Origin of the sequence: Pseudonocardia sp. (genome assembly GCF_029263155.1) — a bacterium.
Lineage (GTDB): Bacteria > Actinomycetota > Actinomycetes > Mycobacteriales > Pseudonocardiaceae > Pseudonocardia.
Genome location: NZ_JAJCYB010000070.1, coordinates 1 through 56,711 on the forward strand (window position 1 = coordinate 1; position 56,711 = coordinate 56,711).

A 56,711-nucleotide genomic window follows, 5' to 3' on the forward strand; every position below is an offset into this window, starting at 1 on the left:
GACGTCACCTGCCGCACCCCGGGGTGTCGCCGCGCCGCGGCGACCTGCGAACTCGACCACGTCACCCCATGGAACTGCGGCGGGGTCACCGACGAGGCCAACCTGTGCACCCTGTGCACAGCGCACCATCACATGAAGGAACATCCCGGCTGGCAGGTCGTCCTCCACCCCGACCGCCGCGTCGAGTGGATCACCCCCACCGGGCACCGGTACTGGACCCAGCCCCACGACTACCGGGAGTAGACCCGACCGGTCAGGGCTTCCGGCCCCGCACGTCGTCGAGCCGTGCGCGGGCACGCGCCAGAACCGCGGGATCATCCACGGCTCCGGCGAGCAGCTTCGCCGTGTCGTCGACGGCGCGGCGCAGCCGGGTCACCTCGGCGGCCCGGTCGGCCAGCTCGGTGTGCATCGACCACAGGTCCACGAACACCGCCACCTTCGACCGCAGCACCCACGGATCGAAGGGCTTGGTGATGTAGTCCACGGCCCCGGCCTGGTAGCCGCGGAAGGCCAGGTGGGGGTCGTAGTCCACGGCGGTGAGGAACAGGATCGGGATGTGCCGGGTGCGCTCGCGCTGCTTGACGTGGCCGGCCGTCTCGAAGCCGTCCATGCCGGGCATGTGGGCGTCGAGCAGGATCACCGCGTAGTCCCCGGTGAGCAGGCGCTTGAGCGCGTCCTCGCCGCTGGTCACCGCCTCGATCTCGATCGGCAGCCCCTCCAGGATCGCCTGCAGGGCCAGCAGGTTCTCGCGGCGGTCGTCGACGGCGAGCACCCGGGCGGTGCTCACGGCTCACCCCACACACCGTTGCGCGACGCCACCCAGGATCCCATCAGCACCAGCAGCTCGTCGAGGTCCACCGGCTTGGTGACGTAGTCGGTGGCCCCGGCCGCGAGGCTGGACTCCCGGTCGCCGGGCATCGCCTTCGCGGTGAGGAACACCACCGGCAGCGCGGCGCCCTGCGGGAGAGCCCGGATGCGGCGGGTGGTCTCGTTGCCGTCGATGTCGGGCATCATTGCGTCCATCAGCACGACGTCGACCTCCGGGTGCTGGGTCAGGATCGCGATGCCGTCGTGCCCGTTCTCGGCGTAGAGCACGCGCAGGCCGTGCAGTTCCAGCGCGCTGGTCAGGGCGAAGACGTTGCGCACGTCGTCGTCGACGATCAGCACGGTCACGCCGTCGAGCTCCGGGACCGGGCGCCCCGCCGAGCCGGACGCCGCGCGCAGTATCGGCGAGCTGCGCGCCGGCCGCACCACCGCGTCGACCGCAGGGGTCGGACCGCTGTGCGGAGCCGGGTCGGCCAGGCGCGGGGAGACGCGCGCGGTGGCGGTCACCGCAGGCAGTTCGTCGGGCAGGAACAGCGTGAACTCCGAGCCGGCGCCCACCTCGGAGTCGACGTCGATGCGCCCGCCGAGCATGCGCGCGAGCTCCTTGCTGATCGACAGGCCCAGGCCGGTGCCGCCGTACTTGCGGCTCGTGCTCCCGTCCGCCTGCTGGAACGGATCGAAGATCATCCCGAACTTGGAGTCCGGGATGCCGATACCGGTGTCCCGGACCGAGAAGGCGATCACCTGGTCCGCCGCGTCGAGCGCAGGTACGCCGTGGACGGTGCCCGGCGGGGCCGCCGACATGGTCAGGGTGACCCGGCCGGCGTCGGTGAACTTGCAGGCGTTCGACAGCAGGTTGCGCAGGATCTGCTGCAGCCGCTGCGCGTCGGTGGTGATCACGGCGGGCAGATCGTCGGTGGCGCGCACCTGCAGCTCCAGCCCCTTGTCCTCGGCCTGCGGGCGGAAGACCTGCTCGATGTGCTGGCGCATCTCGGCGAGATCGACCGACCCGGTGTCGACGTCCACGCGCCCGGCCTCGATCTTGGACAGGTCCAGGATGTCGTCGATCAGGCTGAGCAGGTCGGACCCGGCACCGTGGATGGTGCTGGCGAACTCGATCTGGCGCGGGGTGAGGTTGTCGTCGGAGTTGTCGGCGAGCACGCGCGAGAGCAGCAGCAGCGAGTTGAGCGGTGTCCGCAGCTCGTGGCTCATGTTGGCCATGAACTCCGACTTGTACTGGCTGGCCAGCGCGAGCTGCTGGGCCTTCTCCTCCACGCCGCGCCGGGCCGCGTCGATCTCCATGTTCTTGATCTCGACTTCTGCGTTCTGCGCGGAGAGCTGGGCCGCCTTCTCCTCCAGCTCGGCGTTGGTGCGCTGCAGCTCCGCCGACTGGTCCTGCAGCTCGGTGGCCAGTCCCTGGCTCTGCGCGAGCAGCTCCTCGGTGCGCCGGTTGGCCTGGATCGTGGCGAGCGCGACCCCGATCGTGCCGACCAGCCGTTCCAGGAACGTCAGGTGCAGCGCGGAGAACGGCGTCATCGACCCGAACTCGATCACCCCGAGCGACTCGCCCTCGAACGGCACCGGCAGCACCACCACGGCGCGCGGCGCTGTCGTGCCGACCCCGGAGCGGATCGGGAGGTAGTCGCGGGGCACGTCGGTCATCAGCACCGTCTCGCCGGTGGCCGCGGCCTGCCCGACCAGCCCCTCCCCCGATCGGACGGCGACCGGCGGGTCGGTGACGGCGAGCGCGTACCCGCCGGTGAGGACCCAGCGCGGTTCCGGCACGCCCCGGTGGTCCGCGGCGTCGACGTAGTGGGCGAGGAAGAACGCCCCGACCTGCGCGCCCACCAGCGGCGCGACCTCGTTCATGATCATTTGACAGACGGCGCGCAGGTCGCGCTGCCCCTGCAGCAACCCGCCGACCCGGGCGAGGTTGGAGTCGAGCCAGCGCTGGTCGTCGTTGGCGGTGGTGGTGTCACGCAACGTCACGATCATCGCGTTGATCGTGTCCTTCAGCTCGGCCACCTCACCGAAGGCGGCCACCCGGATCTGCTGGGTGAGATCACCGCTGGCCACCGCCGTGGACACCCCGGAGATCGCGCGGAGCTGCGTGGTGAGCGTCGAGGCGAGCTGGTTGACGTTCTCGGTGAGGTCGCGCCAGGTGCCGGACACGCCGCGCACCTGCGCCTGGCCTCCCAGCTTGCCCTCGGTGCCCACCTCGCGCGCCACGCGGGTGACCTCGTCGGCGAAGCTCTGCAACTGGTCGACCATGGTGTTCACCGTCGACTTCAGCTCCAGGATCTCCCCCCGGGCGTCCACGGTGATCTTCTGCGACAGATCCCCCCGCGCGACCGCCGTGGTCACCTGCGCGATGTTGCGCACCTGCCCGGTCAGGTTCGACGCCAGCTCGTTGACGTTCTCGGTGAGGTCCCGCCAGGTCCCGGCCACGCCCTTGACCTCGGCCTGGCCCCCGAGCCTGCCCTCGGTGCCCACCTCGCGCGCCACCCGGGTGACCTCGTCGGCGAAACTCTGCAACTGGTCGACCATCGTGTTCACCGTCGACTTCAGCTCCAGGATCTCCCCGCGCGCGTCCACGGTGATCTTCTGCGACAGATCCCCCCGCGCCACCGCCGTGGTCACCTGCGCGATGTTGCGCACCTGCCCGGTCAGGTTCGACGCCAGCTCGTTGACGTTCTCGGTGAGGTCGCGCCAGATGCCCGAGACGCCCGGCACCCTCGCCTGCCCGCCGAGCTTGCCCTCGATGCCGACCTCGCGCGCGACCCGGGTGACCTCGTCGGCGAAGCTCGACAGCTGGTCGACCATCGTGTTCACGGTCGAGGTGAGATCCAGGATCTCCCCCCGCGCATCCACGGTGATCTTCTGCGACAGATCGCCCCGCGCCACCGCCGTGGCCACCTGGGCGATGCCGCGGACCTGGTCGGTGAGGTTGGTCGCCATGAGGTTCACCGCGTCGGTGAGGTCCTTCCAGGTTCCCGCGACGCCCGCGACCTCGGCCTGCCCGCCGAGCTTGCCCTCCGTGCCCACCTCGCGGGCCATGCGCGTGACCTCGTCGGCGAACAGCGCCAGCGTGTCGGTCAGCGAGTTGATCGTCTCCGCCAGCTCCGCCACCTCGCCGCGGGCACTCACCGTGATCTTGCGGGACAGGTCGCCCTGCGCGATCGCGGTGGCCGCGGTGGAGATCGAGCGCACCTGGTTGGTCAGGTTGGACGCCATCGTGTTCACCGAGTCGGTGAGCGAACGCCAGGTGCCGGCGACGCCACGCACGTCGGCCTGCCCGCCGAGGCGACCGTCGGTGCCCACCTCGCGGGCCACGCGCGTGACCTCGTCGGCGAAGCTCGACAGCTGCCCCACCATGGTGTTCACGGTGCGCCCGATGCGCAGGAACTCGCCGCGCAGCGGCCGGCCCTCGATCTCCAGCGCCATGCTCTGGGTGAGATCACCCTCGGCCACGGCCTCGATGACGCGCGCGATCTCCGCCGTGGGCCGGGCCAGGTCGTCGATCAGGGCGTTGACGGCCCGGGCGCCGGTGGCCCAGCCGCCGTCGTAGGACTCCTCGTCGAGCCGGTCGGACATCCGGCCCTCGCGCCCGACGACGCGCCCGATGCGCAGCAGGTCGCGGTTGCGCCGCTCCTGGGTCCGCACCATCTCGTTGAACTGGTCGACGACCTCGCCCGCCACCCCCTCGCGCCGCGGCAGCCGCACGTCGAAGCGGCCACGTCGCACCTCGTGCAGCACGGCGGCGAGCTCGGCGAGGAACTCGGCGCCATCGGGCGCCGCCGCAGTCACCGCCCCGACCGCCGGTGTCTTGCGAACCTTGGCTGCCACCGGGCCGACCCTAGGGACTCCCCATCCGCCGCGCCAACACGGCCAGGGGCCAGACTGGACGGGTGCCCGTCCAGACCGAACGGCGGATCCGTCTTCCGCCCGATGCACGCTCGCCGGGACGTGCGCGCCGGATGCTGCTCGACGCGCTGGACGACCCGGCGCTCGGCGGCGGGGAATCCGACGAGCTCGTGGAGACCGCCGTCCTGCTGGCGAGCGAGCTGTGCGAGAACGCCGTCCTGCACGCGGGCACCGAGTTCGAGGTGGAGCTGCGGGTCTCCGACGAGGAGATCGTGGTGACCGTCAGTGACCGCGGCGCCGGACCGCTGGAGATCCACCTCGCGCAGCCGCGGCGCCGCTACGGCCGCGCGCCGTCGCACGGCCGCGGTCTCACGATGCTGGAACGGCTCGCGACGGCGTGGGGCACCCGGCACGAGTCCGACGGCACCCACCGCACCTGGTTCTGCCTGCAGCGCACGCCCGCCGCGACGCGCCCCCCGGCCGGGCCGCCCGCCGAGTCCACCGGCCCGCCGGTCCGGGGCGGCACCGACCGCACCCGCTGGCTGCTGCACGTGCCCACCGGACTGGTCGACCGGCTCGAACCCGCGGAGCTGATCTCCGAGCTGCTGCGCAGGCTGCGCGAGGTGCTCGACGCCCGGTCGGTGCGGGTGGAGGTCGACGAGGGTGACGGCACGGGGTTGCGGGAGGTCGCGCGGGCCGGTGCGACCCCGGCGACCGACGATCCCGGATGGGAGGTGCCGCTGCCGACGACGGCACCGCTGCGCGGCTCGCTGTGGGTCGTGGCCGACCCGCCGACGCAGGACCAGCCCGACGGCGGTGACGGGCGCGAGCTCGCCGAGCTGGTCGCCCACCGCGTCGGCATGGCCGTCGAGTCGTCCTGGCTGCGCGGTGTCGACCAGCGGCGGCGCGCGTGGATGACCTACCTCGCGGAGACCAGCGAGCTGCTCTCGCAGTCGCTCGACGTCGAGCTCGCCGTGGCGGTCGTCCCGCAGGTCGTGGTGCCCCGCCTGGGCCAGTGGTGCGCGGTGCACCTCGCCGACGCGCTGGGGCGGCTGCGGCTGGCGGCGCTGACCCACGCCGAGGAGGACGCGCTGCCCGAGCTGCGCGCCGTCCTCGACCCCGCGGCCACTCCCGGGCTGCAGGGCGAGCTGGGTGAGCGGCTGGCCGAGGTCGCCCGCGGCGGGGTCGGGGCCACCACCCGGTTCGCCGTGCCCACCGACGGCATCGCGGTCGCGCTGCGCGCCCGGGGGCGCACGCTGGGCACGCTCGTCGTCGGCCGACCACCGGGTCGCCCGCACACGCCCGAGGACATCGTCCTGATCGGCGACATCGCCCGCCGCGCGGGGCTGGCCATCCACAACGCGCAGAGCACCGCCGCGCACGTCGACGTCTCGCAGGCGCTGCAGCAGGCGCTGCTGCCCCGGGCCCTGCCGATCGCGCCGGGTGTCGACTTCGCGGCGCGGTACCTGCCCGCCACCGTGGGCAGCGACGTCGGCGGCGACTTCTACGACGTGCTCACGATCGACCCGGCCCACTGGCTGCTGGCGATCGGTGACGTCTGCGGCAAGGGCGCGCGGGCCGCCGCCCGCACCGGGCTGGTCCGCGACGTGCTGCGTGTGCTGGTCCGCGACGGGCGCACCCTGCCCCGCGCGGTGGAGCTGCTCAACGACGTGATGATGGACGCGGGTGACCCGCTGCAGTTCTGCACGCTCGCCGCTGCGCGACTCTCGCGCCCCGCGCCGGGCGAGGCGCCCGGCCTCGACATCGACCTGGTGCTCGCCGGGCACCTGCAGCCCGTGCTCGTGCACTCCGACGGCACGGCCGAGCTGATCGGGTCGTTCGGCACTGCGGTGGGCCTGGTGGCACGGGTGGAGCTGGCGAGCACGCGGCACCACATCGCCCCGGGCGACACCCTGCTCGCCTACACCGACGGCGTCACCGAGCGCAGGCGCGGTCGGGAGCAGTTCGGCCCCGACCGGTTGCTCGCCGCGGCGGGCGCGGCGGCCGGGCAGACGGCGGCGCAGGTGGTCGAGGCCGTCCGCGTGGCGGTGGAGCGCTTCTCCGACGATCCCCGCGACGACGACATCGCGCTGCTGGCCGTCCGTGCGCTGCCCTGAGAGCGGACCTGAGGGCGGACCCGGGGGCGGGATACGCCACAAGGCGGGTGCGCGAAGTCCTGGATCGATGCACCCTGGAGTCGTCCGCACGTCCCGGGAGGAAGTCCTGAAGCCCGAACGCCGCGCCCTGCGGGCCCGCTGGTGGCCCACCGCGCTGCTGGTGCTGTTCTGCCTCGGCGTCGGGATCCCCGTCACCGTGGCGCTGACCCCGAACCAGGACGTCGTCGCGTTCGGGCAGTACATCGCGGTCGGGGCCCGCCCGCCGGACCTGTCGGTGGCCGGGCCCGCGCAAATCGTGCAGGTCGGCAACACCACCCTCGACGTCGAGCGGCTGCGGGTCTACGGGCCGCTGCGCCCGCAGGTCACGCTCGGCCCGGTGCAGCGCAACGCGGGCGCGGCGGCCGTGTTCGACCCCGTGGCCGGGCCGCGGCTGGGCGAGCGGGCCGTCGCCGACGTCACCGCGGCGTTCCTGACCTGGTACCTCTGGGCCGGCGTGGGGCTGCTGGTGTTCACCGTCGCGGCGGCGGCCGCCGGTACCGGGCTGCGGACGCTGCTGGTGCTGCGGCGGGAGAGCCGCGACCCCGGTGGCCACGCCCCGCTCGCCGAGATCTGGGCCTTCTGCCGGCGCGGCGCCGGACGGATGACCGTGGTCGCCCTGGCGGTGTCGATGCTGGCCTGGGTGGGGGCGGGCGCGCTGGCCTACGCGGGCGCCGTCGGCGGGCTGCGCAATGTGGCGTCGCTGTCGCAGCTCGTGGGCGCGCGGCAGCTCAGCCCGGATCCGGTGGGCCCGCCCGTCGACGGGTTCGACGGCGCGGTGATCGGCGACTCCCGGGTGTCGCGGATCGGCGGCCCGCCGCTGCCCGACGGCAGCGCCGACGATGCGGCCTGCGGCCGCAGCACCGACTCACTGGCCTCCCAGATCGGCTCGCTGACCGACACCAGCGTGCTCAACCTCGCCTGCCCGTCGGCGACGATCACCAGCGGGCTGCGCGGTCCGCAGCAGGAGCAGGGCCGGGTGCTGCCCGCCCAGGTCGGGCTGCTCAAGCAGGTGCGCGACCTGGACTTCGTCGTGGTCGCCATCGGCCCCAACGACGTCGGCTGGACCGACTTCCTGCTCTACTGCTACGGCGTGCCGGACTGCGCGGACAACCTCACGCGCGGCGAGTTCGACTACCGCCTCGCCGCGTTCGACAACGTCTACTCCGACCTGCTCGCCGATCTCAACCAGCTGCCCGGCGCCCCGCGGGTCGTGGTCATGACCTCCTACCGCGCCTTCGAGCCCGACGCGGACTGCCCCGACACCCTCGGCCCGCCCGGCACCCCCGGGCTGGACGCCACCAAGATCGAGCTGCTCAACACGCGGATCGGCGAGCTCAACGACATCCTCGTCGCGGGCGCCGAGGCCTACGGCTTCGCGGTGGCCCGACCCGAGCTCGCGCTGCTCTGCGAGGAACCGCGCGGCGGCCTGGGCCCGGACCTGCAGGGCCTGACGGACCCGTTCCCGTACCACCCGACCGCGATCGGCTCCCTGCGGATGGCCGCGGCGGTCACGCCACTGCTGACCACCGCGCGCGACCCGGTCCCGGTCCGCTGACCTACCTCCCGGGCGCCGTCACCGCGGCGAACGCGTCCACGACGCCCTCGCCGTAGTGCCCGTTGAACCCGGTGGTGCCCTCGCACGGGGCGTCGAACTCGGCCGGGCGGCCCTCGCGGGCGTAGCTCAGCACCGGCGCCGGGCAGGCCCGGTCCGCCGCGGTGCGCAGCAGGATCCGCTCGACGGCGTCGGGTGCCATCCCGAACCCGTCGCGCGACGGGCGCCCGAACTCGCTGACGATCAGCGCCGCCACGCCGGTCACGTGCGGCGAGGCCATCGACGTGCCCTGCAGGTAGGCGTAGTAGCCACAGGTGCCCGCGTCGTCGCAGGCCCGCTGCACGCCGTTGGCGACGCCCTGCTCGGTGACCGTGCCGTCCGGCGCCACGTCCCCGTCGGCCTCCAGGACCGACCGCGGGTAGGTCGAGAGGATCAGGTTCTCGAGGGTGGAGAACCCGGGGGTGCCGAACCCGTCGCGGAACCAGCCACCCGGCGCCGCGAGCGAGATCTGCTCGGTGCCGTAGTTGGAGTAGTCGGCCTTGATCCCCGACGGGCCCAGCGCCGAGACGCCGATCACGTGCGGGCCCTCGACCGGCAGGTCGACGCAGGTCCGGTTGTCGATCACCCGCGGGTACTCCTGCCCGAACGGGTAGTCGGGGCTGGAGACGTCGGTGCGCGGGCGGCCGAGGTCCTCGTGGTTGTTGCCCAGCGAACCGACCAGCGTCACGCCCTTGCGGTGGGCGTAGCGCAGCGCACGGTTCACGGTCTCGATCACGGTGCGCTGCTCGATCTGCGCCTCCGGCGGGTCGGCCGGGTTGTCGATGCAGTTGTAGAGCCACGGGTCCACGTAGAACGACATGTTGATCACGTCGAGGCCGATGTCGGCGCCGTAGGTCAGGGCGTCGACGACCGGCTGCAGGAACAGCAGTCCCGCGTCCTGACCGCCGCGGATGTTCACCAGCGTGACGCCCGGGGCCACGCCGGACACGCCGAACCCGTCGGCGGCGGCCGCGACGGTGCCGGCCACGTGGGTGCCGTGGCCGCTGTCGTCGCGGTCGACCGGGTCGAGGCAGCCCTTCACCTCGCACGGGCCGTCCACGACCGCGCCGTTCGGGTCGTTCGGGATGTCGACCGCGAAGTTGCGCGAGAGCTCGGCGTCGAAGTTGCCGGCGAGGTCGGGGTGGCTGCCGTCGATGCCGCTGTCCAGGATCCCGACGAGCACGCGGTCGTCCCCGGCCTGGACCCCGCGCGCCGCACCGGCGCGGACGAGCGCCAGGCCCCAGAGTCGCTCGTCGAGCGGGTCGAGCCCGGCCGCGGCCCCGCCGCCGCCCGCTCCCCCGCCCGGTGCCGCCCCACCCTGCGCTCCCCGGCGGTGCTCCTGCTCCACGTGGTCGCGTTCGGCTCCCCGGCCACCGGTGTCGGGCCCGGCGCCGGGCGTCCGCCCGACCGGGCGGGCGTGACTGGCGCCCAGCACCGCGCCGTCGGCCGTCACGGTCTCGACGAACCCGCCCGCCGGGGCGTCGACGACCAGGGTGCCGATGGCGGGGTTCTCCCGCAGCACGGTGCCGCCCGCCGACTCGACCGCGGCGCGGGCCGCCGCCGGGTCGGCGCCGTCCTCGACGAGCACCGTGTACTCGGCGAGCTCCGGGGCCGTGAGCTCCGGGGCGGCGAGCGCCGTCGGGGTCGCGACGGCGGTCACCGAGAGAGCCGCCGCGGCGGCGACCGTGAGCGCGAGTCCTCGTGGGCCCTTCACGCAACCTCCATGATCATGTGGTCTCCCCGTGGAGTGAACGCGGTCACCCTATGGTGGGCCCGGGCCGGTCCGACGCCGGGAGCCCCGGGCGGGGTCTCCTCGGCGGCCGGGCTGCGCTCCGGGACGCGCACGACCAGCGCGCCGGGGTCGACCCGGATCCGCATCTCGGTGGCGTCACCGATCGGGTCGCCGTCGATCTGCGAGGCCTGCGGGTCGCCCGCGACGATGACGACCTCCCTGGCCGTCCAGTGCTCGACCCGCGAGTGCCCGCGGCGCCTGCGGCTGATCACCCGGGCGGCCACCGCGATCCAGCCGGGGATGCCCTTGGGCGCGAGGTTGACCACGTCGAGCACCCCGTCGTCGACGAGCGCCTCGGGCATCAGCACCAGCCCGCCGAGCAGCGTGCCGCTGTTGCCGACGAGCACGGTGCGGCTGCGGCGACGCAGCGGCGGACCGCCGTCGAGGGTGATCGTCACGCGGGTGCGGCGACCGCGCATGGCCCGCAGTCCGGCGAAGACGTAGGCCAGCGGCCCGACCCGGGCCTTGAGCGCCTCGGGGGTGTTGCCCATGACGTCGGCGTCGAACCCGGTGCCGGCCATGACGAGGAACGCGTGCTCCTCGTCGCCGCCGTCGACGCGGACGCGGCCGATGTCGATGACGCGGTCGTCGCCGGACAGCGCCACCCGGGTCGCGGTCGGCAGGTCGAGCGGGCACTCCAGCGTCCGGGCGAGCAGGTTGCCGGTACCCGCGGGCAGCAGGCCCAGCGCCACACCGGTGCCGGCCAGTGCCTCGGCGACCGCGCGCACCGTGCCGTCGCCGCCGCAGGCCATGACCACGTCGACCTCCCGGCCGACCGCGTCGGCCGTCTGCCCCGGGCCGGGGTCCTCGACGGTGGTCTCCAGCCACAGGGGCTCCGCCCAACCCGCCTCCACGCACAGGGCCGTGACCACCTCGCGGGTGTCGGCGTCCACCTTGGTGGGGTTGACCACCACCGCGGCGACGGGCCGGTCCTCGGGCTCGGCGGCGAAGGGTTCGGTGGCGGGACGGGTCCGGGTGTTGCGCACGACGAAAGCTAGCAACACCCCGACCAGCACCACGGTCAGGATGGCGACGACGAGCCACGTCACGCCGGCAGGGGACACGCGCGAACTGTATGGGGCGGACCGCGGACCCGATCACGGGGACGCGGCGCGCCGGCCGAGGATGACCGGATGCACATCGAGGTCGACGACCTGTCCCGGGAGCCGGTCCGCGCGCTGCTCGCCGAGCACCTCGCCGACATGCGCGCGACCTCGCCGCCGGAGAGCGTGCACGCGCTGGACCTCACGGGGCTCACCGAACCCGCCGTCACCGTGTGGACGCTCTGGGAGGGGCCCGCGGTGCTGGGGTGCGCGGCCCTGAAGGAACTCGACGACGGCGGCGCGGGCGAGGTGAAGTCGATGCGGACCGCGGCCGCCGCACGCGGCCGGGGCGTGGGCACGCGGCTGCTGGAGCACCTGGTGGCGCAGGCCCGTCGCCGCGGATACGGGACGCTCTGGCTGGAGACCGGCACGCAGGAGTTCTTCGCCCCCGCGCGCCGGCTCTACACCCGGTACGGCTTCGTCCCCTGCCCGCCGTTCGCCGGATACCGCCTCGACCCGAACAGCGCCTACTACACCTGCGCGCTGACCAGCGACGACGGGTCGGTGTAGGGCAGCTCCAGGTCGTGGGCCACCTGCAGGCCGGTCAAGGCGCCCGCGTGGGTGGACAGTCCCCCGGCCAGCGCGGGGTCGGCGCGCATCGCGTCGGCCCAGCCCAGGTTCGCCAGGCGCAGCACGTAGGGCAGCGTCGCGTTGGTCAGCGCGTAGGTGGAGGTGTGCGGCACGGCGCCGGGCATGTTGGCGACGCAGTAGAAGACCGAGCCGTGCACGCGGTAGGTCGGGTCGGCGTGCGTGGTGGGGCGCGAGTCGGCGAAGCAGCCGCCCTGGTCGATGGCGATGTCGACGAGCACCGAGCCGGGCTTCATGCGGCGCACGAGGTCGTTGCCCACCAGCCGGGGCGCACGGGCTCCCGGCACCAGCACGGCGCCGATCACCAGGTCGGCGGCCAGACAGGCGTGCTCGATCTCGTGGGCGTTGGAGACGATCGTGCGCACGCGCCCGGCGTAGCGCTCGTCCAGCGTGCGCAGCTTCGCGACGTCCAGGTCGAGGACGGTGACCTCGGCGCCCATGCCGACGGCCATCGCCACGGCGTTCTGGCCGGACACCCCCGCCCCGATGACGACGACGTTCGCCGGGCGCACCCCGGGCACCCCGCCCATCAGGACACCCCGGCCGCCTGCGGCGCGCAGCAGCGCCCCGGCCCCGGCCTGCGGGGCCAGCCGGCCCGCGACCTCGCTCATCGGGGCCAGCAGCGGCAGCGCGCCGTCGGCCGTGCGGACGGTCTCGTAGGCGATGGCGGTGGTGCCCGAGCGCAGCAGCGCCTCGGTGCACTCCTTCGACGCGGCGAGGTGCAGGTAGGTGAACAGCACCTGCCCCTCCCGCAGCCGGTGGTACTCGGACTCGATCGGCTCCTTGACCTTGAGCAGCAGGTCGGCCGCGGACCACACCTCGTCGGCGGTGCCGAGGACGCGGGCGCCTGCGGCCTCGAAGTCGGCGTCGGCGATCGAGCTGCCGAGCCCGGCCCCGCGCTCGACGAGCACGTGGTGCCCGCTGCGGGTGAGCTCGTGCGCCCCGGCGGGGGTGAGGGCGACGCGGTACTCGTGGTTCTTGACCTCGCGGGGCACACCGATTCTCATGCACTCACCCTGAAGATCCTGCTCGTACACTGCAACAGAAGCGCAGAAGATTCGTCTGGAGGCACCCGTGCCACTACCCCCTGCGGGAAGTCGTCCCGCCCGGCCCCTGCGCCCGCAGGAAGTTCGGCTCGACGGCACCGACCGCGCGATCGTGGCGGCCCTCGCCGAGGACGCCCGCGTCTCCAACAAGGCACTCGCCGAGCGGGTCGGGATCGCACAGTCCACCTGCCTGGCCCGCGTGCGGGCCCTTCGCGAGAGCGGCGTCATCCGCGGCTACCACGCCGACATCGATCCGCGGGCGCTCGGCCACGACCTGCAGGCGATGATCGCCATCCGGCTCCAGCCCGGTGCCCGGCGGGCGATGGCGGAGTTCACCGCCGCCCTCGTCCGCTGCCCCGAGGTGCTGGAGGTGTACTTCGTGGCCGGCGCCAACGACTTCCTCGTGCACGTCGCCACGTCCAGCACCGACGAGCTGCGCCGGTTCGTGGGCGAGCACCTCAACCGCGATCCGGCCGTGGCCGGCACCGAGACCAACCTGATCTTCGAGCACACCCGGGCGGGCCGGCCGGCGTGAGCGCCGCCCCGGCGCACGGCTCCCGCGGCCACGATTAGTACTGCAACGGCAGTTCGGCGTGTCGTGAGAGGCTGAGGGTCGTCCGGCGGTGATGATCACCGCGTGGTGGATCTTGCTGGGTGGGTCGCGTCGTTGGATGCGGTGGTGGAGTTGATCGCGGGCCGGTTCGGTCGGGTCGAGCCGCGCCGCCGCGTCGGGGCGTACCTGCGTGGGCTGCTCGCCGGTCTGGAGCGCAAGAACGGCTGGACGTTGGCCGAGCACGCTGGCGCGGTGTCCCCGGACGGGATGCAGCGGCTGCTGCGTACCGCGGACTGGGATGTCGACGGGGTACGGGATGACCTGCGGGGATACGTGCTGGACGAGCTCGGGGACCCGTCGGGGGTGTGGATTGCCGATGACACCGGGTTCATCAAGAAGGGTGTGCGCTCGGCCGGGGTGCAGCGCCAGTACACCGGCACCAGCGGGAAGATCGACAACTGTCAGCTCGGGGTGTTCCTCGCCTACGGTTCCGCGCGCGGTCGGGCGCTGGTCGACCGCGAGCTGTACCTGCCGACGTCGTGGACCGAGGACGCCGACCGGTGCGCGAAGGCCGGGGTGCCGGCCGAAGTCGGGTTCGCGACCAAGCCGCAGCTGGCCCTGGACATGTTGGCCCGCGCGCACGATGCCGGGGTTCTGCACGGCTGGGTCACCGCGGACGAGGCGTTCGGGCAGAACCGGGCCTTCCGCGCCTGGCTGGCCGCCCGCGCGGTGCCGTTCGTGCTGGCCACCCGCAGCGACGACACGCTGACCTGCCCCGACGGTCGCCGCCACACCGCCGCCGACCTCGCCGCGCTGGCCGGGGCCGGGGCGTGGGAGCGACGCTCGGCCGGTCCGGGCGCGCACGGCGAACGGCTCTACGACTGGACCGTCCTCACGCTGGCCGCCACCACGAAGACCGACGGGCTGCCGCCCGGGTGGGGCCACTGGCTGCTGGTCCGCCGCCAGATCGACCCGGAACCGGGCAAGGACCCTGAGCTGGCGTTCTACCGCTGCGCCGGCCCCGCCGCGACACCGATACCGGAGCTGATCCGGGTCGCCGCCGCCCGATGGGCGATCGAGGAGTGCTTCCAGACCGCGAAGAACGAAGCCGGGCTCGATCACTACCAGGTCCGCGGCTACCGAGCCTGGTACGCCCACATCACCCTCGCGATGCTCGCCGCCGCCTACCTCGCCGCCACCCGCGCCCAGGAGGCCGAAAAGGGGGACCTGCGGCCGGTCGCGACGGGCTGATCCCGTTGAGCAGCAACGAGATCCGCCGCCTGCTCGCCAAGCTCGTCCTCGTCCCCGTCGTCTGCATGAACAGCGCGATCAACTGGTCGAACTGGCGCCGACGCCGCCAACACGAAGCTCGCGTCTGCCATTACCGACGCCGCGGCCACCGCCCTCCGTGACCCGAACTGCCGTTGCAGTATTAGGGGGCTGAGCCTGTCCTCGAGGCAGGCACGGCAGGCACGGCAGGCGCGGCAGGGCAGGCACGGCGGGGCGGGCAGGGCGCGGCACGGCAGGCGGGTGCGGCAGGGCAGGGCAGGGCAGGGCAGGGCGGGCACGGCACGGCACGGCACGGCGGAGGCGGCGGAGGCGGCCGCCGACACAGAGGTAGCTACGGCCCGGCAAGATCACCGCGCCGGAACCGACAGCCGCATCGGCCACGCCTGCCGGTTCCCAGACAGCGATCACCACGACCGAGGCCACACAAGATCATCGGAACGGAACCCGCAGCCGCCCTACGCACCCCCGCCGGTACCGAAACGCCGATCATCGAAGCCGCTCGCAGGCACCGGCAACACCGCACGGCTGTCGCCGGAGCCGCGCCGGGACGGGACGGGTCGGGACCGGACCGGCGGGGACCGGGACCGGGACCGGGACGAGGACCGGGACCGGGACCGGGACCGGGACGAGGACCGGGACGAGGACCGGGACGAGGACAGGGACGAGGACAGGGACGAGGCATGTCGGGGCGGACAACACTTGGTCCCGGATCGCCGGTTGCGGGCGGTTCTCCGCGCACGATCACCGATCGGGAACACACAGCCGTACCGGGCACGCCCGGCGGTTCCGACATGGCGATCATCGAGCCCGCCCACCGCGCAGCAGCAACCAGCCCCGGCACCGCGCCGGCGGCTCACCACCCGACCCGTGTCCCGGTTCCCTGCACCGATGGTGCGGGTTCGCGTCCGGGTCGCGGTCGCCGGCGGATCAGGGAAGGGTGGCGGCATGCGAGTACTGCTGACCGGTGCGTCCGGTTTCGTCGGCGGGCGGCTGGGACCCGCACTGGAGGAGGCGGGGCACGAGGTGCGGGCGATGACCCGCCACCCCGAGCGCTACACCGGGGCGGGCACACCCGTGCGGGGTGACGTGCGTGACGGCGGCTCGCTGGTGCGGGCCATGGAGGGCCACGAGGCGGCCTACTACCTCGTCCACTCCCTCGACGACCCGCGGTTCGCCGAGCGCGACGCCGAGGCCGCGCGCACGTTCGCGAAGGCGGCCGCCGAGGCCGGGGTCGGGCGCATCGTCTATCTCGGTGGGCTGGGCGACGACGCCGACGACCTCTCCGAGCACCTGCGCAGCCGCCGCGAGGTGGAGCGGCTGCTCGGCGAGACGGGCGTGCCGGTCACGGTGCTGCGGGCCGGGATCATCGTCGGGCACGGCGGGATCTCCTGGGAGATGACGCGCCAGCTCGTCGAGCACCTGCCGGCGATGGTCACCCCGCGGTGGGTGCACACCCGCACGCAGCCGATCGCGGTCGCCGACGTCGTGCGCTACCTGGTCGGAGTGCTGGACGTGCCGTCGACGTCGGGGCGCGCGTTCGACATCGGCGGGTCCGAGGTGCTCGAGTACGTCGAGATGATGCGCCGGGTGGCGGTGATCGAGGGGCGCACCATGCTCGTCGTGCCGGTTCCGCTGCTCTCCCCCGGTCTGTCGGCGCGCTGGCTGTCGCTGGTCACCGACGTCGACGTGCAGACGGGGCGGTCGCTGATCGACTCGATGGCCAACGAGGTGGTCGTGCGCGACGACGGCATCCGCGAGCTGGTGCCGTTCGAGCCGATGGACTACGACGCCGCGGTGCTGACCGCCCTGGGCGAACGCGCCAGGGCGAGGCGGGAGAAGATCCGCCGGTGACCGCACGCGACCGGATCATGCGGATCCTGCCGAGCTGGCTGTCCGAGAAGGTCCCCCGCGACCACCGGGAGTCCGACGAGAGGTTCCGCCGGCGCCGCCGCGTCGTCGCGATCACCTCGCTGGCGGGGGCCGGGATGCTCGGGGCCGGGCTGTCCACGAAGCCGGACTCCCCCGCCTTCTACGGCATGACGCTGGGCACCGCGGCCACCTGGGTGGTCGGCGGGCTCGCGTCGGGAAAGCTGCACCTGGGCTGGATGCGCCACGGCGACGGTGTGCGGCGCCCGCTGGTCACGCCGGTGCTCACCGGGGTCGGCGCGTTCGGTGTGTTCTACGGCGCCGCGCTGGTCGCCAAGCGGATCCCCGTGCTCGACCGCGCCATCTCCTCGGTGCTGCAGTACGCCGACCAGGGATCCGACGGCCTGGTCGTGCTCACCACGCTCGCGAACGGCGCGGCCGAGGAGGTGTTCTTCCGCGGCGCGCTGTACGCCGCCGTCGGCGAACGGCGCCCGGTCGTCACCTCGACCGGGGTGTACATGCTGGCCACGGTCGCCACCCGCAACCCGGCGCTGGTGCTCGCCTCGGGGGTGATGGGCGCCCTCTTCGGCCTGCAGCGGCGCTCGTCGGGCGGCATCCAGGCCCCGCTGCTCACCCACCTCACGTGGTCGACGCTGATGCTGCGCTACCTGCCACCGCTGTTCAGGAAGTCCGCGAGCCCGGTCAGCAGCCGGTCGACGTCGCCGGAGTCGGTGTAGGGCGCCGACCCGATCCGCAGCGAGCCGCCGTCCCCCAGCCCGAGCAGGCGCGAGGCCTCCAGCGCGTAGAACGAGCCGGCCGGGGCGTTGATCGAGCGCTCGGCCAGGAACCGGTAGGCCTCGCCGGGGTCACGACCGGCGAACCCGACCAGCAGCGTCGGCGTGCGGTGGGCCGCCCGCGAGTAGACCGTGACGCCGGGCAACGCGGCCAGACCCTCCTCGATCCGCCTGCGCAGCCCGTCCTCGTGGGCCTCCAGCGCCGCCAGCGACGTGCGCAGCCGCTCGCGGCGGGTGCCGTCGCTGCGCACGAGATCGGCCAGGAAGTCCACGGCCGCCGTGGTGCCGGCCAGCAGCTCGTAGGGCAGCGTGCCCAGCTCGAAGCGCTCGGGCACGGCGTCCGAGGACGGCAGCAGCTTCTGCGGGCGCATCGTCTCCAGCAGCGCGGGGGCGGCGGCGAGCACCCCGCAGTGCGGCCCGAGGAACTTGTAGGGCGAGCACACGTAGAAGTCGGCTCCCAGCGCGGTGACGTCGACCTCCGCGTGCGCGGTGTGGTGGACGCCGTCGACGTGCACGAGCGCGCCGACGGCGTGCGCGCGGTCGGCGATCTCGCGCACCGGAGGGCGCGTGCCGATGAGGTTCGACGCCGCGGTGACGGCCACCAGCCGGGTGCGCTCGGTCAGCACCGCCGACACCGCGTCGGCGGGGAGCTCACCCGTCGCCGGGTCGAAGTCGGCCCAGCGCACCGCGGCCCCGACCGCCTCGGCGGCCAGCACCCAGGGCCGGATGTTGGCGTCGTGGTCCAGGCGGGTGACGACGACCTCGTCGCCCGGGCCCCAGCCTGCGGCCAGTGTGCGGGCGGTGTCGAAGGTCAGCGCGGTCATGCTGCGCCCGAACACGATGCCGCCGCGGTCGGCCCCGAGCAGGTCGGCCATCGCCGCACGGGCACCGAGCACGATGTCGTCCGCGGCGCGCTCCGCCGCGGTGACCGCGCCGCGGTTGGCCAGCGGCGCGGTCATGGCAGCGGCCACCGCCTCGGCGACGGGGCCGGGCACCTGCGAGCCGCCCGGCCCGTCGAAGTGGGCGTACCCCGCCTTCAGCGAGGGGAAGTGTTCCCGGACGGCCGCGACGTCGTAGCTCACGGCCCACACCCTGCCACGAGGTCCGCTCGAGGCGGTGGCGCGCAGGGGTCGGGCCGCCCGCGTCCCCGGCGGGCTCGTGCACAGCGGGTCCGCCCACCGCGGCGGGGCGTGCGCCTGCGGGTCGGCCGGTGGGAGGGCGAACGCAGATCGTCGCGGGGCCGGTCCCGACACGACCGACCGTCGCTGCTGCCCGGCCGACCAGCGCAGGCCGGGCGTGCGACCTGGAGATCGGGAACCGGGCCGGTAGCCTCCGTCGCGTTGGCCGAACACCGTCGGAGGGCACGAGCAGTGCGCGAGAGCAGGGAGACCGACGAGGTACTGGTCTGCATGGCGCAGCGCCTGCAGGGCCAGCTCGAGCGGCAGCTCACGCTCGTCGAACGCCTGCAGGACCACGGTCGTGACGAGACGGTGGCCGACCTGGCCGAGCTGCGCACCTCCCTGCAACGCACCCTGCGGGGCAGCGAGAACCTGCTCGTGCTCGGCGGCGCCCAGCAGGGGCCCCGCGTCCGCGGGCCCCGCTCGGTCGCCGACGTGCTGGCCGACGCGCGCGCAGGCGTCGAGGACCCCGGCCGCGTCGGCCTGGGGCCCGCCCCGGGAGCCGCGTTCGCGCCGCGGGCCGTCGCCGGGCTGCTGGCGCTGGTCACCGAGCTGCTCACGTACGGGCTCACCGCATCCTCCGCGCTGGGCCGCGTGGAGGTCACCAGCCGGCGGGCCGAGGACGGCGGGGTCGTCGTCGAGGTGGCCTGCGACGGCTCCAGCCCCCTCGCCGGCGAGATCGACGAGCTCAACCAGCGGCTCGGTGACCGGCCGATCATCGACGACATCGTCGGAAACCGCGTCGGCCTGTTCGTCGCGGCCCGGCTCGCCCGCCGCTGCGGTGCCGCGTTGCGCGTGCAGCACCCGCGCGGCGGCGCGATCGCGACCACCGGGCTCACCGTCTCCGTGCACTGCCCGCCCGACCTGCTCGACGCGGCCGGGGTCTCCGCATCGGACACCGCGCGTCCCTGGACCCGGGACCCCGCGCCCACCGGCAACGCGCACGGCGGCGTCGGCCGAGGGCCCGAGCACGGCGGTGGCCCCGCCTACAGCGGCACCGGGCACGTCGACACCGGACACACCACCACGGGATACGGCAACTCCGGATACCCCAACTCCGGATACGGCAGCGGTGCCCGGTACGGCGGCAGCGGGCCGGTGGGCAACGGCCTGTCCGAGTACGCGGCCGGCGGCAACGGTCCCGGCGGCAACGGTCCCGGCGGCAAGGATCGCGGTGCCAACGGTCACGGCAGCAACGCTCTCGGTGGAAACGCTCCCGGCGGAAACGGCCAGGGGAACAACGGCCCTTCCCACGGCAACGGCAACGGCAACGGCCGGGTCGACCACCTCCCGCCCGACCGTCCCGAGCCGACACGCCGACCCGATCCGCTGCTCGATCCACTCCCCTCGCGCCCGGTCCCGCCCCGGGACACCGGGCCGGTCGCCACCCCGCCCGCCGCCCGGCCGTCCCTGTGGGACGACGAGCCGGTGCGACCCCCGCACGACGACCCACCCGCCGGCGCCGACGAGCTGTTCGGGCCGCTGACCAGCAGCCTGCGCGACCGCATGCGCGATGCCGGTCCCACCCCGATCTACGAGTCCGTCGCGTCGGCGTGGTTCGTCGACCCCGACACGGAACAGGCCGACGGCCGTCGCGACACTCCCGACGGGGCCCCGGCCGACTGGAGCACGCCGAGCGACGCCGAGTGGCGCGCGGCGTCCGAACGCGCGTCGCGGCCGGAACCGGTCCAGGCCTCCACCGCCGCGGGCCTGCCCCGGCGACGCCCCGGTACCCAGATGGTGGCGCCGCCGCGCCACGGCTCCGCCGCACCCCTGGGCGGATCCACGGACCGCGAGCCCGAGCGGGTCCGCGAGCGCCTGGCCGTCTACCAGCAGGGCCTCGAGCGCGGCCGCCACCGGGCCGACCCGGACCGGTAGCGCGACCGCCGGATAGCCTCCGCGGGTGACTGTCACCGAGAAGGCCGCCGAGCTCCTCCGCCTGCACTCCGACCCCGCGCTGCTCGTCGTCGTCAACGTCTGGGACGCGATCACCGCCCGCGTCGTGGCCGACGCCGGCAGCACGGCACTGGCCACCGCCAGCCACTCCATCGCGGCCACGCTCGGCTACCCCGACGGCGAGCAGATCCCCCGCGACCTGATGATCGACATGGTCGGCCGGATCGTCGCCGCGGTGGACATCCCGGTCAGCGCCGACCTGGAGAGCGGGTACGGCGACCCGGGCGACACGGTCCGCCGCGCGATCGGGATCGGCGCCGCGGGCGCCAACCTGGAGGACCGGATGCAGCCGCTCGCCGACTCGGCCGCGGCCGTCGCCGCGGCCGTCGCGGCGGCCGGCTCGGAGGGCGTGCCGTTCGTCCTCAACGCCCGCACCGACGCCTTCCTCAAGGCGGGCGACCGCGACCCCGCCGACGTGCTCGCGGACGCGATCGAGCGCGGCCGGGCCTTCCTCGACGAGGGCGCCGACTGCGTGTTCGTGCCCGGCCGGCTCGACGAGCCGACCGTCGTCTCGCTGGTCGAGAGCTTCGGCGAGCGCCGCCTCAGCGTCATCCACGTGCCCGGTTCCCTGCCCCAGGCCCGGCTGGCCGAACTGGGGGTCGCGCGGGTGTCGTTCGGCCCGTTCACGCAGCGCGCGGCGCTCACCTACCTGTCCGACCTGGCCGCCGACCTGCTCGCCGGCGGCGCGCTCCCGGACGGGGTCCGGGCGCTCAACTGAGGCGCCCGGCTCGCACCGGCCGTCCCGCTACGTCCTGGCGTTGCGGACGGCCCAGGCGAGCACGTAGTCGGCGATCTCCTCCCACCCGGGCGCGGCCGGGAGCAGGTGCGGCTTGCCACCGAACTCGACCACCTCGGTCAGCGTCTCCTTGCCCGCGTAGTGCTTGGCGTTGGACCACTGCACCTTCGGCGGCATGATGTTGTCCTCGGTGCCCGCCACGAACAGCAGCGGTGCCCGGCCCTCGTTGTGGTAGTCCACCCACGTCCCGCCGTGGCCGGGGGTCAGGTTGGCCAGCGCGCTCTCGAACAGGATCCGCCCCGACACCGGCACCGCGTACCGGTCGTAGAGCGCGTGCGCCTGCGCCTCGGGCATCGTGTTGGTGAAGGCGTAGTTCCACTGCTCGAACGAGTACCCGATCGCCTTGTGCCGGTTGGCCGGGTTCTTCAGCACCGGGAACGTCGAGCGGATCTGGCTCAGCGGCACCACCGGGACGCCCTCGGTCGGCGCGGAGTTCAGCGCCACCCCCGCCGCGCCGAACCCGTGGTCGAGCAGGATCTGCGTGAACGCCCCACCCGCCGAGTGCCCGATGATGATCGGCGGCCGCTCCAGGCCACCCACCACCGACTCCAGGTGCGCCACGATCGACCCGATGGTGGCCGCCTCCACGGCGGACGGGTCGGCGTTGAGCGCCTCCACCTCCACCTCGAACCCCGGGTAGGCGGGCGCGAGCACCCGGTACCCCTTGGCCTCGTAGCGCGCGACCCAGTCCTCCCAGCTGCGCGGGGTCACCCAGAAACCGTGGACGAGCACGATCGTGTCGGGCGCGGGACCCATGTCAGACCTCCGAAACGACGGCGCCGGGCCCGGTGCCCGGCGCGACCAGGATGGCTCGGCGCCACCCGCCGAGGCGAGGTCGCGGCGGACACCGTTGCGGTTCTCCGGTTGTCCGCGCGGACAGCGGAGATCGAGGTCGTACGCTCGCGCCATGCCCGACCCGCCCGCGGCCATGACGACGCTGGGGCCCGCCCTGCTCGCGCGGCTGCCCGACGTCGTCGAGCGGATCGTCGAGCGGGTGCAGCAGGGCATCCCGCTCTACCGCAACCAGACCTACGTCAGCACCGACGCGTTGCGCACGGCCGCGGTGGAGAACGTCGAGTACCTGCTGCGGACCGACCTGCCCCCGGACGGCGCCGACCTGGCGGCCGCCCATCGCACGGGGGAGCTGCGCGGCCGCGCGGGAGCCCCGCTGCCCGAGCTGCTGGCCGGGTTCCGGATCGGCTTCGCCGTGTTCTGGGAGATGCTCGCCGACGAGGCCATCCGCTCGCCCGCGGTGACCGAGCGGGAACTCGCGGCGCTCGCCACGCACGTGTTCTGGAAGGCCCACGAGTACTCCGCCGCCCTCACCGCCGCCCACCGGGAGGCCACCGCCGACATCCTGCGCCGCCACGAGCAGGAGCGGTCGGCGCTGGTCGAGGCGCTGACCAGCGGCATGTACGGCGAACACGGCTCGGCGTGGGAGATCGCGAACCGACTGGGGCTGCCGGCGTCCGGAACGTTCGTCACGGTGGCGGCGGAGGTGCCGGCCGTCGGCACGGCGGCACTGCCGGGGATCGCGTCGGCGCTGCGGGCGGCGAACGTGTCCTCGGCGTGGCGGTTGCTGCCCGACATCGAGGTCGGTGTGCTCGCGCTTCCCGGACCCGACCAGTCGGCCCTGCTCCGGATCGTCGGCGACGCGGCGCCCGGGCGGGTCGGGATCAGCCCCGTGCACCCCGCGCTGGAGGACACCCCGCGCGCGCTCTACCTGGCCCGCATCGCGATGCAGAGCGCGCCCGGCGGGTCACCGGCCGTCCGCCGCTTCGACGACGCGCCGCTCGCCACGCTGGTCGTCGCGGCTCCCGAGGCGGCTACCCGCATCGCCCGCCGGGTGCTCGGCCGCGTGCTGGAGCTGCGCCGAGACGAGCAGGACGCGTTGCTCGACACGCTCGAGACGTGGCTGGCGACCGGGGGCTCGGCCGCCGAGACCGGCAGGCGGATGTTCCTCCATCCCAACACGGTTCGCCACCGCCTGCGGCGCATCACCGAGCACACCGGCCGCGAGCTGCAGCACGCGGTGGCGCTGGCCGAGCTGGCCACCGCCCTGCACGCGCTGCGGCTGCTGCCCGGCATCCGCTGACCGGCGCCGGGCGCTACCCCGCTAGGAGGTGGTGCGCGCCTCGCGGCGCGGGAGCACCCACCCGGGCCGCACGAAGTGGCAGGTGTAGCCGTAGGGGTACTTCTGCAGGTAGTCCTGGTGCTCCTCCTCGGCGGGCCAGAACGGGCCGGCCGGTGCCACCTCGGTGACGACCGGTCCGGGCCACAGGCCCGAGGCGTCCACGTCGGCGATCGTGTCGCGCGCGACGCGTTCCTGCTCCTCGCTCAGGTGGTAGATCGCGGAGCGGTAGCTGCGGCCGCGGTCGTTGCCCTGCCGGTCGCGCGTGGACGGGTCGTGGATCTGGAAGAAGAACTCCAGCACCTCGCGGTAGCTGATCACGGCCGGGTCGAAGACGACCTCGACGGCCTCCGCGTGGTCGCCGTGGTTGCGGTAGGTGGCGTTCGGGGTGTCCCCGCCGGAGTAGCCGACCCGGGTGGAGATCACCCCGGGCCGGTTGCGCAGGAGCTCCTGGGCTCCCCAGAAACATCCACCGGCCAGTATCGCGGTCTCGGCCCGGATCGCAGATTCCTCGGTCACGTACGCCTCCTCGGGTTCGGTCACCGTTCCTGCGAACGGCCCCCGGACCGTGGATGTTCCCGCCCCGTCCCGACCGGGCAGGATGGGCCGATGCTGGAGTTCGACGACGACGGCGCGCGCCTCATCGACCGCGCCTACGCCACGCCCGACGTGGTCGCGCAGCGCGCCGAGGTGCTGGCCCGACTGGCGCCCCGACCAGGCGAACGCATCCTCGACGTCGGGTCCGGCCCGGGCTTCCTCGCCGCGTCGCTCGCCGATGCCGTCGGGCCCGGTGGCGTCGTGCACGGGCTGGACCCGAGCCCGTCGATGAACGGCCTCGCCCGGGCCCGGACGGCGGACCGCCCGTGGGTGCGGATCGACGAGGGCGACGCGCTGGCACTGCCCTACCCCGACGCCTGCTTCGACGCCGCGGTCAGCACCCAGGTCTACGAGTACGTGCCCGACGTCGCGGCGGCACTGGCCGAGCTGCGCCGGGTGCTGCGGGCCGGCGGGCGGGTCGTCGTGCTCGACACCGACTGGGAGTCCCTGGTCTGGCACACCGCCGACCGGGCCCTGCACCGCCGGATCATGGCCGTCTGGGACGAGCACCTCGTCGATCCGCACCTGCCGCGCACCCTGCCCGGGCACCTGCGCCGCGCGGGCTTCCAGGTGACCGACCGGGCCCTGATCCCGCTGTTCAACCCGGTCCACGACCCCGACACCTACAGCGCCCACACGATGGCGACGATCGGGAGTTTCGTCACGGGGCGGTCCGGGGTGACCGCCGACGACGTCCGCGCGTGGACGGCGGACCTGCAGGCCCGCGGCGCCGAGGGCGACTACCTGTTCAGCCTCAACCGCTACTGCTTCACGGCCGTGGCCGGATGACCGGCGCGGCGCAGGCGGCCCGCACCCCGGCCGCGCTCGCCGGCCGGCCACCCGCCGCGGCGATCGCCCGCACGGCCCGCTCGACCCGGGCACGGTTGCCGACGCCGGTGCCCAGCGGCGCGTCCTCCAGGCCGACGCGCACGTGTCCCCCCGCCCGTACCGCCGCGGCGACGAGCGGCTCGATCTCCACGCCGAGCCCGGCCACCATCCACGGCGATCCGGGCGCCTCCTCCTGCAGCAGCCGCAGGTAGGCGTCGAGCGCCCAGGCGGTGGGCGGGAACCCGAACCGGAACGTGTCGCTGAACATGAACCGGTACACCGGCTGCGGCGCCCCGGGTGTCGCGCGGTGCAGCGCCGCCCCGAGCCGCAGGAACCCCGGCTCGTAGATCGCGTAGGACGGGATCATCGCGTGCGCCGCGGCCAGCCCGAGCCCGTACCGCACGTGCGACTCGGGGTTGGCGTAGACGAAGCCCTCCCGCCCGGCGGCCACGTCGGCGGCCAACGCGATGTTGACCGAACCCGGGTCGACCACCGACCACTCGATCAGCCCCGCCTCCAGCAGCCGCTCCACCGCGGCGAACCGCTCGGCCGGTCCGAGCGGCTCCCCCGCGTCGGGGCCGCCCGCGAACGGGATCGTCGGGCAGCAGACCACGTCCGCGCTCGCCCGGATGCGCTCGATGACCGGCGCGTACAGCTCGTAGGCGTCGCGCTGCCGGCCGGTGTGCTCGTCGTAGGCGTGGAAGTGCACGACCGCCGCGCCCGCGTCGGCCGCGTCCAGTGCGTCGGCGACGATCTCGTCGGCGGTGACCGGGATCAGGGGTTGCCGCTCGCGCGCCCAGGGCCCGTTCAGCGCCACCTCGAGCCAGACGTCCATGGCGCCGATCATGCTCGACCGGCACCGCCTCCCGCACGCCCGTGCCGCCCGTTTGCGCCGGGTAACGGTCCGGTCGGCGGCTTCGAGGCACTACCCATGACGAGTGCCGACCCGACGTCGTACCGGCACAGGCCGGGCGACGGACCACGCCGCCGCACGACCGACCGTGGCGACCGGCCCCACCGGCGCCCGCCGAGGACGCGGCGGCCGGTGCTCCTCACGGTCCTGCTCACGGCCGTGCTCGCGGTACTGGCGGGCTGCGGCGCGGTGTCCGCGGCGGCCGACCTGTCCGCCGCGCTGGGCCGCGCGGGCTACCCCGACGTCGGGGTGTCGCTCAACAGCACCAACGGCGTCGACGGTGTCGTCGTCACCACCGGTCCGCATCCCACGCTGACCGGCGAGGCGGCCTTCGACGGGGTCGCGCAGGTCGTGTGGGCCGAGCTGCCGCGCCGGATCGACCGCATCGACATCGAGGTGGGGGCCGAGTCCGCGGGGATCGACCGCGCGAACCTGGAGGCGCGGTTCGGTCCGCGCGACCCCGCCCTCGACGAGGCGACCATCGGTGGCGACGTGGCCGGCACCCTCGGCGTCGTCGGTGTGGTGCTCCTGGCGGTCCCCGTGCTGGTCGTCGTGCTGGTCGTCCTGCTCGTCCGGCGTTCCCGGCGGCGCCGCCGGGAACGCCGGGCGGAGCCGCCCGCGGGCGGCTGGGACCCGCGCCACGGCGCCTACCCGCCGCAGGGCGGCCCGGCGGGATACCCGCCGCCCGGGGCCTACCCGCCCGCCCAGGGCGCTGTGCCTCCGCAGGGCGGATACCCGCCGCAGCACGGTGGTGGGTACGGGCCCGGCCAGTACCCGCCGCCGCAGAACCCGCCGCAGTACCCGCCACCGGGGGGCCCGCGGTAGCCCGACCCGCACGACGCGGCCGGAACGCGCAGTCGCCCCGCCCGGTCGATCCGGGCGGGGCGACGCGATGGCGCGGGAGGGATGCGGCTCAGTTCAGGAAGCTGTCGATGTCGATGTCGGTGTCGGCCTCGTTCTCCTGGTCCGAGTCGTTGTCCTGGTCGGAGTCCTGCTCGTTGTCCTGGTCGGAGTCGAAGTCCTGTTCGGCCACGGCGTCGACGTCGACGTCGGAGTCGGCGTCGCCACCGTCGCCGCCGGAGGCGTCGGCGTTGCCGCCGGTGCCGCCCGCGCCGCCCACCCCGACGCCGCTGGCGTCGCCGGTGTCGCCGAAGTTGAGGTTCACCCCGGTGCCGCCGCCCTGGGCGATGCTGCCCGAGGTACCGCCGATGCCCAGGCCCGCCCCGCCGCTGGCGTCGCCGCCCACGGCGACCCCGCCGTCGCCGCCGTCGCCGGCCTCGGTGTTGGTGGCCGTGGTGACGTCCTGGTCCTGCTGCCCGACCTGGGTGGTCTCCTGGGCGGCGACCTGCGCGCTCTCGTTCTCCTGCGCGTTCTCCTGCAGCAGGTTCTGGTCGAGGTCGATGTCCTCGCTGAGGTTGGCGATGAAGGACTCGACGTTGAACGATCCGGTCATGACTGCTCCCTGGTCTCCTGAGGTGGCTCCGGCGGTGTGGCCCTGGTGCCCGCCGGCGTTGTCCGGCTGAGAGGAACGCTATGGGCGCCGCCGCGGCGGCGGATCCGGTGTGCGCCCGGTCACCGGAGCACCCGCGTACCGGGCCCCCCGGGCACCGGGGCCCCGCGCTAGGGGATTTCCCCCGACGACGGGCCCCCGCGCTCACCCGTCCGGTCCACGGGTTTCGCCCGCGCCCAGCGCCGTCACGGCCTCGCGCAGCTCCGCGTAGGCCCGCAGCTCCGCGCTCACCGGCGCGAGGACGAGCTCTCCCGCCACCCGCGCGACGGCCTCGTCGAGCCTGCGCCGCACCCGCACGCGGCGCCGCCGAGCACCGACTCCGGCGAGCAGCCTCGCCAGGACGGCCAGCAGCAGCCCGCCCAGGAGCCCGCCGAGCAGCAGGGCGGTCGGGAGCGGCACCGGCACGACCAGCTCGACGGTCGGTGTCGGCGGCTCGGGCAGCCGCAGCAGCGTGAGCAGGTACAACCCGGCGAGCCACAGCCCGCCCGCGACGGCGAGCACGGCCAGCAGGCCCTGCAGCAGCCCGGCGGCGCGCCACCAGCGCGGCGGCCGCCCCAACCCGAGGTCCGTGGCGGCGACGGCCCGGTCGAGCGCGTCGGGCAGGTCGTCCTCGTGTGCGCGGGCCGCGGTGTGCACGGCGGCGGGCCACGGCTCGGGCAGGCCGGCGGCGGCCGCGTCGGACAGCGCCCGCAGGGCCATGTCGACCCGCGAGCGCTCGACCGCCGTGGCCTGCGGCAGGGAGGTCCGGGCGACGGGTGCGTCGTCGGCGACGGGTCCGCGGTCCAGGTGCAGGCGCCGCAGCGGGTCCGGGCGTAGGCGGCGCAGGTAGCGGGTCCACGGCCAGCCGGTGGCCGCCACCGCCCGGTGCACCGACGCCCGCTCGACCGCCGCCCCGACCGCGGGCACCCCGGCCGCCGCACCGAGCGCGGCGGCCAGGTCGGCGGCGGTGCGGGCGCCGGGCTCGGTGCGTACCGGGCCCGCCACGACGCCGGCGAGGTCGGCGCCGACCGTATCGAGATCGGCCGACACCCGCCGCAGTGCCGCGCGGTGCGCCGCGACCGCGCCGGTCAGCAGCGCGCGCAGCTCGTCGTGTCCCCCCGGGGCCACGGCCGACACCCCGAGCACCGGGACCCCGGCGAGCCCGTCGTCGGCGAGCAGCCTGCGGACGTCGGCCAGCGCCGCGCCGGCCTGGTCGGGCGGGAGCCGGTCGACCTGGTTGAGCACGACGACCATCACCTCGCCGTGGCGCGCGAGCGGGCGCAGGTAGCGGTCGTGCACCGCGGCGTCGGCGTACTTCTGCGGGTCGAGCACCCAGACGAGCACGTCGACCAGCGCGACGAGCCGGTCGACCTCCAGTCGGTGCGCGGTCACCGTCGAGTCGTGGTCGGGCAGGTCGAGCAGCACGAGCCCGGCCCACTCGGCCGGGTCGTCCTCCGCTCGTCCCGGGACGTGGTGGCGGCGCGGGACCTCCAGCCAGTCCAGCAGCGGGCCCGCGCCGTCGGCCCCCCACACCGCGGCGTGCGCCACCCCGGTGGTCGGGCGTCGCACCCCGACCGCGGACACCTCGGCGCCGGTCAGGGCGTTGAACAGCGACGACTTGCCGCTGCCGGTGGCCCCGGCCAGCGCCACGACCGTGTGCGCCCCGGACAGCCGCAGCCGCTCCGCGGACCGGCGGGCCAGCCGCCGCGCCGGGTCGAGCCGGGCCTCGTCGAGCCGCCCGGTGCCCGCCTCCAGCACGCGGTCCAGCGCCCGCAACCGGACGGCCACCCCGGCCTGCTCCCGCTCGGCCGTCCTCATCGGGCCCGCTCCACGGCCGCGGCCGCCCGTTCCAGCGCCGCGGCGTCCTCGGGATGGGTGCCGTGGCTGTGCAGCAGCGCCGCGAAACGGTCCTCCTCCCGCCCGAGCAGCGCCGCGACCCGGTCGAGCAGGTCGGCCCGCGCGCGGTCGGCCAGGGCGCGCACGGCCTGGTCCCCGAAGACGGCTTCCAGGACCTTCTGCGACAGCACGGTGGTGCCTCCGGCGACCGCGACCTCGATCGGCGGGGCCAGCACCGAGGTGGAGGCGAACACCGCGATCATCACGACCAGCCCGGTCGCGTTCACGCCGTACGCGGCGACCCGGGCCGTGGTGCGCCGGCCCGCGCCCTCGCGCCGGACGAGGTCGAGCACGGCGCCCTGCCAGTCGCGCACCGTGCGCTCGGCGTCGTCGCGGAAGCCGGGCGACACCCGGTCGAGCCGCTCGCCGGACACCTCCAGCAGCCCGGTGCCCGCGGCCCCCGCCCGCCACGACGCCGCCGCGGCCTCCGCGGCCCGCCCGGCCGCGCTGTGCACGAGCAGCGCCACCCCCGACTCCAGCGCCACCGTGAGGTCGTCGCCGGGGGCGGGGCGGCCGGTGACCGCGGCGGTGAACCGGTCGCGCCAGCGCCCGACCCTGTTCTGCAGCGCGCGCAGCAGCTCGCCGGTGCCGACGAACTCCTGCCAGCGGGCGAGCACCTCCCCGCGCAGCAGCGCGCCGTCGCGCATCCCGTCGTCGACCTCGTCGAGCGCGGCCGCGAACGCCGCCCGGACCTCGGCGCGCAGCCGCGACGCCGCGTCGGACTGGGCCCGGGCGTGCCGCGCCAGCCCGGCGGCGCGCGGGCGCAGGCTGTCCAGCGCCCCGTCCAGGGTGCGGCGGATGACCGCGGCCCGGCCGGCGGCGTCACGGGCCAGGTCGTCGAACCAGCCGCGGACCGGTGCGACGACGGCGTCCGGCAGCAGTCCCTCGACCAGCTCGCACTCGGGCACGACGAACAGCGGTGCGCCGCCGAGGCCGTGCGCGCCGAGCATCTCGCGCAGGTGGGCGGCGATCTCGCCCTGCGCGCCGGGCGGGACGCGGTCGAGCAGCACGGCCAGCGCGGTGCCCCGGGCGGCGGCGGTCTCCAGCACGTCCCAGGGCACGGCGTCGGCGTAGCGGGCCGCCGTGGTGACGAACAGCCACAGGTCGGCGGCCGCGAGCAGCTGCCCGGCCAGGCGGCGGTTGGCCGCGACGACCGAGTCGATGTCGGGCGCGTCGAGGAACGCCAGGCCGGGGGCCAGCGCGGGCGAGGCCACGAGCTGCAGCGTGGCGTGGTCGCCGCCCTCGCCGGTGGTCCGGGTGAGTTCGGGCAGCACCCGGGTGTCGGCGAACCAGGCCACGTCGTCGGGGTGGCACACGAGCACCGGCGAGCGGGTAGTCGGCCGGAGCACCCCGGACGGCGTCACGCTCGCCCGGACCAGGCTGTTGACCACCGTCGACTTCCCGGCGCCGGTGGACCCGCCCACGACGGTGAGCAGCGGTGCGTCGAGCCGCTCCAGGCGGGGCAGCACGTAGTCGTCGAGCTGGTGGACGAGCTCGGCGCGCTCGCGGCGCGCCCGCTCCGCGCCGGGCACCTCCAGCGCGAGACCCGTACCGTCGGCGATGTCGCGCAGGGCGCGCAGCGCGGCCGCCAACGGCGCCGGGCCCGGTGCGGCGAACCGCGTGTCGTCCGCTTCCGACCTCATGCCTGCGCCGCCCCTCGACCCTGCCGCACCGGGCCCTCGGTCGGGGCACCGCGTGCGGGAGCGTACGCGGCCGCGTGATCAGCCCGCGGCGGCCAGCACCTCGTCGAGGACGCCCGTCCGGACGTCGGCCACCAGGTCGGCGAGCTGGCCGAGGCTCATCTGGATGCGCTGGCCGAAGTCGTCGGTGATGACGATCCGCTTCTCGGGCGCCGCGGCGTCGTCGACGAACAGCTCGGGGCAGCCGCAGTTGCACTGACCGCAGAACGTGGCGATGTGGCGCATGGTGGTTCCTCCGTGTGTTCGGACGGTGTCTGAGGGTGTCAGCCCGCGACGGCCGCGCGCAACGCGTCGTCGGTGCGGGCGATCTCCACCCCGTCGGCCAGCACGGTCGGGGTGGAGGTGATGCCGGCCCGGGAGGCCTCGTCGGTGAGGGCGGCCGTCCATGCCGTGTAGCGGTCCTCGGCCACGCAGGTGGCGAAGTCGGGCCCTGCCCCGGCCTGCTCCCCGAGCGCGATGAGCGTGTCCTGCGTCAGGCCGTCGCCGCCCTCGGGCGGCTGGTTCGCGAAGAGCAGGTCGAGGTACTGCGGGAACACGCCGGCCTCGGCGGCGCAGCCCGACGCGGCCGAGGAGCGGGTGGAGTACTCGGTGCCGGAGAACCGGTCGAGGTAGGCGACCGGGTGGTAGACGACGCGGGCGGCGCCGCTGTCGACCAGCTCCTCGATCGTGGACCCGGACTGCTGCTCGTACGCCTGGCACGCGGGGCATTGGAAGTCGAGGTAGACGTCGAGCGTCGTCGGGGCCGTCTCCGGGCCGACGACGACCCCGGAGGCGGTGGCACCCGGCGGGACCACGACGTCGCCCGCGCTGCGCTGCGTCAGGTACACCCCCACCCCGACCGCGCCGGCGAACAGCACGACCAGCACCACCCCGATCACCGTGCCGATCGACGGCCCGCTGCGTACCGTGACCGGCGGCCGTCGTCCCGGCTTCGTCCCGCGTGCCATCTACCCGTCCTCCCGTGTGGTGCGCGCCCGGCGCGCCTCGAGTGCTCCGTCGATCCCGAACCTCCCGACCGGCCACCGGGCCAGCGCCAGGGCGAGCGCCAGCAGCCCGGCGTCGCGCAGCAGGTCCCACCCGTAGGCCGGGTCCTCCCCCACCGCCAGCTCGCCGCCCGTGCCGAAGCACCCGCAGTCGATGCGCAGGCCGCGGGCCCAGGCCGAGACGATGCCGACGACGAACGCCGCCATCAGCACCGCCGACACCACCGCCCCCGCCCGCACGCCGACGCCGACGACCAGCAGCACCCCCAGCAGGATCTCTGCGGGCGGCAGGCCCGCCCCGACGATCTGGGCGGCGGTCTCGGGCAGCAGCCGGTAGGCCCGGACGGCCCGGACCGAGGCGTCCAGATCGGTGATCTTCGTGGCGCCCGCGACGATCCAGGCGGTCCCGAGCACCAGGCGGGCGAGGGTGCTCAGCCAGGGCAGGGCACCCCTCAGGGTCGGCCCGGCATGGTCGGTGGCGAGGTTCATCGCCCTACGGGTCGCCGCGGGACCCGGATCGGTTCCCGCCGATCGGGTGAGACCGCGGGCGGGACCTCAGGCCGCGGGGCGGTCTCGCGCCGTGCCCCGCCGGGCGGTGGGGGCGAGGCCGCCGTCCGCGTCCGGGGGCCGCCCCGTCCACCGCGGGGCCCGCGGCCGCGCGGAGCCCGACCGGTCCACCGGCGGGGCCCCCGTCCCGGAGCCGCCTCCGCCGTCGCCGCTCACCCGCCGCAGGACGACCAGCAGCGCGAGGCCGGCGACGACCAGGACGTGGGTGACCAGCCGGGCCGGGTCGACGCGCCCGCCGGCCACGTCGAGCAGGGACAGCACGGCGAGCACCGCCACGAACGCGCCGACGACGGGCGCCAGCCCGGCCACCGGCGACCCACCCGCCCGCGACCCACCCACCCGCGACCCACCCACTCGCGACCCACCCACCGCGGCCCACAGGAAGCCGACGGCCAGCGCCAGGTTCCACGCCGAGCTCTCGTGCGACAGGTGCACCGCGCTGGCCCCCGCCAGCTCCACCGTTCCGTGGTGGCCGGCGCCGGCGACGACCCCGCTGACGGCCACGGCGAACTGCCCGATCCCCACGGCTCCCAGCGCGACCCGCACCGCGTCCGCCCGCCGCGCGCGCACCGGCGCGGGCGCGGCGGCGAGCACGGCGGCGGTGAGGTCGGGCACCGGCTCGGCCGCCCGGGTGCGCGTCAGCCGGGTGACCCGCGCGGCACGCTCGGCGAAGGCCCGGCACCCCGCGCACCGCGCGACGTGGGCGTCGACCTGCTCGGACTCCCCCGGCAGGTCCTCGCCGTCCAGCCGCGCCGAGATCGCGTCCCGGCAGTCCCCGCACGTCATCGTGTCCCCGCCCGCCGTCGGGTCCCCGCCCGTCGAGTCACCGCCCGTTGAGTCACCGCGCTGCATGCCCACAGGGTCGCCCACCGAGGGCTGCCGGTTCCCGGCGGTCCGGTGCGGATAAGGTTCTACACATGGTCGAACGCCCCGACGACGCCCGGATCACCGCGTGGGCGCTGGCCGCGGGCCGGGGCGACCGGGCGGCGCTGGCCGCGTTCGTGCAGGCCACCCAGCGCGACGTGCACCGGTTCGTCGCGCACCTGGGCGGGCGCCGCGACGCCGACGACCTGGCCCAGGAGACCTACCTGAGGGCGCTGCGGTCACTGCCCGGTTTCGCCGGTCGCTCCGGTGCCCGCACCTGGCTGCTGTCGGTGGCGCGGCACACCTGCGCCGACGCCGTGCGCACCGCGGTGCGCAGGCCGCGCACCAGCGGGGTCGAGGACTGGGACGCGCTCGCCGCCGCCGTCGCGCCGCGCCCGGGGCTGGTGCGCTCGTCGATGGACGAGGCCGTGCTGCTGCGCGAACTCGTCGACGCACTCGACGACGACCGCCGCGAGGCGTTCGTGCTCACCCAGCTGCTGGACCTGAGCTACGCGGAGGCCGCGCAGGTCTGCGGGTGCCCGGTGGGCACGATCCGCTCGCGGGTCGCCCGGGCTCGGGAGGACCTGGTCGACGCGCTCGACGGCACGGCCCCGGAGGGGGTCCGGCGCGCGGGCGGGACCTGAGCCCCGGCCCGCGCGCCGGGCACTACGCGGCGGCGCCCGCGCGGCGGCGGCGCCGCGCCCCGACCGCGGTGTCGGCCGCGAGGAACAGCGCCAGGCTCACGCCGAGGATCGGCAGCAGCCATGCCGTCAGCACCACACCGAGCACGACGCCGAACAGGACGGGCTGCGGCGTCGACCGGAGCACGCCCCGGGCCTCCAGCGGGCGGGGCGGGCCGCCGCGGGTGGGGCGGCGCAGCCACCACATCCGGTAGCCCCAGAAGCCCATCGCGAGGACACCCAGCGCCATGGCCGTCATGGCCAGCTGGTTGGCCAGGCCGAACAGGGTGCCGGTGTGGGCCAGGATGCCGATCGTGGTGAGCTGGGCCAGCAACGGGTAGTCGGCGAAGGCCAGGGACTCGACGACGTCACCGGTGTGGGGGTCCAGCGCCAGCTTGTCGCGGTGCAGGGGCACCGTGGCGGAGGTCTCGGCCACCAGGTAGGGCTCCCCCGCCCCGGCGGGCGGGGTCAGCGTCAACGGTCCGGTGAGCCCGGCCGCCCGCCCGGCCGCCTCGGCGGTACCCACGCTGATCTGCGCGCCGTCGCCGTCCGGCAGCGGTTCGGCGGACATCTGCGGGGTGCGGGCGTCGAGCCCGGTCAGGACGGCCTGGAACCGCTGCCCCGCGAACGTCGACCAGGTCAGCCCGGTCAGCGAGATGAACACGAGCGCGACGGTGAGCCAGATCCCCACGCTGCCGTGCCAGTTCACGATCCGTCCGCGGCCGGGGCGCGTCGCGGCCGGGACCACCAGGTCCCGGCGACGCCTGCGCCGCTTGCCGACCCACAGCACCAGCCCGCCGACGAACAGCACCGGCAGCCAGCTCGCCGCGAACTCGGAGTAGACGGCACCGATCGGGCCGAGGTGCAGGTCGCCGTGGAAGGTCCGCAGCCAGTGCTGCACGGGCGGCTCGCCGTCCTGCAGCGGGAGCCCTCCGGTGACGCTCGCGGTGTACGGGTCGACGTACACCGCCAGCGTCTCGCCCTCGGCGGCACCGGGCGGGGTGAGCAGGACCGCGGTGGTGCGGTCCGCCGCGGCGGCGGGTTCCACCGCGGACAGCGGGACGCCCGGGTGGGCCGCCCGCGCGGCCGCGACCTGGTCGTCGAGCGGCCGGACCGGGCCGGACTGCGGGGTGACGAGCAGCTCGTCGGCGTGCAGGACGTCGTTGAGCTGCGGGGTGAACACGTAGGCCATGCCGGTCAGGCACAGCACCGCGAGGAAGGGCGCCACCAGGACGCCGGCGTAGAAGTGCACGCGCCGGACGAGGCGGCGCAGCGGCTCGCCCGATCGGGGTTGCCGGCCGGGCGCGGTCGGCGGTGCGGTGGTCGTGGACGGGCCCGCTGGGGGGCCGGGTTCGCCGGCGGCGGACAGCGGCCGGTCGGAGGTGGTGGTCACGGGGGGCTCCAGGGGAGGCGGTGTGCCGGGTCGGTGGCCGGGGCGCGGGGCGTAGGAGGGCGCGCGGACGGGCCCGCCGGGAGGGTGCTCACCGCAGGTCGGACCCGCGGGAGAGGGGCAGGCCGGAGAGGGTCGGGTGGGGACTCCGGCGGGACGGACCCGGCCGGGATCAGGCGGGCAGCGGCGGCGGGCCGCGCAGCGCGCGCGAGTGGCGCAGCAGCAGGCGCAGGGCGCCGGGCCGCGAGGTGCGGGCAAGCCGGGGCGACGCGGGCCCCGCGACCGGCGGGACGCCGGCGGCGAGCCGCCGCCACCAGGCCGCGACGCGCGCGGACAGCCGGCGCGCGACGGCCCAGGCCCGGCGTTCCCCGAGCCGGAGGACCGCCGCGGCGAGCAGCGCCGCGAGCACGTGGGCGTGCAGCATCAGATCGTGCGGGACCAGGTGCACGTGCGGGGCCGGGTCGGCCTGCGCGAGCACGCCGTGCACCACCAGCTGCAGGCCCAGCTGCGCGGCCGAGATCGCGAGCCAGCCGCGCTCGCGGGCGGTGAGCAGCCACGCGGGGACGGCGGCGACCAGCAGGGCGAGCGCGACCGTCGCCGGTCGTGCCGTGCCCCCGGCCAGCACGTGAGCGGTCACGGCGAGTGCGGTGGCCACACCGGTCGGCACGGCGGTGCGCAGGCCGCGGCGGGGTGGGCGGGGAACTCGCCCGGGGACGGACACGGTGGCGCCTACACCATGCCCAGCAGCATGACGAGCATGGCCGCGTTCATCACGACGTGACCCACGACCGGCAGCTCGACGCCGGTCGCCCGCGCGGTCACCGCGACCGCGACCGCGCCCTCGGCGACCGGCGCCGCCGGCTCGGGGACGGTGCGGTGGGTCGCGATCCGGACGAGATCGGCGACGAACCAGGCGGCGAGGACCAGCGCGGCGAGGGTGACCAGCAGCCCCCCGGAGCCGCCGCCCGCCGCGGCGTGGTGCGCGTGCCCGGGATCGACCGGCCCGCCCGCCGCCGCGGCGTGGTCGTGTCCGCCGAGCAGCATGAACAGCATCGCCGCCGCCCCGGCGACGTGGCCGCCGGCCGTGCCCAGCAGGGTGCCGGCGCGCAGCACCTCGGCGCCGAACCAGGACCCGGACACGACGAACACCGCCACCCACAGCGGCGCCGGCACGGGGTCGGCGGCCGGTACGAACATCGCCGCCATGCCCAGGCCCATCGCCGCGTGGGACGCGGCGGCCGGCAACGGGCCGCGCCGCCCCGCGAGCAGCCACAGCCAACCGGCCCCGACGGTCATGCAGGCCAGCGCGAGAGCCACGTCCAACCAGGTCACGCCCAGTCCCATGTCGACTCTCCGTCAGCCGTCGGGGCTTCCCTCGATCCGGGGAAGGGTAGGCACACTTCGTCGGCCCGAGCTATACGGTCACGGGGTAGGGGCACCGGAGAACCTCCGCAGGCGCAGGCTGTTGCCGACCACGAACACCGAGCTCAGCGCCATCGCCGCGCCGGCCAGCATCGGGTTGAGCAGGCCCGCGGCGGCCACGGGCAGCGCCGCCACGTTGTAGGCGAAGGCCCAGCCGAGGTTGCCCCGGATCGTCGCGTGTGTCCGGCGACACAGGCGCAGGGCGTCCACCGCCGCGGTCGGGTCCGACCGGACCAGCGTGATGTCGGAGGCGTGCAGCGCGACGTCGGCCCCGCTGCCCATCGCGATCCCGACGTCGGCCTGCGCGAGCGCGGGCGCGTCGTTCACCCCGTCGCCGACCAGTGCGACGACGTGGCCGTGCTCCTGGAGCCTGCGGACGGCGTCGGCCTTGTCGGTGGGCAGCGCGTCGGCGACGACGGCGTCGATCCCGACCTGCGCGGCGACCGACCGGGCCACCGCCACGCCGTCTCCGGTGAGCAGCACCGGGTCCAGCCCGAGGCGGCGCAGGCCGGCGACGGCCGCGGCCGCGGTGGGCCGCACCGTGTCGGTCACGGTGAACACCGCGCGGGCCCGGCCGTCCCAGGCCAGCGCGGCGACGCTCGCCCCGTCCTCCTCCGCCGCCGCCACCGCCGACGCCAGCTCGGGCGGCAGGCCGATCCCCCGCTCGGCCAGCAGCGCGACGCGGCCGATCAGCACGTCCCGCCCGCCGACGGATCCACGGGCCCCCAGCCCGCCCACCGCCACCGGGTCGCCGACCTGCGGCAGGTCCCCCACCTGCTCGGCCGCATGGCCGTGCACGGCCCGGGCCACCGGATGGGCCGACGCGGACTCCAGGGCCCCGGCGACGGCGAGCACGTCGTCCCGGTCCTCCCCCGCGGCCACCGACACCCGGTCCACCCGCATCTCACCGCTGGTGAGGGTGCCGGTCTTGTCGAGCAGGACCGTGTCGACGCGTCGCGCGGTCTCCAGCACGTCCGGGCCGGTGACGAGGATTCCCAGCTGGGCGCCCCGCCCGGTGCCGACGAGCAGGGCCGTCGGGGTGGCCAGCCCGAGGGCGCACGGGCAGGCGACGGTGAGCACGGCGACCGCGGCGCCGAGCGCGCCGACCTGCCCGGCCCCGGCGCCGAGCCAGAAGCCTCCTGCCGCGGCGGCCAGCACCAGCACCGCGGGCACGAACCAGGCGCAGATCCGGTCGGCGAGGCGGGCCACCGCGGCGGTGCCGGTCTGGGCCCGTTCGACCAGCGCCGCCATCTGGGCCACCTGCGTGTCGGCGCCCACCCGGGTGGCACACACGACGATCCGGCCGCCCACGTTGATCGTGCCGCCGGTCACCTCGTCGCCCGCCCCGACCTCCCGGGGCAGCGACTCGCCGGTGATCGGGCTGGTGTCCAGGGCCGACGCGCCGTCCTCGACGACGCCGTCGACGGCGACCCGCTCGCCCGGGCGCACCACGATCCGGTCGCCGACGGCGACCCGGTCGGCGGGCACCCGCTCCTCGCGCCCGTCGCGCAGCAGGGCCGCGTCGGCCGCCGCGAGGGCCAGCAGGCCCCGCAGCGCCGCACCCGACCGGCGGCGGGCGCGCGCCTCGGCATGGCGCCCGACCAGCACCAGCGTCGTCACCGTCGCCGCCACCTCCAGGTACACCGCTCCGGTGCCGTCGGACCAGACCGGCGCCGCGCCGAGCGCGTGGGTGTGGCCGGGGTAGCCGGCCGTGCCGAGGAACAGCGAGTACAGCGACCAGCCGAACGCCGCGAGGACCCCGACCGAGACCAGGGTGTCCATCGTGGTGGCGCCGTGGCGCAGGGTGGCCAGGGCCGCGCGGTGCAGCGGCAGGGCACCCCAGACCGCCACCGGGGCGGCGAGCGCGAGGCTCGCCCACTGCCAGTGCGTGAACTGCCACGCCGGGACCATCGCCAGCGCCACCACCGGGACCGTGAGCCCGGCGCAGACCCGCGCCCGGTCCCGCAGGGCGAGCAGCGCGGGATCCGGCGCCTCCTCGACCGCGGCGGCGGCCGGCTCGGCCGGCGCGGGCCGCTCGGCCGTGTAGCCCGCCTTCTCGATGACGGCGGCCAGGTCGTCGACGGTGACGGTGCCGGGGTGGTCGACCGCCACCCGGCCGGTGGCGTAGTTGACCTGCGCCTCGACGCCGCCCATGCGGCGCAGCACGCGCTCCACCCGCCGGGCACAGGACCCGCAGGTCATGCCACCGACCACGAGATCGGTCCGGGCCCGGGGCGCGGTGGCCGCAGCCGGGTCGAGGTCGGGCGCGGCGGTCAATGCCCCTCCGGATGTGCGGGCCCGGCCGGCCCGAACACCGACGGTGCGGGCAGGTCGGGCACGGGCAGGGGCGGGTTGACCAGCCGGCCCGCGCCCCAGCCGCACACGGCGACGACGGCGAGCAGCGCCAGGAACGCACCCAGCCGCGCCGGCACGGCCAGGGGTCGCGGGCCGGTCGGTTCCGGCGAGGTGGCGGGCACCCCTGGACCGTAGGGACACCGGCCCGGACGGGGTTGCCGGGCTGAGAGGCGCTCGCGACCTGCGGGCCGCCGGGTGCGCCGGGTGGGGCCCGGTTGGTCCACCCGGTGCAGCCGGATCGCCCGGACGGTCAGCGACGCTCTCAGGTACGACCGGGACGTGGGTGTGGCGGTCCTCTCGCGGGAGCGGGGAACCGCGCGGCCCCGGCCGGCGACCACTCGCGGGTGAGCACCGGGACCCGGCAGGACGCGGCGGACCAGGACGGCACGCCCCCGCAGGCGGCGGAGCTGCGCACCGTGGAGCTGGCCGTCGGCGGCATGACCTGCGCCGCGTGCGTCGGTCGGGTGGAGCGCAAGCTGGGCAGGCTCGACGGCGTGCTCGCGACGGTCAACCTGGCCACCGGCCGCGCGACCGTCAGCCACCCGTCCGGCACCCCGGTGTCCGCGCTGGTGGCGGCCGTCGAGAAGGCCGGGTACACCGCCCGTCCGGCGGGCGACGACACCCCCGGCGAGCGGTTCGACCACGGCGCGGTGGACGACCTGCGACGGCGCCTGGCCGTCGCGGTGCTGCTGTTCGTGCCCGTCGCCGACCTCTCGATCGCGCTGTCCCTGGTGCCCTCGCTGCGCTTCCCCTTCTGGCAGGCCGTGCTGGTGGCGCTGGCACTGCCGGTGGTGGTGTGGTCGGCGTGGCCGTTCCACCGGGCCGCGCTCGCCGGGCTGCGCCACCGCACCACGACCATGGACACGCTGGTGTCGCTGGGCATCCTCGCCGCGGCCGGGTGGTCGCTGTGGTCGATGGTCACCGCGGGCGGGGTGCCCGACACCGCGTCGGGATGGGACGCGGTGCTGCACCCCAGCGGCCCCCTGTACCTGGAGGTCGCCGCCGGCATCACGACGTTCCAGCTGGCCGGGCGCTACTTCGAGGCCCGGGCCCGGCGGGCGGCCGGCAGGGCGATGCGGGCGCTGGGGAGGCTGCGCGTCGCCGAGGTGACGATCCTGCGCGAGCGGCCCGGTGCGGCGCCCGCCGCGCAGCGGGTGCCGCTGGTGCACCTGCGGGTGGGCGAGCGGTTCCTGGTGCGCCCCGGCGAGCGGATCGCCGCCGACGGCACGGTCGTCGACGGTGCGGCGGCGGTGGACACCAGCGCGATGACCGGGGAACCGGTGCCGGTGGAGGCCGCGGTCGGCGACGCGGTGACCGGCGGCACGATCGCCGTCGGCGGCGCGCTCACCGTCCGCGCGGACGCCGTCGGCGACGCGACGCGGCTCTCGCGGATGCTGCGCGCCGTCGAGCAGGCCCAGGTGGAGAAGTCGGCGGTGCAGCGGCTGGCCGACCGGATCTCCGCGGTGTTCGTGCCGGCCGTGCTGGTGCTCGCCGCCGCCACCCTCATCGGGTGGATGGTGGCCGGGGCCGGCACCGAGGACGCCGTGGTGCGCGCGGTCGCGGTGCTGGTCATCGCCTGCCCGTGCGCCCTCGGGCTGGCCACCCCCACTGCCCTGATGGTGGCCACCGGCCGCGGCGCCGAGCTCGGCGTCTTCGTCACCGGGTTCCGGGCGATGGAGGCCGTCCGCGCCGTCGACACCGTGGTGCTGGACAAGACCGGCACCCTGACCACCGCCCGGATGCGCGTGACCCGGGTGGCGACCGTGCCCGGCGGCCCCGACGCGGACGCGCTGCTCGCCCTCGCCGCCGCGGTGGAGCACTCCTCCGAGCACCCGATCGCCGCCGCGATCGTCGAGGCCGCGGGCTCCCCCGACACGCGGGCCACCGGGTTCCGGGCGCTGGCCGGGCTGGGCGCGCGCGGGACCGTGGACGGGCGCGAGGTGCTGGTCGGGCGACCCTCCCTGTTCGACGACCTCGCCGTGCTCGACGACGACCTCGTCGCCTGGGAGGCCGCGGGCGCCACCGTCGTCGCGGTCGGGATCGACGGGCGGGCGGCCGGGGCGCTGGCGCTGACCGATCCGGTGCGCGTCTCGGCGGCCGACGCGGTCGGACAGCTGCGCGGGATGGGCCTGTCGGTGGTGCTGCTCACCGGTGACGGCGCGGCCGCAGCCGGGGCGGTGGCGGCCGCGGTCGGGATCGACGAGGTGCACTCCGGGGCGCTGCCCGAGGACAAGGTCGCCCTCGTGCGCAGGCTGCGCGCGGCGGGCCGCACCGTCGCGATGGTCGGTGACGGGGTCAACGACGCCGCCGCGCTGAGCACCGCGGACCTGGGCATCGCGGTCGGCTCGGGCACCGACGTGGCCCTGGAGGCCGCCGACCTGGTCCTCGTCCGCGACGACCTCACCGTCCTTCCGGTGGCGGTCCGGCTCGCCCGCTCGACCGTCGCCACCGTGCGCGGCAACCTGGTCTGGGCGTTCGGCTACAACCTCGCCGCGGTGCCGCTGGCCGCGGCCGGGCTGCTCAACCCGCTGATCGCGGGCGCGGCGATGGCGATGTCGTCGCTGCTGGTGGTGTCGAACAGCCTGCGGCTGCGCCAGGCGGGACGCTAGCCGCGTTCGGTCCCCGACAGCCGGGCCAGCATCGCGTTGTAGGCGGCGAGGTCGGCCTCGCCGTCGGCGTCTGCGCGGCGGTCGTGCCGGGCCGCCTCGCGGGCGTCGTCGCGTGACCAGCGGGTGAGCAGCACCAGCACCACGAGCAGCATCGGCAGCTCCCCCGTCGCCCACGCGATGCCGCCGCCGACGCGCTGGTCGGCCAGCAGGTCCCCGGCCCATGGCAGGTCCAGCAACCGGTAGAACTCGCCGCCCAGCAGCGTCGCGGTACTCATCAGGGTGACGCCGAAGAAGGCGTGGAACGGCATCGCCGCGAGCAGCACGGCCAGCCGGCCCACGTGCGGCAGCCGCGACGGGGCGTGGTCCACCCCGATGATCGGCCAGAAGAACAGGTAGCCGACCAGCAGGAAGTGCAGGTTCATCAGCTGGTGGCCCCAGTGGTAGCGCAGCGCCACCTCGAACAGGTCGGTCAGGTAGAACGCGAAGTTCGAGCCGGCGAACAGCGCCAGCACCGGCAGCGGATGGGTGAGCCGCGCCAGCACCGGCGAGGCCATCGCACCGACGATCCACTCGCGCACCCCCGGCGGGCGCCCCGGCCCCGCCGGGCGCAGCGCGCGCAGCGCGAGCGTCACCGGGCCGCCCATCGCCAGCAGCACCGGTACCAGCATGTTCAGCGCCATGTGGCTGATCATGTGGACGCTGAACACGGCGGGCGAGTAGCGCCCGACCCCCGACGAGGTCATCAGCAGCAGGAGCAGGCAGCCCGCGAGCCACGCCGCGGTCCGGCCCGGCGCCCACGCGTCACCGCGGCGGGCCAGGCGCCGCACGCCGAGCACGTAGGCCGCGGCCAGGGCGACCGCCGCCGTGCCGAACAGGGTGTTGAACCGCCAGTCCAGCACCAGCGCGCCGACCGACACCGGATCGGGCACCTGGTAGCCGATGAGCAGCTCGACCGGCGTGTCGGCGCGCTCGAGGAACCGCGGCGGCACCCACCGCCCCGCCACCACCCCGAGCACGGTCGCCGCAAGGACCCCGGCCAGCGCCACCCCCGTCGCGGCCCGCGGCCTGCGGGGCCACAGCAGCGCCGCGGCGACGCCGACGACCAGGAGCGCCGCGAGCCGGGCGAGCACCGCGGCGTTCCACGGCGACCCCAGCAGCGGGCCCGACCCGCGCAGCAGCGCGAGCAGCACCAGCGTCGTGCCGGCGAGCACGGCCGCACCGACCACCAGCACCGGCGCGGCGCGGCGGCGCTCGGTGGGGCCGGGACCGCCCGGCTCGGCTCGCAGCGACACCACCACCCCGGTCACGACGGCGAGCGCGAGCGCGCCCAGCAGCTGGGCGTCGGCGCTCCAGTCGTGGGGCCCCGCGGTGGCGACCTGCCCGACCACCGCGGGCGGCAGCACCGCCGCCGCCGCGGCCGCCAGCAGGGCCGGCGTCGTACGCCACCGCAGCGCGATCAGGCCGCCGGCTCCCGCGACCAGGAACCCGCCGCCCGCCAGCATCCAGGCCAGCGGTTCCTCCAGCGCGGCGGCCAGCTCCCACCAGCCGCTGCCCACGAGCGTGGGCACGGCCGACCCGGTCAGGTCGGACGCGACCGCGACGGCCAGCAGCAGCGAGCCCACCCCGGCCACCAGGCCGTACCCGCCCGCCCGGCGCACCGCCCGGTAGCCCGCGACGTCGAGCACCCCCGACGGCTGCGGGGCGGTGAGGAACGCCGCGTACAGCAACGATCCGACGGCCACCCCGCCGCTGAGCTCCACGACCGTCCGCAGCGCGGGGACCACGCCGCGGGCGAGCAGTCCGGGCACGGGGATACCGATGCGCGCGTACACCGCGGAGTCGAGCAGCGACAGGGCACCGGCGAGCAGCGCGCCGGCGAGCAGCACGCACAGCGCCACCACCGCCGACCCCGCGGCGGCGCCGCCGGTCGGTGGCCGCCGGCCCGCCCGCGGACGTCCCTCGGTGTCGATCGCCACCCCGAGCAGTCGCCGCCGGGACCGTCCCGGTTCCCGCGGACCGTGGCCCGACCGGGTGAAGGGCCGCAGCAGGCCGAGCCGCGCATGCTCCGACCGCCCGCGCACGTCCCGACATGCGCAGGTGGCGACGGCGTGCGCGGCTCACCCCGGAGCCGGGTTTGCCCGCCCACCAGCGTGCGGGTACACCACCGCAGCCGAAGGCTGGTGGGACACCCCCGACCCCGGGACCGCGGACCCGGTGCGCATCGATGAGGTCCTGGAGGACACCGCGATGCTCGACGGCCGGACCATCCGGGTGAACGGGACGGTCGCCGACACGGTCGCCGACTCGGCTCTGGTGCTGGCCTCCGGAGATGGTGCCTCGGGGGATGGTGCGGATTCGGTGCTCGTCGTGCACCAGCCGGATGTCGATCCGGCCGAGGGCAGCGACATCGGTGTCGTCGGTGTGGTGCGGCCCTCGTTCGACCTGCCGGCGGTGGAGACCGAGCTCGGCGTCGACTACGACGAGGACCTCTTCGCCACCTTCGCCGACGAGCCCTACCTGCTCGCCACGACGGTCGAGGCCGACAACGGTTGACGCGGGGACCGGTGTCGGCGGCCCCGGCGCGGGTATCCGTAGGAGCAGGCGGGCCGCGGGATCCCGGGACGCGGCGGGCCCACCCGATCCATCCCGGCGAGGAGGAGGACGACCGAGACATGACCACACCCGATCGGTACATCCCTGTTCGCGGCCGGACCGCCCGACGGGCCCGCACATGAACAGCCCCGACGAGCGGCGCGTGCTCGACGGCATCGAGAGCGGCCTGCGCGCCACCGACCCCGACCTGTGCGACCGGCTCGCGGGTGTGGCCCGCCCGGCCGGGCCCGCCGCGATCCGGCACCGTCTGACCAGCACCAGCAGCATCATCGGTTACGTGGCGGTGCTCGCCGGCGCACTGCTGTTCGGGATCGTCGGGCTGGTGACCCTCATGCTCCTCGCGATCGTCGTCAGCACCTCCGTCCGGTCGATGCGCAACCGGCCCGAGGAGCAGCCGGACACATCCGCAGGCCCACCGCCCCGTCGCATGCCACCGTTCGACACGGGATGACCTCGGCGGGCACCCGGCCCGGGGCGGGACCGGTGACCCCTACCGTTGCGGTGGCCACGCGGTGAGCGGGCGCGTACCCGTGGTGCCCGAGACCTCGGCGATGCCGGGCGAGGAGCTCGGCGTCGACGACGCGTGGCGATCGGCCCGCCGGGGGCGACGCGCCCGGCACGAGGTTCGTACGTTCGTGCGCGCCGCGGTTCCTCAGCGGCTCGCCCCAGGGTCCTGCGGGGCCGGGCCGACCGGCGCTGGGCTGCCGCCCCCGCCGCCGGGGTCGTCCGTTCCGAACCCCACGTGCACAGCGACGGTGTCACCCGGTTCGACCTGCGTGCCGGCCGGGGGCCGCTGTGCCGTGACGACGCCCGTGACGGGCAGCTGGAGCCCGGGATCGGGATCGACCAGCACCACCCGGGCGTCCACGGCCAGCGTGTGGGCGTCGGAGATCTCGAGGCCGACGAGTGCGGGCACCAGCGTGTGCGGGGGGTCCTCCCGCACGGGGATCTCGCCCACGGTCAGCCGCCGCGTGTGTGGCCGGTCTGCATGTGCCGGTGGTACCCGCCGGGGGCGGGCCGGGAAACGCCGGGGTGTGGTCAGCTCGCGGCGCGGATGTCGTCGACCCAGTCGTCGATCCGCTTCCACCAGGTGTAGAGCCACTCCACCTGCGCCTGCTCGCCGCGCGGCACCTCGGCCGCGGGCACCTGCCACCAGCGCATCTGCACCGTCCCGTCCAGCGGCAGCTCCCGCCAGACGTCGGCCAGGGTGAACAGGTGGTCCAGCCCGGCGTGGGCCACCCACACGACGTCGGCCTCGGGGGCGGCGGCGAGCGCGGCGGCCACCCCTCCGGGGCGGGGCGGCAGGACGCGGCGCATCTCCTCGGATCGCCGGGCCATCTCCTCGAGCCCCTTCGCCCGCAGCCGCTCGATGCCGGCCAGGCGGCGGCGCTGGGTGAAGTTGCCACCCTCGGGGAAGATGACGAACGCGTCGTCGTGGTCCAGCGCGGTGGCCAGCTCGCCGATGCGCCGTTCGAGCCCGGCACCGCCACGACCGGGGACGAAGGTGGTGGGCAGCCGGTTGAACAGCACGTCGAGGGCGGGGTCCCACTGCATCGCCTCGGTCAGCACGATCCGCGGCTCCCGGGCGTACCAGTTGGTCAGTGCGTGGATGAGCAGGAACGAGTCGCCGGGCCCGGCGTGGCGGCAGAACACCAGCAGCGGCCGGTCGAGGTAGTCGTCGGGTGAGGGGCCCTCGACCTCCACGCGCAGCCGCAGCGCCCGGGCGGCCTCGCGGTAGAGCACCCGCAGGTACCAGGCGGCGAGCTGGTAGTGCAGGTACTGCATGCGCGGGGTGCGCAGGGCCGCGCCGAACCCGGCGGCGAGCCACAGCCCGAACAGGGCGACGAGCAGCACGCACTCCAGGACCATCGCGACCACGCCCACCCACAGGACGCGCAGCGCGCGCCACCGGCCCGGCAGCAACGGCGACGACGCGGCGGCCAGAAGCAGCCACACCGGCAGGGTGGTCAGCACGAGCACCGTCAGCAGGATCATCGCGGGGGCGAGGACCGTCCGGCGGACCCACACCGGGGGCAGGCTCACCGCGCCTCCCCGACACCGGCGTGGGCCCGCAGGTAGGCCGCCGACGCCCGGTACGCGGCGGCGATCCGGTCACCGGCGGAGCCGACGTCGCGGTAGCGCAGTGCGGCGCGGCTGTCCCAGCGCGGCGCGCCCGCTCCCCCGGTCGGCAGCACGTGCACCTCGACCCCCTCCGGCACGGCGGCCAGATCGCGGGCGTACCGGTGGCGCCGCGCGATCTCGAACGCCACCATCGCCACCTCCCATGGCCGCCGCGGCGGCCGCAACGGCGACGCGATGCGCCCGACCTGCAACACGAACACCCGGGTCGCCCCCAGCTCGACGGCGCGCCCCAGCGGGATGCTGTCGACCAGACCCCCGTCGAGGTAGTGCCGGCCCTCGACGACCGCCGGCGGCAACAGCCCGGGCACCGCTGCCGAGGCCAGCACCGCGTCGACGACCGGGCCGCGCTCGAACCAGTGCTCGGACGCGTCCTCGATGCCCGCCGCGCAGCAGGCGAAGCGCACCGGGAGGTCCTCGATGCGCCGCTCCCCCAGCACCTCGGTCACCGCCCGGCGCAGGGGGCCCGACGAGTGCGCGGCGACCCCGCTGCGGGCCAGCTCGCGCAGCCGCCCGAACGTCCCGGCCGCGAACAGCGCACGCGCCTCGGGCGAGCGCCACAGCGAGTCGAGCCGGTCGGCGACGTCCCCGGGCGGCAGCGCCGCGAGCACCGCGCCGTTGAGCGCCCCGACCGAGGTGCCCAACACCAGGTCGGGCCGCACCCGCGCCTCGATCAGCGCGCGCAGCATCCCGACCTGCACCGCTCCCAGGACACCCCCGCCGCCCAGCACGAACGCGGTACCGCGGGTGCCGCCCTCGTTCATCTGTCCTCCGGATCGGCTGCGGGCGGACGCTACCCGGCCCTCGACGAACCCGCCCCGGGTGGTGGGTGCTGCTCGCCGAGGTCGCCGTGCGGGCCGTGGCGGCCGGCATCCCGCGCACGGACGAGGTCGGCCAGCGCCCGCGGTGCGGCGAAGGGCAGTGCGTGCGAGGAGTCCAGCTCCACGAACTCGCCGCGGGGGATGTGCGCGGCCACCCGCCGCGCGAACGGTGGGGGCACGAGGTGGTCCCGGGTGCCCCGCACGACCAGCGCCGGGACCGCGAGGCCCGCCGCCCGCTCCAGGACCGGGACCGCGAGCAGGGAGCGCAGGTCCTCGCCTGCCCTCCGGACGGAGGCGCGCACGACGTCGCGGACCACCAGGGCCAGGTATCGGGGCGGTTCGTGCCGCATCGCGCGGGCGAAGCGGGCGACGAGCGGCACGGGTCCACGGGCCCGCGGCGCGAGGACCGGGCTGGTGAGGACGAGCCGTTCGACGAGGTCGGGGGCCTGCAGCGCCAGCTCGATCGCGAGGATGCAGCCGAACGAGTTGGCCACCACGGTCGCCCGCCCGGTCGTGCGCTCCATGAGCCGCTGCAGGGTCCCGACGAGCCCGTCGAGCGACAGCGGGTCCTCGGCACGCGGGGTCCGCCCGGTGCCGGGCAGGTCGGGCGCCACGACGAGGCGGTCCGCGGCCAGCTCGACCCCCAGCGGCTCCAGGTAGCGCGACGAGGACCCCAGCCCGGGCACCAGCAGAACCGGTCCCGAGCACGCCCCGTCGGGCCGGGCGGTCCGGACGTGCAGCCGCAGCGCACCGACCTCGACCGTGGTGCTCGTGAGCCGGGCGCGCCGGCTCACCCGGGGCCCCCGCGGACGGGGGGCCCGAGACGCAGGCAGGCCAGCAGCCACGGCACCGCGAACAGCAGGCTCGCGAGGACGTCGCTGGGATGATGCATGCCGAAGTAGATCCGACCGCTCCCCACCGCCACCGCGAGCACCGCCGCCGCCGCCGCCGCGAGCGACCACCGCAGCCGCGGCGCGAGCACGCGCGCCGCCAGCAGGGCCGCGAGGCCGTAGAGGCAGACCGCGGCGGACACGTGACCGGACGGGAAGCTCGATGTGGGCGGCACGAGCAGGCCCAGGTTCCCGACATCGGGGCGCGACCGGTCGACGACCCCGGCGCTGACCAGGAACAATGCCAGCTCCCCACCGAGCACCAGCACCACCAGGGACACCGGCCGCGTGCTGCGGGTGGCCACCGCCACCAGTGCGGCGAGCGTGAGCGCCCCGGCCACGACCGTGGGGGTGTCGCCCAACGCGCCGAAGACCTCGGCGACCGGGGTCAGGGTCGGGGCCCGGATCGCCACGAACCACCCGGTGACGGCGGCGTCGGCCCGTTGCACCGCGGCCGACCCGGTCACCAGCGCGCCCGCGCTGAGCAGAGCGCCCAGCAGGAGCAGCCAGATCGCGGCGAGGGCGCCCGCCCGCACCCACGGCCGCGGCGCCGCAGGTGCCCGGCCCGCCCCGACCGGCCGGTACGGGCCGTCGCGCGCCAGGCGGGCGCGGTGGCCGAAGGCGGTCGTGGTGACGCCCAGCCACGCCACGCCGAGCACCATCCCGAGCACGAGCGGGGCCGGCGCGACGCCCACGGCGAAGCGCGCGAGCCCGACGAGCGCGACGAGCGCGACCACCGCCACCGCGGCACCGCGCCGCCAGCGCGGCGGCACCGCGGGGGTGAGGACGACCAGCAGCAGCCCGTAGGCCACCACCGCGGACAGCGTGTGCCCACCGGGCCCGGCGGGCGCCTGGGACGTGAGTGCCGCGGCAGCGGCCCCGGTACCGGCGCCGAGCACGCCGGCCCCGGCCGCGGTCACGGCGACGTACCCGGCCAGGCGGCGTCGGCCGTCAAGCAGCAGCGCCGAACCCAGCAGCACGAGCACCACCGCCGCGGCCACCGGGCTGCCCAGCCCGGCCGCCTCCCGGACGACGTCGATCAGCCCGGGTATGCGCGACACCGCCTCCTGGACCCCGCTCGCCGCTCGCTGCCCCGCCGCGGCCGGGCCGGCGAGCAGCGTTCCCGCGCCCACCCCCGCGACCAGCAGCACGAGCAGCCCCGCCGCGCTGTAGGCGGAGCCCGCCGCGGCCCGGCGGGGCTCCGTCCCCGCGAGGCCACCGGGTCGGCCCGTTCCGATCATCTGCACCTCCGGCTCGTCGGTGTACGCGTGCGACGCGCCGGGCAGAGCCAGGACGTGACGGATCTGCCAACCGGTGCGGAGTCGCGTTTCCCGGGTACCCGGGAAACGGACGCGCTACCGACGTCGAGGACAGGAGCACACGTGGAGGAACCCGGGCCCGGAGCGACGCGCCGCGCGGTGGAGACGCTGCTCGGCGCGCCGTTCGAGGAGGGGAACGCGGTGCAGGTGCTGCACGACGGGGACGCCGTGTTCGGCGCCCTGCTCGGGGAGGTACGGGCCGCCGCCCGGTCGGTCGACCTGCTGTGGTTCGTGTGGGAGCCCGGGCCGGTCACCGACGAGGTGGTCGGCGCCCTGGCCGACGCCGGGCGCCGTGGGGTGCGGGTGCGGGTGCTGCTCGACTCCTTCGGCGCCCTGCCCGTCGAGCGGTCGCGGGTCCGGGCGCTGCGGTCGGCGGGGTGCACGGTGGCCTTCTACAAGCCGCTGCTCACCCGGCGGCTGACCACGATCAACCGGCGCCTCCACCGGCGCGTCCTCGTGTGCGACGAGCAGGTCGGGCTCACCGGTGGGACGGGTATCGCCCAGGGGTGGACCGGCCACGCGCAGGACCCCGACCACTACCGCGACACCGCGGTCGTGGTGCGCGGTCCGGCGGTGACGGGGTTGCGCACGGCGTTCGCTCAAGCCTGGCAGCAGACGCCCTACCCGCTCGTCACCCCGGCCGACCTGTTCCCGCCGGTGCGGCGGCCGGGGGACACGGCGGCGGCGGTGCTGCGCGCCTCCTCGCAGGCGGGGTGGAACGAGGCGGCGCTGGCCGTCCGGGCCCTGCTGCTCGTCGCCCGCCACCGGGTGCGGGTCACCTCGCCCTACGTCCGGCTCGCCGGGCGGCTGCACCGGTTGCTCGCCGAGACCGTGGCCCGCGGGGTGCAGGTGCAGGTGCTGGTCACCGGGGACCACTCGGACCGGCCCGTGATCCAGTGGCAGAGCGAGCCCCACCTGGGCCGGCTGCTCGACGCCGGGGTGGAGGTGTGGACCTACCGGCCGACGATGATGCACGGCAAGGTCGTCACCGTCGACGGCAGGCTGGCCATGGTCGGCACCACCAACCTCGACCAGCGCTCGATGACGCTCAACGAGCAGGTCGGCCTCGTCGTCGACGACGCCCGTGTCACCGGCGAGCTCGACGACCGGTTCGACGCCGACCTGGACCGCAGCGACCGGCTCGACCCCGGCGAATGGCGCGGCCGGGCCCGGTGGCGGCGCCTGCGTGCGACCCTGGCCGACCGGGCGGGTACCCCGTTCCGCGGCGCGGGCGGCGAGGGGCTCACCCGGCCCGGTTCCGCACGAGCGGCGCGCCGCGCGGCGGAGGCCGCGCGACCCGATCGATGACCGCGTTCCGGTGGCCGCGCTACCGGCGCGCGGCCCGCCGGGCGCGTCGCCCGAGCAGCATGCTCGACGCGGCGAACAGGATCAGCAGCACACCGACGATGACGTCGTTGCGCTCCGCGGGCGCGGGCCGGTCCACCACCAGCGGCAGGACGACCAGCCAGGCGCCCAGACCCACGTTGACGATCCCCACGGCGACCGCCCGCGCGGGCGCGAGCATCCGCACCACGGCCACGATCGCCACCGCGACGCCGACCGCCGTGCCGATCCACGTGCCCGCCGGATCGACCTGGTCGATGGCGTAGGGGGCGACGACCAGCCAGACCCCGGCGAGGAAGGACAGCGCGCTGAGCGCCTCCGCACCCAGGCCCGGGTCGTCCGCGGCCGACCCCGCTGCGCGGTCATCGGGCACTGGCACCGGTGTCCCGGGGACGTGGGGCCCGGTCTTGCTCGGATCGACCGGACCGAGGTGCGAGCCCGCGCCGCCCGCCGGGTACGCGAAGGGCACCTGCGGGTGGGTCTGCTCGGGGAGACCGTCGTCGCGCTGGATGGGGTCCATTCCCGTGGGGTACCCGCTACGGGGGTCACGCACCGCGATCCGACGCGATGGCGTCGCCGGGTGGGGACGACGCATGCGGCTGCGGCAGCCGGGTAGTCCGCGTGCATGGTTGCCGCCGACACCGCTCATCGACCCGACCTCGCCCACGGCCTCCGCTGCCGGGTCCGCCCGCCGCGACGTCGCGGCCGGGCGGCCCGCGGCCTCTGGGCCCTGCTGGGCGGGGCGGCACTCGCGCTGGCGGGCTGCGGCATCGCCGACGAGCCACGGCTCCCCGACGTCGGCGTCGGTCCCGGCACCTACGGTGCGGCCTGCCCGCGCCTGCCGGTGGACGGGACCGGGTTCCCCGGGACCGCCGCGGACCTGATCGCCCTGGCCGCCGTCGGCGGCGACCCGCTGCTCTCGACGACCGCCCGCGCGCTCGACGCGACCGGGCTGGCCGCGGCGCTGGACGACCCGTCGGCGCGCTACACCGTGTTCGCACCGGCCGACGACGCCTTCGAGGCGCTGCCGGCCGGCACGGTGTCGCGGTGGCTCGCCGAACCGCGGGAGGAGCTGCTCGCGGTGATGGCCCATCACGTCGTCGTCCCGCGCCTCGACGCCGACGCCCTCGCCGCCGGGCCCGCGGGCCTGGAGACCCTCGACGACCAGCCGCTCGTGGTCACCGGCACTCCCGATCGCCTGGTCGTCGACGAGGAGCAGAACGCCGGGGTGCTCTGCGGCAACATCACGACCACGAACGCGACGGTGTTCGTGGTCGACCGCGTCCTGCTACCCGATGAGGTGCGGTAGCGGGTGCTCGTGTCGAGCACGTCACTTCGGGACGGCCGCGGGGACGGGGCCGACCTGCGCGGCGGGCGGTAGCGCCGTCCCGGCGGTGCGCCCGCCGCGTGATCGTCTCCGGGCACCGCCACGGGAGCACTGTGGCACAGCCGATTGGCTGCCGCGAGCGGCGGGAACCACCGTGGCATGGAACCCGTACCGAGCGTCGACGGCGGACCCGAACGCGTGGTCGCCGCAGGGAGTCGTCACCTCCGGCAAGGCTCCGCCCCCGCGCTCCGCACGCTGGGCGTCGAGGAGGAGTTCCTGCTGGTCGCGCCGGCAGACGGGCGCGCCGTGGCGGTCGGCGGCGCCGTGCTGCGGGCCGCGGAGAGCCGCGCGGAGCCCGGCGTGGACCAGATCACCGGCGAGCTGCAGCGCGAGCAGGTGGAGACCGGCACCCGCCCGTGCCGCGACCTCGACGAGCTCGGTCGCGAGGTGCGGCGGTCCCGGCTCGCCGTGCGGCGCGCTGCCGGGGCCGTCGGGGCCGAGCCGGCGCCGCTGGGCACCTCGCCGCTGCCCGTCGACCCGAACGTGTCCGCCGGGGCGCGGTACCGGGCGATGATCGACACGTTCGGCCTCGTCGGGCACGAGCAGCTCACGTGCGGCTGCCACGTCCACGTGGGCGTGGCGTCGGCGCAGGAGGGTGTCGCGGTGCTCGACCGGATCCGCCCGTGGCTGGCCCCGTTGCTCGCGCTCTCCGCGAACTCGCCGTTCTGGCAGGGCGCAGACTCGGGCTACGCGAGCTACCGCAGCCAGGTGATGGGTCGCTGGCCGTCGGCGGGTCCTGCGGAGCGGTTCGGGTCCGCCGCCGGGTACCGGGACATGGTGCGGACCGTGCTCGGGACCGACACGGTGCTCGACGAGGGCATGCTCTACTTCGACGCCCGGCTCTCGCGCACCCACCCGACGGTCGAGGTGCGGGTCGCCGACATCTGCCGTGACGGCGACGACGCGGTCCTCGTCGCGGCGCTGGTCCGCGGGCTCGTCGAGACCGCGGCGCGCGAGTGGCGCGAGGGGCGGGAGCCGGACCCGGTCCGCACCGAGGTCCTGCGGCTCGCGGCGTGGCGAGCCGGCCGATCGGGCCTCGGTGACCTGCTCGTCGACCCGTCCACCTGGCGCCCCGCGCCGCCGCATGTCGTGGTGGGCCGGCTGCTCGACCACGTGACGCCTGCGCTGGAGGACAGCGGCGACCTGGCCACCGTCCGCGAGCTGGCCGGGGTCGCCCTGCGGCGGGGTACCGGCGCCGACCGCCAGCGCGCGGTGCGGGACCGCGGCGGCGACCTGGGCGCCGTGGTGCGCGACGCGACCCGGGCCCTGCCCTGAGGCCCGCCCGGGCCGCGCCCGGCTCAGGATCTCCCGAACTCGTCGGGATCCACCTCGTCGATGAAGCGGCGGAAGCGCCGGAACTCCTCGTCGAGTCCGGCCTGCTGCTCGGCTCCGGCGACGACCCCGGCTCCGGGGACCGCGGCCTCGTCGAGCACCTCGTCGGCCACCAGGATCGGCACTCCGACGTGCAGCGCGAGCCCGACGGCGTCGCTCGGACGGGCGGAGACGGTCGTGTCGGCGTCGAACACGAGCTCCGCCCGGAACACGCTGTCGCGCAGCTCGGTGATCCGCACCGACACGAGTCGCCGCTCGAACGCGCCGATCAGCGTCGCCAGCAGGTGCAGCGTGCCCGGCCGGGGCCCCCGGATCCCCTGCTGCTCGGCCGCGATGCACGTCGCCTCGGCGACCCCGATCCAGATCGGGAGCACCCGCTCGTCGCCCTCGACCCCGAGCACCATCATCGGTCCGGCACTGCCCGCCTCCTGGCCGACCGCCAGCACCTGAGCTTCCCGCATCATCGACTCGCACCTCCGGCACCCGGATACCCGGGTCGACGGCGGTTCACCCGCCGGCATCCGGGCCGGGAACGGCACCCTGCGAACGGCTGTTACCACCCGGCGTCGCCGGGTAGTCCCGGGACGGACAGCGATCCCGATGGTGCAGGAGACGACATGAACCAGCCCGACCCGACCGTCTACCCCGGCGAGACCCGCCCCGGCCCGGCGACCCGTCCCGGCACCGGGTCGGGCAACGGTGCGGCACGGCCGGCCGACGCGTTCGCGCCCTCCACGACGCCCGAGCGTCGTGTGCTGGCCGATCTGCCCTCCTACGCCGAGGCCCAGCGCCTCGTCGACCACCTGTCCGACTCGGGCTTCCCCGTGGAGCACGTGCGCATCGTCGGCGACGGGGTGCGCACCGTGGAGCAGGTGACGGGACGGCTGACGAAGGGTCGCGCCGCGCTGGCCGGCGCCGCGAGCGGAGTGTGGTTCGGGCTGCTGTTCGGCCTGCTGTTCACCCTGTTCGTCGTGGCCGGCCTCGCGGGTGTGCTGGTCGTACTGGGGCTCAGCGCGCTGCTGGGCGCGGCCTGGGGCGCCCTGTTCGGCTTCCTCGCCCACGCCGCGACGCGTGGACGGCGGGACTTCTCCAGCATCAGCGGCCTGGAGGCCGAGCGCTACCGCGTGGAGGTGGACTCCGGGTTCGCCGACGAGGCGGCCCGGGTCGCGCGCGACCTCGACGGGAACGGCTGATCCCGCGCGCCGGGGCCCGGAGCCTGCGGGCGACTCAGGGTGCCGCGACCGGCGGGCCGGCGAGCACGGTCAGCACCACCCCGCCGAGGACGCCGAGGGCCACCACCACGGTTGCGCACGCGTAGGCGGCGCCCGCCGGCCAGCTCGCCCCAGGACGTCCGGCCGCAGACGCCTCGCCCACCGGCTCCCCGGCGGCGGGGCGGCGCATCGTGGGGGCGATCCAGCGCAGGTAGTAGAAGAGGCTGGCGACGGTGTTCACCACCGCGAGCACGGCCAGCCAGGCGAACCCGCCGTCCACCGCCGCGGTGAACACGGTGAGCTTGCCGACGAACACCGCCGTCGGTGGGGTGCCGACCAGCCCGAGCAGGCAGACCACGAGCGCGGCCACCAGCCGCGGTGCCCGGTGGACCGCGCCGCGGAAGTCGTCGAGGGTGCGGGCCCACGGCAGCGCCGCGACCACGGCGAACGCCCCGAGGTTCGCGACGGCGTAGGCGGCGAGGTAGAACAGCAGGGCCGGTTGCGCCAGGTCCGCGCGGCCCGCCACCGCCACGGCCATCAGCAGGTAGCCGACCTGGCTGATCGTCGAGTACCCGAGCAGGCGCTGCACCGAGCTCTGGAGGAACGCGGCCAGGTTGCCCAGCGTCATCGACGCGGCGGCGAGCACCGCGACCAGCAGCGGCCAGGCCACGACCTCGGGCGGGACGGCGACCACGAGCAGCCGGTACAGCGCGACCAGCCCGCCGACCTTCGGGATGGTCGTGACGACCGCGGCGACCGCCGCCGGGGTGCCGTCGGCGACGTCGGGCACCCAGAAGTGGCCCGGCACCGCCCCGATCTTGAACGCGAGCCCGGCGAGCAGCGCCACCAGCCCGACCCCGACGGCCGCGGGCGGCGCGGCGGCCAGTCCGTCGCGCAGCGGGCCGTAGCCGGTGGCGGCGCCGACGCCGGAGAGGATCGTGACGCCCGCGAGCATCGCGACGCCGAGGAACGCGCCGGTGAGGTAGTACTTGAGCGCCGCCTCGGCGCCGAGGGGCCGGGCGTCCCACCCGGCGAGGGCGTAGAGCGGGATGCTCGCGAGCAGGAAGGCCGCGAACAGCAGCAGCAGGTCGTTCGCGCCGCCGAGCAGCATCGCGCCGAGTGCGCCGAGCTGCAGCAGCACGACGAACTCGGTCTCCCTGCGGTGCCCCGTGGTGGCGGGGACGGACAGGGCGAGGGCGAGCAGCACCGATCCGAGCACGACCACCCGCGTCGCGTGGGTGGGTGTGTCGACGGCGAACCCGGTCCCGAACACGAGCTGGTCGGGCTGCCGCGCCGCGACCGCCGCCGCGACCAGCCCGCCGAGTGCCACCGTCGCGGCCAGCAGCCGCACGAGGTACTGGCGCCGCCGCGGCAGCCACGCCCCGAGCAGCAGCCCCACGACGGCGCCGCCGAGCAGCAGCAGCTCGGGCAGCAGCGCGCCGGGGTCGTGGGCCATCGCGCCGCTCATCGGCCCACGAGCTCCACCAGCGTCGCCGACGCGGGCTCGACGACGTCGAGCAGCACCCGGGGCAGCAGCCCGATCAGGGTGGCCAGGGCCAGCAGGGGGACGATCGAGAGGGTCTCGCGCGGCCGCAGGTCGAGGAAGCCGTCCCCGGCGGCCTGCGGGATGCGCGGCGGCCCGAGGAACAGCTGCTGCAGCGCGCGCAGGAACAGCGCGGCGGTGAGCACGATGCCGGTGACCGCGATGACGGTCGCGACCGGCGCGGCGGCCAGCGCGCCGGTGAAGATCTGGAACTCGGCGATGAAGCCGGAGAAGCCGGGCAGCCCGAGCGAGGCGAACGCGGCGACGGCGAAGACCCCGGCGAAGGCCGG

General features: G+C 75.7%; 52 protein-coding genes (1 of these 52 running past the window's edge). 21 read left to right on the top strand and 31 right to left on the bottom strand.

Going from position 1 to position 56,711, the window contains the following annotated elements:
• Positions 1–243 (top strand): HNH endonuclease signature motif containing protein (locus tag Q1K26_RS13510; RefSeq protein ID WP_300011508.1); only part of this gene is annotated, 243 nt, incomplete at its 5' end.
• Positions 244–253: 10 nt separating this feature from the next.
• Here Q1K26_RS13510 and Q1K26_RS13515 read toward each other — a convergent pair.
• Complete coding sequence (locus tag Q1K26_RS13515; protein WP_300011511.1) at positions 254–787, bottom strand: response regulator; 534 nt, start codon at positions 785–787, stop codon at positions 254–256.
• Positions 784–4,671, bottom strand: coding sequence for a HAMP domain-containing protein (locus tag Q1K26_RS13520; RefSeq protein ID WP_300011514.1), 3,888 nt, complete (start codon positions 4,669–4,671; stop codon positions 784–786). Before Q1K26_RS13520 ends, Q1K26_RS13515 begins: the two co-directional genes overlap by 4 nt.
• Before the next feature lie 131 nt (positions 4,672–4,802).
• Between Q1K26_RS13520 and Q1K26_RS13525 the strand changes: the two genes are divergently transcribed.
• Positions 4,803–6,806, top strand: a complete 2,004-nt coding sequence (locus Q1K26_RS13525) for a SpoIIE family protein phosphatase (protein ID WP_300011517.1) — start codon at positions 4,803–4,805, stop codon at positions 6,804–6,806.
• Positions 6,807–6,873: 67 nt separating this feature from the next.
• Positions 6,874–8,400 (top strand): GDSL-type esterase/lipase family protein, encoded by a 1,527-nt coding sequence (locus tag Q1K26_RS13530; RefSeq protein WP_300011520.1) that lies wholly within the window; start codon positions 6,874–6,876, stop codon positions 8,398–8,400.
• Position 8,401: 1 nt separating this feature from the next.
• Here the strand turns inward: Q1K26_RS13530 and Q1K26_RS13535 are convergent, their stop codons facing one another.
• Positions 8,402–10,150 carry a S8 family serine peptidase gene (locus Q1K26_RS13535; RefSeq protein ID WP_300011523.1) on the bottom strand — a complete coding sequence of 583 codons (1,749 nt, stop codon included), beginning with the start codon at positions 10,148–10,150 and terminating at the stop codon, positions 8,402–8,404.
• Positions 10,147–11,292 (bottom strand): diacylglycerol kinase family protein, encoded by a 1,146-nt coding sequence (locus tag Q1K26_RS13540; RefSeq protein WP_300011526.1) that lies wholly within the window; start codon positions 11,290–11,292, stop codon positions 10,147–10,149. The genes Q1K26_RS13535 and Q1K26_RS13540 overlap by 4 nt, the downstream gene beginning before the upstream one ends.
• Positions 11,293–11,361: 69 nt before the next feature.
• Here Q1K26_RS13540 and Q1K26_RS13545 point away from each other — a divergent pair, with 69 nt between their 5' ends.
• On the top strand, positions 11,362–11,841 hold the full coding sequence (locus Q1K26_RS13545; protein ID WP_300011530.1) for a GNAT family N-acetyltransferase: 480 nt from the start codon (positions 11,362–11,364) through the stop codon (positions 11,839–11,841).
• Here the strand turns inward: Q1K26_RS13545 and ald are convergent.
• The gene (gene ald, locus Q1K26_RS13550) at positions 11,802–12,926 is read right to left on the bottom strand and encodes an alanine dehydrogenase (protein ID WP_300011533.1); all 1,125 of its coding nucleotides are present in this window, start codon (positions 12,924–12,926) and stop codon (positions 11,802–11,804) included. The genes Q1K26_RS13545 and ald overlap by 40 nt on opposite strands.
• Before the next feature lie 67 nt (positions 12,927–12,993).
• On the opposite strand from ald, the gene Q1K26_RS13555 reads away from it, so the two are divergent.
• The 4 genes from Q1K26_RS13555 to Q1K26_RS13570 all read left to right on the top strand — a co-directional run bounded on the left by Q1K26_RS13555 (position 12,994) and on the right by Q1K26_RS13570 (position 17,411).
• Complete coding sequence (locus Q1K26_RS13555; protein WP_300011536.1) at positions 12,994–13,500, top strand: Lrp/AsnC family transcriptional regulator; 507 nt, start codon at positions 12,994–12,996, stop codon at positions 13,498–13,500.
• Between the two features lie 102 nt (positions 13,501–13,602).
• Positions 13,603–14,769, top strand: coding sequence for an IS701 family transposase (locus Q1K26_RS13560; RefSeq protein WP_300011539.1), 1,167 nt, complete (start codon positions 13,603–13,605; stop codon positions 14,767–14,769).
• Between the two features lie 984 nt (positions 14,770–15,753).
• On the top strand, positions 15,754–16,659 hold the full coding sequence (locus Q1K26_RS13565; RefSeq protein WP_300011542.1) for an NAD(P)H-binding protein: 906 nt from the start codon (positions 15,754–15,756) through the stop codon (positions 16,657–16,659).
• Positions 16,656–17,411, top strand: a complete 756-nt coding sequence (locus tag Q1K26_RS13570; RefSeq protein WP_300011545.1) for a CPBP family intramembrane glutamic endopeptidase — start codon at positions 16,656–16,658, stop codon at positions 17,409–17,411. Before Q1K26_RS13565 ends, Q1K26_RS13570 begins: the two co-directional genes overlap by 4 nt.
• Here Q1K26_RS13570 and Q1K26_RS13575 read toward each other — a convergent pair.
• Positions 17,339–18,550, bottom strand: a complete 1,212-nt coding sequence (locus Q1K26_RS13575; protein ID WP_300011548.1) for a cysteine desulfurase-like protein — start codon at positions 18,548–18,550, stop codon at positions 17,339–17,341. The two genes, Q1K26_RS13570 and Q1K26_RS13575, sit on opposite strands and share 73 nt — an antisense overlap.
• A gap of 288 nt (positions 18,551–18,838) precedes the next feature.
• Here Q1K26_RS13575 and Q1K26_RS13580 point away from each other — a divergent pair, with 288 nt between their 5' ends.
• Both Q1K26_RS13580 and Q1K26_RS13585 read left to right on the top strand, forming a co-directional pair.
• Positions 18,839–20,524 (top strand): hypothetical protein, encoded by a 1,686-nt coding sequence (locus Q1K26_RS13580; RefSeq protein ID WP_300011551.1) that lies wholly within the window; start codon positions 18,839–18,841, stop codon positions 20,522–20,524.
• A gap of 25 nt (positions 20,525–20,549) precedes the next feature.
• The gene (locus Q1K26_RS13585) at positions 20,550–21,320 is read left to right on the top strand and encodes an isocitrate lyase/phosphoenolpyruvate mutase family protein (protein ID WP_300011554.1); all 771 of its coding nucleotides are present in this window, start codon (positions 20,550–20,552) and stop codon (positions 21,318–21,320) included.
• Between the two features lie 27 nt (positions 21,321–21,347).
• Here Q1K26_RS13585 and Q1K26_RS13590 read toward each other — a convergent pair whose 3' ends face one another.
• Positions 21,348–22,154, bottom strand: a complete 807-nt coding sequence (locus Q1K26_RS13590) for an alpha/beta hydrolase (RefSeq protein ID WP_300011557.1) — start codon at positions 22,152–22,154, stop codon at positions 21,348–21,350.
• 151 nt (positions 22,155–22,305) lie between these two features.
• Between Q1K26_RS13590 and Q1K26_RS13595 the strand changes: the two genes are divergently transcribed.
• Complete coding sequence (locus Q1K26_RS13595; RefSeq protein ID WP_300011560.1) at positions 22,306–23,493, top strand: helix-turn-helix domain-containing protein; 1,188 nt, start codon at positions 22,306–22,308, stop codon at positions 23,491–23,493.
• A 21-nt stretch (positions 23,494–23,514) separates the two neighbouring features.
• Here the strand turns inward: Q1K26_RS13595 and msrA are convergent, their stop codons facing one another.
• Positions 23,515–24,030, bottom strand: coding sequence for a peptide-methionine (S)-S-oxide reductase MsrA (msrA, locus tag Q1K26_RS13600; RefSeq protein ID WP_300011742.1), 516 nt, complete (start codon positions 24,028–24,030; stop codon positions 23,515–23,517).
• Between the two features lie 108 nt (positions 24,031–24,138).
• Here msrA and Q1K26_RS13605 point away from each other — a divergent pair, with 108 nt between their 5' ends.
• Positions 24,139–24,915 carry a methyltransferase domain-containing protein gene (locus Q1K26_RS13605; RefSeq protein ID WP_300011563.1) on the top strand — a complete coding sequence of 259 codons (777 nt, stop codon included), beginning with the start codon at positions 24,139–24,141 and terminating at the stop codon, positions 24,913–24,915.
• Here the strand turns inward: Q1K26_RS13605 and Q1K26_RS13610 are convergent.
• Entirely contained in the window at positions 24,896–25,789 is an 894-nt protein-coding gene (locus Q1K26_RS13610) for a 3-keto-5-aminohexanoate cleavage protein (RefSeq protein ID WP_300011566.1), read from the bottom strand. The genes Q1K26_RS13605 and Q1K26_RS13610 overlap by 20 nt on opposite strands.
• Before the next feature lie 210 nt (positions 25,790–25,999).
• Here Q1K26_RS13610 and Q1K26_RS13615 point away from each other — a divergent pair, with 210 nt between their 5' ends.
• Complete coding sequence (locus Q1K26_RS13615; protein ID WP_300011569.1) at positions 26,000–26,692, top strand: hypothetical protein; 693 nt, start codon at positions 26,000–26,002, stop codon at positions 26,690–26,692.
• 88 nt (positions 26,693–26,780) lie between these two features.
• Here Q1K26_RS13615 and Q1K26_RS13620 read toward each other — a convergent pair whose 3' ends face one another.
• The 7 genes from Q1K26_RS13620 to Q1K26_RS13650 form a co-directional block, all read right to left on the bottom strand.
• Positions 26,781–27,320 (bottom strand): hypothetical protein, encoded by a 540-nt coding sequence (locus Q1K26_RS13620; RefSeq protein ID WP_300011572.1) that lies wholly within the window; start codon positions 27,318–27,320, stop codon positions 26,781–26,783.
• A gap of 201 nt (positions 27,321–27,521) precedes the next feature.
• A complete protein-coding gene (locus Q1K26_RS13625; protein WP_300011575.1) occupies positions 27,522–29,174 on the bottom strand; it encodes a GTPase in 1,653 nt (550 codons plus the stop codon).
• Positions 29,171–30,895: a dynamin family protein gene (locus tag Q1K26_RS13630; protein ID WP_300011578.1), complete on the bottom strand. Its 1,725-nt coding sequence runs from the start codon at positions 30,893–30,895 to the stop codon at positions 29,171–29,173. The genes Q1K26_RS13625 and Q1K26_RS13630 overlap by 4 nt, the downstream gene beginning before the upstream one ends.
• A gap of 78 nt (positions 30,896–30,973) precedes the next feature.
• Positions 30,974–31,177, bottom strand: coding sequence for a hypothetical protein (locus Q1K26_RS13635; protein WP_300011581.1), 204 nt, complete (start codon positions 31,175–31,177; stop codon positions 30,974–30,976).
• Between the two features lie 38 nt (positions 31,178–31,215).
• Positions 31,216–31,899 (bottom strand): thioredoxin domain-containing protein, encoded by a 684-nt coding sequence (locus Q1K26_RS13640; protein ID WP_300011583.1) that lies wholly within the window; start codon positions 31,897–31,899, stop codon positions 31,216–31,218.
• Entirely contained in the window at positions 31,900–32,424 is a 525-nt protein-coding gene (locus tag Q1K26_RS13645) for a MauE/DoxX family redox-associated membrane protein (protein WP_300011587.1), read from the bottom strand.
• A gap of 66 nt (positions 32,425–32,490) precedes the next feature.
• Complete coding sequence (locus tag Q1K26_RS13650; RefSeq protein WP_300011590.1) at positions 32,491–33,354, bottom strand: zf-HC2 domain-containing protein; 864 nt, start codon at positions 33,352–33,354, stop codon at positions 32,491–32,493.
• Positions 33,355–33,419: 65 nt separating this feature from the next.
• Here Q1K26_RS13650 and Q1K26_RS13655 point away from each other — a divergent pair, with 65 nt between their 5' ends.
• Complete coding sequence (locus Q1K26_RS13655; RefSeq protein WP_300011593.1) at positions 33,420–34,010, top strand: sigma-70 family RNA polymerase sigma factor; 591 nt, start codon at positions 33,420–33,422, stop codon at positions 34,008–34,010.
• Positions 34,011–34,032: 22 nt separating this feature from the next.
• Here Q1K26_RS13655 and Q1K26_RS13660 read toward each other — a convergent pair whose 3' ends face one another.
• From Q1K26_RS13660 to Q1K26_RS13680, 5 genes are all read right to left on the bottom strand, one after another.
• Positions 34,033–35,439 (bottom strand): PepSY domain-containing protein, encoded by a 1,407-nt coding sequence (locus tag Q1K26_RS13660; RefSeq protein ID WP_300011597.1) that lies wholly within the window; start codon positions 35,437–35,439, stop codon positions 34,033–34,035.
• A 169-nt stretch (positions 35,440–35,608) separates the two neighbouring features.
• Positions 35,609–36,157, bottom strand: coding sequence for a hypothetical protein (locus tag Q1K26_RS13665; RefSeq protein WP_300011600.1), 549 nt, complete (start codon positions 36,155–36,157; stop codon positions 35,609–35,611).
• An 8-nt stretch (positions 36,158–36,165) separates the two neighbouring features.
• Positions 36,166–36,780 carry a DUF5134 domain-containing protein gene (locus Q1K26_RS13670; protein WP_300011603.1) on the bottom strand — a complete coding sequence of 205 codons (615 nt, stop codon included), beginning with the start codon at positions 36,778–36,780 and terminating at the stop codon, positions 36,166–36,168.
• Between the two features lie 78 nt (positions 36,781–36,858).
• Positions 36,859–39,060, bottom strand: a complete 2,202-nt coding sequence (locus Q1K26_RS13675; protein WP_300011745.1) for a heavy metal translocating P-type ATPase — start codon at positions 39,058–39,060, stop codon at positions 36,859–36,861.
• 71 nt (positions 39,061–39,131) lie between these two features.
• Positions 39,132–39,335 (bottom strand): hypothetical protein, encoded by a 204-nt coding sequence (locus Q1K26_RS13680; protein ID WP_300011606.1) that lies wholly within the window; start codon positions 39,333–39,335, stop codon positions 39,132–39,134.
• Between the two features lie 222 nt (positions 39,336–39,557).
• Between Q1K26_RS13680 and Q1K26_RS13685 the strand changes: the two genes are divergently transcribed.
• Positions 39,558–41,822, top strand: coding sequence for a cation-translocating P-type ATPase (locus Q1K26_RS13685; protein ID WP_300011609.1), 2,265 nt, complete (start codon positions 39,558–39,560; stop codon positions 41,820–41,822).
• Here the strand turns inward: Q1K26_RS13685 and Q1K26_RS13690 are convergent.
• A complete protein-coding gene (locus Q1K26_RS13690; RefSeq protein WP_300011612.1) occupies positions 41,819–43,798 on the bottom strand; it encodes a cytochrome c oxidase assembly protein in 1,980 nt (659 codons plus the stop codon). The genes Q1K26_RS13685 and Q1K26_RS13690 overlap by 4 nt on opposite strands.
• Positions 43,799–44,036: 238 nt before the next feature.
• On the opposite strand from Q1K26_RS13690, the gene Q1K26_RS13695 reads away from it, so the two are divergent.
• Complete coding sequence (locus Q1K26_RS13695) at positions 44,037–44,375, top strand: hypothetical protein (RefSeq protein ID WP_300011615.1); 339 nt, start codon at positions 44,037–44,039, stop codon at positions 44,373–44,375.
• Between the two features lie 178 nt (positions 44,376–44,553).
• The gene (locus Q1K26_RS13700) at positions 44,554–44,886 is read left to right on the top strand and encodes a DUF3040 domain-containing protein (protein ID WP_300011618.1); all 333 of its coding nucleotides are present in this window, start codon (positions 44,554–44,556) and stop codon (positions 44,884–44,886) included.
• 201 nt (positions 44,887–45,087) lie between these two features.
• On the opposite strand, the gene Q1K26_RS13705 is transcribed toward Q1K26_RS13700, so the two are convergent.
• The 5 genes from Q1K26_RS13705 to Q1K26_RS13725 all read right to left on the bottom strand — a co-directional run bounded on the left by Q1K26_RS13705 (position 45,088) and on the right by Q1K26_RS13725 (position 49,526).
• Positions 45,088–45,378 (bottom strand): PASTA domain-containing protein, encoded by a 291-nt coding sequence (locus Q1K26_RS13705; protein ID WP_300011621.1) that lies wholly within the window; start codon positions 45,376–45,378, stop codon positions 45,088–45,090.
• Between the two features lie 95 nt (positions 45,379–45,473).
• Positions 45,474–46,478 (bottom strand): 1-acyl-sn-glycerol-3-phosphate acyltransferase, encoded by a 1,005-nt coding sequence (locus Q1K26_RS13710; RefSeq protein WP_300011624.1) that lies wholly within the window; start codon positions 46,476–46,478, stop codon positions 45,474–45,476.
• Positions 46,475–47,338, bottom strand: coding sequence for a patatin-like phospholipase family protein (locus tag Q1K26_RS13715; protein WP_300011627.1), 864 nt, complete (start codon positions 47,336–47,338; stop codon positions 46,475–46,477). Before Q1K26_RS13715 ends, Q1K26_RS13710 begins: the two co-directional genes overlap by 4 nt.
• Positions 47,339–47,367: 29 nt before the next feature.
• Positions 47,368–48,189: an alpha/beta hydrolase gene (locus tag Q1K26_RS13720; protein WP_300011630.1), complete on the bottom strand. Its 822-nt coding sequence runs from the start codon at positions 48,187–48,189 to the stop codon at positions 47,368–47,370.
• A complete protein-coding gene (locus Q1K26_RS13725; RefSeq protein ID WP_300011633.1) occupies positions 48,186–49,526 on the bottom strand; it encodes a phosphatase PAP2 family protein in 1,341 nt (446 codons plus the stop codon). The genes Q1K26_RS13720 and Q1K26_RS13725 overlap by 4 nt, the downstream gene beginning before the upstream one ends.
• 141 nt (positions 49,527–49,667) lie before the next feature.
• On the opposite strand from Q1K26_RS13725, the gene Q1K26_RS13730 reads away from it, so the two are divergent.
• Positions 49,668–50,912 (top strand): phospholipase D-like domain-containing protein, encoded by a 1,245-nt coding sequence (locus tag Q1K26_RS13730; protein WP_300011636.1) that lies wholly within the window; start codon positions 49,668–49,670, stop codon positions 50,910–50,912.
• Positions 50,913–50,931: 19 nt separating this feature from the next.
• Here Q1K26_RS13730 and Q1K26_RS13735 read toward each other — a convergent pair whose 3' ends face one another.
• Positions 50,932–51,468 carry a hypothetical protein gene (locus Q1K26_RS13735; RefSeq protein ID WP_300011640.1) on the bottom strand — a complete coding sequence of 179 codons (537 nt, stop codon included), beginning with the start codon at positions 51,466–51,468 and terminating at the stop codon, positions 50,932–50,934.
• Between the two features lie 105 nt (positions 51,469–51,573).
• Here Q1K26_RS13735 and Q1K26_RS13740 point away from each other — a divergent pair, with 105 nt between their 5' ends.
• Positions 51,574–52,257 carry a fasciclin domain-containing protein gene (locus Q1K26_RS13740; RefSeq protein ID WP_300011643.1) on the top strand — a complete coding sequence of 228 codons (684 nt, stop codon included), beginning with the start codon at positions 51,574–51,576 and terminating at the stop codon, positions 52,255–52,257.
• A 177-nt stretch (positions 52,258–52,434) separates the two neighbouring features.
• Positions 52,435–53,610: a glutamate--cysteine ligase gene (locus tag Q1K26_RS13745; protein ID WP_300011646.1), complete on the top strand. Its 1,176-nt coding sequence runs from the start codon at positions 52,435–52,437 to the stop codon at positions 53,608–53,610.
• Between the two features lie 23 nt (positions 53,611–53,633).
• Here the strand turns inward: Q1K26_RS13745 and Q1K26_RS13750 are convergent, their stop codons facing one another.
• On the bottom strand, positions 53,634–54,128 hold the full coding sequence (locus Q1K26_RS13750) for a bifunctional nuclease family protein (protein ID WP_363320480.1): 495 nt from the start codon (positions 54,126–54,128) through the stop codon (positions 53,634–53,636).
• A gap of 156 nt (positions 54,129–54,284) precedes the next feature.
• Between Q1K26_RS13750 and Q1K26_RS13755 the strand changes: the two genes are divergently transcribed.
• Entirely contained in the window at positions 54,285–54,860 is a 576-nt protein-coding gene (locus Q1K26_RS13755; RefSeq protein WP_300011652.1) for a general stress protein, read from the top strand.
• 34 nt (positions 54,861–54,894) lie between these two features.
• On the opposite strand, the gene Q1K26_RS13760 is transcribed toward Q1K26_RS13755, so the two are convergent.
• Together Q1K26_RS13760 and Q1K26_RS13765 are read right to left on the bottom strand one after the other, a co-directional pair.
• On the bottom strand, positions 54,895–56,346 hold the full coding sequence (locus Q1K26_RS13760) for an NADH-quinone oxidoreductase subunit N (RefSeq protein WP_300011655.1): 1,452 nt from the start codon (positions 56,344–56,346) through the stop codon (positions 54,895–54,897).
• On the bottom strand, positions 56,343–56,711 hold the end of the coding sequence (locus tag Q1K26_RS13765; RefSeq protein WP_300011658.1) for an NADH-quinone oxidoreductase subunit M. It continues 1,134 nt past the right edge of the window; only the last 369 of its 1,503 coding nucleotides appear in the window; its start codon lies off the right edge, out of view; its stop codon occupies positions 56,343–56,345. The genes Q1K26_RS13760 and Q1K26_RS13765 overlap by 4 nt, the downstream gene beginning before the upstream one ends.

Coding starts and splice junctions, on each gene's coding strand:
- Q1K26_RS13525 (WP_300011517.1), top strand. CDS start 4,803: ATGCTGCTCGACGCGCTGGACGACCCGGCGCTCGGCGGCGGGGAATCC.
- Q1K26_RS13530 (WP_300011520.1), top strand. CDS start 6,874: ATGCACCCTGGAGTCGTCCGCACGTCCCGGGAGGAAGTCCTGAAGCCC.
- Q1K26_RS13545 (WP_300011530.1), top strand. CDS start 11,362: ATGCACATCGAGGTCGACGACCTGTCCCGGGAGCCGGTCCGCGCGCTG.
- ald (WP_300011533.1), bottom strand. CDS start 12,926: ATGAGAATCGGTGTGCCCCGCGAGGTCAAGAACCACGAGTACCGCGTC.
- Q1K26_RS13565 (WP_300011542.1), top strand. CDS start 15,754: ATGCGAGTACTGCTGACCGGTGCGTCCGGTTTCGTCGGCGGGCGGCTG.
- Q1K26_RS13590 (WP_300011557.1), bottom strand. CDS start 22,154: ATGGGTCCCGCGCCCGACACGATCGTGCTCGTCCACGGTTTCTGGGTG.
- Q1K26_RS13595 (WP_300011560.1), top strand. CDS start 22,306: ATGCCCGACCCGCCCGCGGCCATGACGACGCTGGGGCCCGCCCTGCTC.
- Q1K26_RS13605 (WP_300011563.1), top strand. CDS start 24,139: ATGCTGGAGTTCGACGACGACGGCGCGCGCCTCATCGACCGCGCCTAC.
- Q1K26_RS13610 (WP_300011566.1), bottom strand. CDS start 25,789: ATGGACGTCTGGCTCGAGGTGGCGCTGAACGGGCCCTGGGCGCGCGAG.
- Q1K26_RS13620 (WP_300011572.1), bottom strand. CDS start 27,320: ATGACCGGATCGTTCAACGTCGAGTCCTTCATCGCCAACCTCAGCGAG.
- Q1K26_RS13625 (WP_300011575.1), bottom strand. CDS start 29,174: ATGAGGACGGCCGAGCGGGAGCAGGCCGGGGTGGCCGTCCGGTTGCGG.
- Q1K26_RS13630 (WP_300011578.1), bottom strand. CDS start 30,895: ATGAGGTCGGAAGCGGACGACACGCGGTTCGCCGCACCGGGCCCGGCG.
- Q1K26_RS13635 (WP_300011581.1), bottom strand. CDS start 31,177: ATGCGCCACATCGCCACGTTCTGCGGTCAGTGCAACTGCGGCTGCCCC.
- Q1K26_RS13640 (WP_300011583.1), bottom strand. CDS start 31,899: ATGGCACGCGGGACGAAGCCGGGACGACGGCCGCCGGTCACGGTACGC.
- Q1K26_RS13645 (WP_300011587.1), bottom strand. CDS start 32,424: ATGAACCTCGCCACCGACCATGCCGGGCCGACCCTGAGGGGTGCCCTG.
- Q1K26_RS13650 (WP_300011590.1), bottom strand. CDS start 33,354: ATGCAGCGCGGTGACTCAACGGGCGGTGACTCGACGGGCGGGGACCCG.
- Q1K26_RS13655 (WP_300011593.1), top strand. CDS start 33,420: ATGGTCGAACGCCCCGACGACGCCCGGATCACCGCGTGGGCGCTGGCC.
- Q1K26_RS13670 (WP_300011603.1), bottom strand. CDS start 36,780: ATGGGACTGGGCGTGACCTGGTTGGACGTGGCTCTCGCGCTGGCCTGC.
- Q1K26_RS13675 (WP_300011745.1), bottom strand. CDS start 39,060: ATGACCTGCGGGTCCTGTGCCCGGCGGGTGGAGCGCGTGCTGCGCCGC.
- Q1K26_RS13700 (WP_300011618.1), top strand. CDS start 44,554: ATGAACAGCCCCGACGAGCGGCGCGTGCTCGACGGCATCGAGAGCGGC.
- Q1K26_RS13715 (WP_300011627.1), bottom strand. CDS start 47,338: ATGAACGAGGGCGGCACCCGCGGTACCGCGTTCGTGCTGGGCGGCGGG.
- Q1K26_RS13725 (WP_300011633.1), bottom strand. CDS start 49,526: ATGATCGGAACGGGCCGACCCGGTGGCCTCGCGGGGACGGAGCCCCGC.
- Q1K26_RS13735 (WP_300011640.1), bottom strand. CDS start 51,468: ATGGACCCCATCCAGCGCGACGACGGTCTCCCCGAGCAGACCCACCCG.
- Q1K26_RS13740 (WP_300011643.1), top strand. CDS start 51,574: ATGGTTGCCGCCGACACCGCTCATCGACCCGACCTCGCCCACGGCCTC.
- Q1K26_RS13745 (WP_300011646.1), top strand. CDS start 52,435: ATGGAACCCGTACCGAGCGTCGACGGCGGACCCGAACGCGTGGTCGCC.
- Q1K26_RS13750 (WP_363320480.1), bottom strand. CDS start 54,128: ATGCGGGAAGCTCAGGTGCTGGCGGTCGGCCAGGAGGCGGGCAGTGCC.
- Q1K26_RS13755 (WP_300011652.1), top strand. CDS start 54,285: ATGAACCAGCCCGACCCGACCGTCTACCCCGGCGAGACCCGCCCCGGC.
- Q1K26_RS13760 (WP_300011655.1), bottom strand. CDS start 56,346: ATGAGCGGCGCGATGGCCCACGACCCCGGCGCGCTGCTGCCCGAGCTG.